Raw genomic sequence first — 57,671 nt, 5'->3', positions numbered from 1 at the left:
GAATGTATGGCCATTTTTCATTGTATTGCCCACATTCCATGACAGCCAGGTCAAACGGGCCATATTTATTTCCAATTTCGGTAAAATGATTTCCATAACCGCTATCGCCGCCTAAAAACAGATTCTTGCTTGGAGTCTTTAATACAAATGAGGTCCAAAGAGATATATTTCTATTCAATAATCTACCGGAGAAATGTCTTGCCGGAGTAAGGGTAATTCGGAAACCATCAGCAATATCTATACTTTCCCACCAGTTTTTCTCAATAATCTTTTCTGTTTCCCAGCCCCAGTATTCAAAATGCTGCCCAGTTCCTAGCCCACAAATTACCTTTCCTACTTTATTTTTTAAAGCCTGTACCGTTTTATAATCCAAATGATCCCAATGATCGTGGGAAATCAATAGAAAATCTATATCCGGCATGTGTTCCGGCTTATAATAATCTGCTCCTTGAAACGCTTTTATAGATCCGGGCATTGGTGAAGCGTTTCCACTAAAAACAGGATCTATCAAGAATTTTTTGCCATCAACCTGTATAAAATAAGAGCTATGCCCGAACCATACCAAAACATTTTCTTTTGGAGAAAGGTTTTTAAGATCTGTAACCACAAACGGAAGTGCAGATTTGGGTGAAGTATTCTCTACCTTACACAAACTGTTCAGAAGGGCTTTGGTCATACTTTCTCCTTCTAATAAAGCTGGTGTGATGAGTATATTCTGAAATCTTCCATTGGCATAATTGGGAAGTGTGCTGAAGTATTCCTTTCTTTTTTCATCAGGAAACTGCCCGAGCTGTTTTACTAAATTCATTCCTTATTTTTTTACATTCTGAGCCTTTCTTCTTCAAGATCCAGCCTTGTTAAATAATGTCTTATATATTCCTCGTCTATATTCGGATTTCGTCTGTTTTCTTCCCGCAGCCAGATGCGCTGCTGTTCGAGAGTTTCAAAATAAATCTCTTTGGCATCATCTGATAATTTATGGGTAGAGCCTTCTTTATCTTCCTGTTCCCAACGATCCATCAATTTATTGAAGTATTCATTTTCATTTCTTCGCTCTTTATAGTTTTCATCAAGATATCTGAAAGCCACCTTGCGCATTTCTTTTCTCAAATAATGTTCGGATTCTTCCTCAGACAAATATCCTCCTCCTGTATCTGATAAATTAAGTTTTTTAATCAATGACGGTAAGGTAAGCCCTTGAATGATAAGGGTAGCCAAAATCACAATAAAGGTAATGAACAGAATAAGATCACGATGGGGAAAAGGTTGTCCGTTATCCATCACAACAGGAATGGATAAAGCAGCTGCCAGAGAAACTACTCCACGCATACCGGTCCAGCTCATCAATATTGGAGCTTTCATTCCAGGGTCTCTATCTGCTACATTAATGAAGTTTCGCATAATTAAGGTTACGAAAACAGCTCCAAAAGAAGCAAAAAAGCGAACCACAATGAGTACAGCTGTAATTAACAATCCATAACCTACCGCATTGGAAAGGCTTATTCCTTCCTTGTCCAACCCTACCATAATTTCCGGAAGATCTAGCCCAATTAATAGAAATACAATCCCGTTAATCAGAAATACAAAACTTTCCCAGACATTGGAGCCTTTGAGCCTAGATTCTGAAGTTCGGAAGACTTCATGTCTTCTAACGGAAAGAAACAATCCACCGCTCACTACCGCCAAAACACCGGAAGAATGAACTTCTTCAGCTGCAATATACATTACATAAGGAGCCACCAAGCTGAGTATAGCATCCATATTGACATCGGTGGGGAATATTTTCTCAATTTTAAGAAAGATAAAGGCTAATACGACACCTATTCCTAACCCTCCAAATACCATCCATCCAAAACTTACCGCTGCATCCTGCCATATAAACTGTCCGGTTGCTACTGCTACCATTGCAAATCTAAAGATGATAAGAGAGGAAGCATCATTGAATAAACTTTCGCCTTCTAAAACTGTGGATAGATTTTTAGGTACTTTTACAAACTTTAAAATAGCTCCTGCACTCACGGCATCTGGTGGAGAAACAATTCCGCCCAATACAAAACCTAATGCTAATGAAAATCCAGGAATATAAGAATTGGCCACAAAGGCTACTGATATAGCAGTAAGAAATACTACGATAAAAGCAAAGCTGGTAATAATCCTTCTCATTTTCCAGATTTCCTTCCATGAAACGGCAAATGCAGCTTCATACAACAATGGAGGCAGGAAAATGATGAATATAAGTTCGGGATCTATTTTTATGGGCGGCAAGCCGGGAATAAAACTAATTAACAGGCCTGCAATCACCAGTATAATGGGATAAGCCACTTTTAAACGATTGGCCAGCATAATAGCTCCAATAATAACAAGAACCAGCCCGAGATAATATATAAAATTCTCCACCATTTGCTTTTTCAATTAATTGTGTGAATCTAATTTATATATTTTTTGAGAAATATGATTGTTTTTTATTTGATTTTCAAACTGAATCGAACAATATCTATGATTATCTTTCTCTGGAGTTTACATTTTATCATATTTGAAATTCTTAAATATTTAGTTTTGGCTAAAGTCAGATGATTTTTTTATTTTTTTCAGGCGGGCCAAAGCTGACCTCTATTGATGGAGCTGAAGACCAATTGAAACTTATTACACAAGGATAAATGATTTAAGATGAATTGAATAACCACAGATCACCAGATTATCACAGATGATTGCGGATAGTATTGAAACCAAAACTCCAAGTAAGGTTTAAAGGTATCATCATTCATTACTTATTATTCATTACTCATCAATTAGCCCGGATAGTAACGGTTACCCCACAGCATAAGCTGGAAAGCTGAAGGGCTTGAAGTTGGGGCGCACTGGTGCGAGGAGTATGAGTGGATAGCCGGAGAAAGCTCCTGAAAATAATAAAGACAACTCATTGCGCTGCTTTCATTATATGGTGATGAATATAATTTATTGATTTCTGAAAACCTTTTGGGGAATTCCTGTTTTCTTGTGGAAGAACCTGGTACCTTTATATTCCCGGAGAATAAAAAAAGGAAACATTGCAAGGGCTATAAACACAACCAACAATGCTGCTGCTCCGAAAATATTAATCAGACAAGTGATTAACCAGCTAGTTGGAAAACTAATGGTAAAAACTTTTTTCTAAAATCCTCTTGCATCTGTTCAAGATATGACAAAAATGTGCATATAAAAAGCTCCAGTATTATCTGAAGCTCTGTACAAAATTGAAAAATAAGATCTATTCTTAAAAACTATGAGATTGTATATTTTTTTTCTGTAGAAACGTTATAAATATCAGAAATCACATTATCTACAAACCTCCATTCTGCATCAGAACTTCCGGTAGTAAATTTCACATGCAGATAGCCTCTTTTATAAAGGTTGGCATACTCCAGATCATCAATCAGTGAAGAAAATGCCTGAGCCAGAGCAATCGCTTGGGTAGGATCTGAGGTAATCCCAAGATAACCTTCAAGTCCTGGTGAAGAAACAGAACTGCATGCTAGCTCGGTTCCTATAAATTTACCTTGTGCATTGGTAAGTTTTCCCAACCATGCATTATGGGTATCTCCTGCCAACACAACAATTTTTTTATCGGCAAGGATAGAATACAACTGCTCTCTTTCTATGAAGTATCCGTCCCAGGCATCTAGGTTATAAGGTAATGTAGTGTTTATTCTTGCTATTTCCTGTGGTGTAAGTGTAGGGTCCTGAGCTTTGTATCTTCCTTTTATGACGACCAGCTGTCCAATGGTATTTTGAAGGGCCTGCATTGTTGCTGGTTGGGCACTTCCATGGTTTTTTATTTCTGCTAAAATCTGGTTCAATAGCATTAATAGTTCTGCTGGAACCATCATTTTGGTCATTAAGATCTGTTGTCCCAGAACCTTCCATTTAGCGGAATCAGCATTGATCTGTGAACCTAACCATGCCATCTGTTCGCTTCCGATCAGTTTTCTGTTGGGGTCTAAAAAGTCTGCTTTAAACTTTCCCTGATCAAAATTTCCGGTATTATCCAGATAATCTGAATACTCCAATTGTTTATCTCTTGCAATCACCCTTGTATCCATCATATAAAGAGATACAATATTTCCGAAATTGAAACTTCTGTAAATTCTAAGATCTTTTCCCGTTTTGAGAGGAATATATTCGCTGTAAGCCTGGAATGCAGCTTTTTTTCTTGCCTCAAAATCACCTTCATCCGGTTGATGATTTTCTGCTCCGGATGTATAGGTATCATTGGCAAATTCATGGTCATCCCATACACAGATAAAAGGTTTTTTCTGATGAGCCAATTGAAGGTTTTTATCTCCTCTATATTGTCTGTATCGTTCTCTGTAATCGTTCAGATTCAGGATTTCTTTAGCAGGTTTATGTGCTCTTCCTAATGAGTTGGTATAAGGATTGGTTCCGTATTGGCCCGGTGCATATTCATAAATATAGTCTCCAAGATGTACAACAATATCTGCTTCAGATTTGGCAACCGCTCCATATACATTGAAAAGTCCCGCTGGAAAATTAGAACATGAGACTACCGCCATCTTGACATCGTTCACTGTGTCTGTTTTAGATGGCAATGTAATGGTTTCTCCTGTTACACTTACTTCCTTAGTTTTAAGGTTATAGAATCTATAATAATATTTAGTATTAGACGGAATATTCTGTACATCTACGGCTACTGTAAAGTCATTAGCAATTGAAGCACTGGCCTTACCATTTCTTAAAACTTCAGAAAAATTGCTATTTCTGCTTATTTCCCAAGTAATATCTGCATCTGCTCCTCCAGAATATCTTGTCCATATAATAACTCCAGCGGCTGTAGGATCAAAGCTGGCTACTCCGGTATCAAAACCAGAATTTTTAAGGTCATCAGGAGCTTTTCCACTGTCGGTAAAATCATCATCACTACAGCTTATCATCAGAGGAGCAATGAAGAGTCCTCCGGCTGCTAGGAGTGAATTCTTAAGAAACCTTCTTCGGTTAAGTTGGTTGTTATTTTCCATCATTACTTTTTTTGCAAAGCAACAGTATTCCACGAAAAAGGCTGTTAACTGAGTTTTAATTATTCTTTATGTTTTTAAACATATGTTTAACATAATATTGTGCTGATAAATCATGGCTTCAATAATGGAAATCAAAATATTATATGTATAAAAAATTCTTTAGTTTAAGGATATAAAACTATTTTTGTAAAAACTAATAATTTAATTATGAGAAAACTTCTATTCTTTTTTTTATTAAGCTGTATTTCTATTGAAAGTCAAGTTTTTGATACCAGCTATGGAACAAATGGACGACTATATGTAGATATACCTCCAAACACAAACAAAGAATATAACAACAAAACCTTCTATACTTCCGATCAGAAAACTGTAAATGTAGGCTACTATGATACGGGCTCTTTTACCACGAAAACATATTTTGTAACAAAATATAATTTTGATGGTACACCAGATACAAGTTTTGCTGCTAATGGACTTTTTATCATTCCCAATTATCCCAACAGTTCTGGTACAGTTACTGTAAGCGGTTCTATAATGCTTGACGACGGTTCTTTACTTCTTTCCTGTTCGGCAGGTATGCAAGCTTACTTCGTTAAAGTTACCAGCAATGGAACTATAGATACATCATTCGGTAATAACGGATTTAAACTTGTAGATTTTCTTGTTACTGCAAATACTATGGCTTATGGAAACTTGATAAAAGATGAAAATAATCAAATTTTTGTAGTTTACAATTCAGCAACCTATGTCACGAACGGTTTTAAAGCGTATGTCAATCTTTGTAAAATCTTTCCTGATGGCACTATTGATACAAGCTTTGGAAACAATGGCTTCAGCTCAGTATTAATCAACAGAGAATATAACTATGTCGATCTAAAAAAAACCAGAATAAAAAATGGTAAAGTATACAATTTTGCAACGTTGTCTTATTATGACCAATCTGGCAGCAGCCAACAAACTGATGTTTGGATCTGCCACTACTTAAATGGGACACCAGACTCAGGTTTTGGTGATAATGGTTACATCTACACCCCAAAAGATATTTACATTTACGATTATAATATTCAGGATGATGGTAAAATTCTGATCGCCAAATACGTAGATGTAAGTGCTGCCAATAAGTATCTGAGAGCTGCCAGGTATTTACGATCAGGAGCAATTGACCCTTCATTCGGAAATGCAGGAATAGTTGAATCCGGATTTGGGCAATGGTCAACTCATATTCCCTACAAGATTATGGAAATGGATCACAACATTTATATTTTTTCAATTTACCGTAAAAGTGATTCACCTATAGATTATACTTCAAACATATTAAAGTATAACGCAAGCGGAATCCCTGACCTTACATTTGGTACCAATGGTATGTTTAAATTTCCCGCCAATATTCATTCTATTACAGATGTCTTTGTAAATGGCAATAAAGGTTTTATTATTTCAGCCCAAAATGTTGCTTTTGCAGAGCTTCTGAATATGAAGGTAAACTACGAAACGGGAACATTGAACACAGACAATGTATCTTCTGCCACACCCATAAAACCTTTTCCAAATCCTGTTGCAGATATCCTTTATATTTCGGGTTTAAAGAATGAGAATTTTACCATTTTTAATTCCCTTGGACAAAAAATGAAAACAGGATTCTATACAGACAAAGGAATTCATGTTCAGGATCTCAATAAAGGAAATTATTGGCTGAAACTTGAGAATTCACAAGTTGTACAGTTTATCAAAAAATAATGAAACTATGAGAAAGAGATAATCACAAAATGTATTCCTCGGTTACTCAATAAAATAAAAAGCACTTACATTTCTGTAAGTGCTTGATTTTATGTGGTCCCACCTGGGCTCGAACCAGGGACCACCTGATTATGAGACGAAAAAAGTTACTTTACATTTTATTTCATTCTTTTTCATTGTTCTGATTTTCAACAAAATAAATATTTATCATTTTTCATTTCTCTATAATATCTTGTATTATTCTGACAAAATGTTTCACCTATGTTTCACCCACATATTTTTTAGTCAATTTGTAGAAACTGCAAGAACTGCAACTGTTACAACAGTCCTTCATCATTAAAACTTGTATAACTTTCTTTTGTGATAATAATACTGTCAAGGAGGGAAATGTCAAGTAATTTACAAGCTGTCTTAAGCTTCTTTACTATTGAAAGGTCAGCACTACTTGGATTAAGATTGCCACCTGGGTGGTTGTGTACCAATATTAATCCAGTTGCTAAGCACTTCAAGGCTACTGATAAAATCAGTCTAATATCTACTAAGCTACTTGTAATACCTCCTTTGGATAGACTATAGAAGCCAATGACAGTATTTGAAGAGTTTACGAAGAGTACTTTTACCTCTTCCTGCATTTCTATTATTTCATTATCCCAGATAGTCCTGATAATTTCTACTACATCACTACTAATAGTTAGCCTGGTTTCAGACATTTTGGAGGGATGATATGTTACCTGTATCTCTGACACTGTTGTTTCTGTATTCATTTTTTTTGAAGTATGTGAGGAAGCTTATTTCACATTTTTTGTAACCCCAAAATCATAAAACTTGTTTAATACCTTTTTCTGATACATTAGGGTAGTTACATTCTCTTCATCATGATAGAACAGTTTCAGAGTTATTGAGTTAGGAAAGTAGACTAATAATTCTGTTAGTCTACTTTTAAGACTTTCAACCACATTCTCTCTATATTTCAATTCAACCCTCATAAGCCTATCAGCATTAAAGTACAATAGTATCTGTTTTACTTTTAAACCAAGAACTTCATTAATGTCGCCAAAGTATTCATAAGGAACTAAAGAAAGGTTGTTTTCTATAAACTCATAAGGGGGTACAGATATAATCTCAAACTCAAAGTCACTATGTTCATCATCTAGCCTGAATTTTAGGTACTCGTATATGTCATTCTTCATTTATTTTTAGATAGTTAAAGCTACCTTATTAGAGGTTGCTGATTGTTGTTTATCAAAAGGCTTATTAGTCGTATTCTGCAAGAACTAGTCTGCATTCTATAGCTTCTATACACCCACTTTTGATTTTAATTGAGAGATAATTTACCTTAGCTTTATTAAAGCCAGGAATGAGGTTACCTGGGACTAAGATGTCACAATTAATCCAGTCATGAAATACCTTATTATCATCTTCAAGAATTTGATGAACATAAGATTTCTGATAAGTTTCATCATTAAATTTGCTGTATATCTCACAGATGTATAACTTACCTTTGTTCACTTCCCAGGTTACAATACTGTTGCTAAGGAAGAATGTAGAGGTAGTTATTATGGTGAACATGCTCTTTTTAAGGTTTTCACCAATGTCAACGTTACCTAGGGCACTGTAATAGTGAATAACTTCTAATATCATGCTATCACAACAATAAGTAAGATAACACTAATCATACTTGTAATTATTGATAGTCTGACATCAACTCTACTTGGGATGTATAATGGTGGTCTTCGAACTATATGATATTTGTACACATAGTTGTTAGCCATTACCATTGATATCAGTAGCCCTGCAACTATATAGGTTATTGCCCAATACCACTTGGTATAAAGAAACATTGTTATTGTGGGTGCTATTAAGCCAGTAAGAAAGAACCAAAGGTTTAATAGTACTGTATTTGCTCCTCTGTAGAAATTAGGAATATCTCCATCCTCCTCTGCAACATTTCTTGTCGCATTATGTAGGCTAAGGCTCAGAAAAGCCAAAAAACAATAAACTAAATACATATTATATTAATGCTTTTCGTTGGAGCCTGTGGCTGTGTTGTTTGAATTGGTTTTCTTACCAAATTCGTCATAAAATGCTATATACAGTTTGTTCTGTCTCTTGTTGTAATATCCAACAAGATGGCTTTCTGGGCTTATTTCTTTATAATCTTCTGGTAGAACCACTTGTACAGGGTAATTGACAAGATTGTACCCTCCTATGTTTGATTCTTGATAGAACCTAATCCCAAAGACTGCTAAGAGTATTCCTAGTACGAAAGTGATTGTAAATAGTAATGGTTTTGTTTTCATATTTGAAGTTGTTAAAATGTAAGCTTATTAAGGTTGGATGAAAATTTGTAATGAGGTATCATCAATAAACCAAACACTCCAAAAGATAAAGGAATGCAGATGATACTAAGAATGATTGTGCTTGTCCTGCTTCTGCTCTTGAACTTCTTAAAGGCAGAAATATCAATAGTCCCCTCACTGAATTGAAGGTATCTCTTGTAAAGTTTTCTAATAGGATTAAACAGTAATGTAAATATTATTATGTAGAATCCAAAGGTTGTTAATCCTGCTAATATAGTACCTGCAAGGTAGGCACCATCAGTTAAATCATAATTACTTCTGTTGTTAATGGTATACACCATTGTGAAGAATAGTAATAATGTAAAAGTTAAGATATAAAGGAAGAGATTAGACTTTTCAGACATCTTTCCATACTTCTCAAGGTTAATACTAGTTTCTTCATTAATATTCAAGGCTTGGTTATCAGTACCAATGGTGTTAATATCAGAAGTCATTATTAATTTTTTATCATTACTTCTTGACTTGATAATTAGATAAATAATCAATGTTGGCACACCTAGTATAATGAATACAATGATAAGGTGTTGAAAGCTCAATGCTAAGGTTGTTATCATAGTTAAAAATGTTTAGTTAAGGTTAGACAAATATATATAATTATCAAAAATGATAACGATAATATTATCATTTTTGACCACTTTTGAAATCAGTTATTATGTTGATGGAAAAAGTAAACTTTCAAATAGCTTTAGGTAAGAGGATAAGACAGCTAAGAGAAGAGAAAAAGATGTCTCAAGCTGAATTAGCCCTGTTATGTAATTTTGAGAAGTCTAACATGAACAGAATAGAAACAGGTAAGACCTGTCCAAGCAGTTTTACCTTATACAAGATTTCCATTAGCTTAGAGGTGAAACTCTCTGAAATCACAGATGTAATCGAGTAATTCACTCAGCTTTAACCATCTCTCTACAACAAACCAAAGGTTAGTTTAATCTTCTAGTAAGGGGTTACTTGGGTGCTTCTCATATTATGTTCAATGGATTTGCAATCAATAGTATAAAAGGAAACTTCAGCTATTAAATAAAATCTTACCCAGTCATTAATTATTTTTACAGTCAAAGTTACCTGGGCAGATGTAAAGGTAAACATCAGTAAACAGGAAAAAATAGAGTAAAAGAAAAGGACAAAATTTACTCCCTTTCTCTATAGGCTCCAGGTAAATTTTGTCCTTGAAATAAGTCCCACTTTTTGTATTTGTATATATGTATTCTACAAAAAGTGGGATTTGTCTAGATTTTTACTGGATTGCAGTAGTTACCTAGAGTTGTGAAACTCTCCTCAGAACTTAACCTGGAGCTAAGTAAATCTTCTTCTGGGGTGTACTCATACCTGTGTTTTAGAGTGATAAGCTCCCCTGTATCTTTGATTGTGTATTGATAAGGCTCACATTCAATCTTTTTAATAGAACCCTGCATCATAGTGCCCTTTAAACTTCTGCATACAGTTTCATCAAAGGTGGCAGGAATGTAGCACTTCTTTGCTGTTGCATAATATTGACCTGTGGTCTGACTTTGTAGTAGTTCAATACCACTGTTAATTTCAAGAACACAAAATGATGTTCCATCTTCTTTTTTTCTTTTGGTGTAATTCGTAATCGTTACCATAGTCTTTTTGATTTTGAGTTAATTGTTAATTATTGAGACAAGACAAAACCTTTATGTCACCACTATTACCTGTAGCTTAAAGGCTTAATGTCTGTTGTCTCCCCACAAGTGAGGGTTATTCAGGAGTGTTATATTACAAAAGAGAAAGATTGATACTCTACTTTAACTGCTCCAGGTTCAGTGTTGAGGTGAGCTGGGTAGAAATCAGTATAGGCAGATGCAATGAAAGTACATTCACAAGGTGGCACAGTGTTGTCACAAGTGAAGAGGCAAGTTGAAGTTACAATTGTTCACCCAAATAATAATACACCTGTAAAAATTTGCGAGGTCCTACAAGATGGGGAGGGGATTTTCCAAATTAGTGATTAGGTGGGGTAAACTATAAGGTGTTTAATACATGCATTATGGTTAACCATAATTTTTTTTAAAATTTTATTATAAATTTGTTAAAACTGTAACTATGAAACATATAAAGAGAATAAAGTTAAAGAACTTTAGAAGGTTCAAGGAGTTTTCTATTGAATTTAACGAAACTCTAAATTTACTTATAGGAGATAATGAATCAGGTAAAAGCTCCATTCTTGAAGCAATAAATATTGTTTTAGCAGGTAGTAGAAATAAAGTTGAAACAATAGGGTTGGATAATCTTTTTAATCAAGAAGTTATTACTGAATTTTTAGAAGGGGAAAAAAGATATGAAGATCTCCCAATATTATTTGCAGAAATTTATTTTAATGAACAATATGATTTTGAATTGTGTGGTAAAAACAACTCTGAAGAAATAGATTGTGATGGTTTCAGATTAGAATGTATCCCAAATGATGATTTAAGTAGGGAAATAAAAGAAATCCTAAAGCAAGATGACATCTCGTTTCCATACGAATTTTATCAAATAAAATTTAATACTTTCCAAGGTGATGCTTATTCAGGTTTTAAAAAATACTTTAAACATATTCTTATTGACAATTCACAAATAAGCAGTGAATATGCAGTAAAAGAATACGTTAAAGACATGTATAATAATTTAGCAACATCCTTGGAAAGAAACAATCATCATTATAATTACAGACAACATAAGCTAAATTATAAAACTAATGTGCTGGCTGATGTAAATACTAAAACTGGTGAATATGAATTTATAATACGAAATAATACTAAATCAAATTTAAGTACAGACCTTGCTCTTTCACATAATAATATTAATATTGAAAACAAAGGAAAAGGAATCCAATGTTTTATAAAAACAAAATTTGCATTAAACAAAAGTGGTAATTTGGATATAGTTCTTTTAGAAGAACCTGAAAATCATTTAAGTCATATAAATATGAAAAAAATGGTAAAGGAAATCGAAAATGCATCTAAAAAGCAAATTTTTATAGCTACTCACAGTAACATGTTAAGCACTAGATTAGACCTTCGAAAATCCATATTACTTAACAGCAACAGTGAGCATCCTATCCTTTTAGATAATGTGAAAGAAACTACTGCCAAGTTTTTCATGAAGGCTCCTGACAATAATTTGTTAGATTTTATATTATCTAAAAAAGCCTTACTTGTTGAAGGTGACGCTGAATATATGTTGTTAGAATCATTTTTTGAAAAACATACTGGCATTTCTGCTGAGTCAGCAGATGTTCACATAATTTCAGTTGATGGCACTAGCTTTAAAAGATATTTAGATATTTCACAAAAGTTGGCTATTAAGACTGCTGTTGTAAGAGACAATGATGGAGATTTCAATAAAAACTGCATAGAAAATTATAGCGATTATTCACAATCCTTTATTAAAATATTTTATGATAATGACAATGAAAATACAACTTTTGAAAAATGTATATATAGTTTGAATCAGGAAGCTTGTGAAAGCCAATTTTCTAAAAGTAGAAAAAAGCTATCAGTATTAGACTATATGTTGAAAAATAAAGCTGAAGCATCTTTTCAACTTTTAGATAAAAAGAAAGATGAAATGGAGATTCCCCAATACATTAAAGATGCTATAGAATGGGTAAGGAAGTAATTTTAGCTGTTGCAGGTTCTGGCAAAACAACCTATATAATAAATCAGTTAACACTTGAAAAAAGATGTCTTATAGTTACATACACAAATAATAATTATAATAATCTGAAGCAGTCAATTATTAGAAAGTTTGGTTTTTTTCCAACAAATATTAAACTTTTTACCTATTTCAGTTTTCTATACAATTTTTGTTACAAACCTTTTGTTCATGTAATAATTAAAGCTAAAGGATTGAACTTCTCTAATGATTTCTATAAGTATTCAAAAAAAAGTAATTTAGATTATTATCAAGATAAGTATGGTCGACTATATAGCGCAAGGCTTTCAAAGTTATTAATTGAACTCAAGCTATCTAATGATATAAATAACAGGATTTCAAAATATTTTGATAATTTTTTTATAGATGAAGTCCAAGATTTTGGAGGGAATGACTTTAATTTTTTAAAACAAATTTCAAAGGCAGATGTAAATCATCTCTTAGTTGGCGATTATTTCCAACACACTTATGATACAAGTCGAGATGGAGCAGTTAATAAAAACCTACACACAAATCTTAAAAAATATACTGATGAATTTAAAAAATTAGATTTTAATATTGACTCTAGCTCACTTATCAAAAGTTGGAGGTGCAGTCCTACAATTTGTCAGTTTGTTAGCGAAAAATTAAATATAAATATTGAATCTAATAGAAAATCTGGAACAGAAATAACTCATATTTCTAATTCAGAAGATGCAAGAAAAATAATTGAAGATAATAAGATTATAAAATTATTTTATCAAAAGCATTATGATTATGATTGTTATTCTAAAAACTGGGGAGAATCTAAAGGTGAAGACAAATATCATGATGTGTGTGTTGTATTAAATAAAAACACTTATAAATTCTTCGTTAATAATAATCTTGTTGAATTACCAGCAATTACAAAAAACAAACTATATGTTGCTATAACAAGAACTAAAAATAATTTATTCCTTGTTTCACAAGATTTAATAACCTCAAATAAGAAATAATTAAATGCTAATAAAAGTAGTTGACTGGCAGTGGAATTCGATATCAGAGAATGATGATAATGTGGATTTTTACCTTGAGTCTGATAATTGGAACGACTATAGTTTTTATACAAGCTATTATCTTCATTTATCGTCAAAACATACTAAGGATTCTGAACATGCTCTAATAGGAGCTGTAAAAATCTTAAAAAAAGGACAAGCTAAAGGTGATTATGGCTTAATTGGATTGGGATATCTAGAAACATTACCAAATGATTTTTGTTCATTAGGACAATCACTAGATTACTATCAGAGAATTTCTGAATTATATCCTCACGTTAAAGATTACATTTTAACTTCTCTTAATGATGTAATTTATAATGATGAAATAAAGCAAGAGTTTAGATATGAAGAAGGCTTTGTCGAATCTTTAATGAGATATGTTAGCGAAGAATCTGACATATTCAATCTTGGTCCATCAATTATTCGCCAAAATTTTGATTCTATTCCTGAATTGCATGTTTTAAATTTTGATTTTAAAACATCAGAAATGGAGGAGTTTATAAGTTTTAATTTCGAATCTAATTATGTAGAAGATAAAAATGGAGTGCAATTCAGTTTATCAAGTAGAATAATAGCTGTTATTGGTAAGAATGGCAGTGGAAAAACCACTTTTTTATCCAAACTCTCAAAATTAGCTTTTGCTTCAACGACAGATAGAATTGAAAAATTAGGGCAAATAGCTAAAATAAGACCTGCTGGCATTGGATTCCCAAGAATAATAAGTGTATCTTACAGTGCCTTTGATACTTTCAAAGTACCAGGAATCAGAGTTAAAGAGGTAGAACAGATATCTAAAGAAATTGTTAATGGAGATGGTAGGTATATTTACTGTGGTATTAGAAATATTACTCAGGAATTAACTGATTTTCTTAAAGAAACACGAGAGGAAAAAGGTGGTTACTTGACAGAGGAAGATATATTAAAACCCAACTATAAAATTAATATTCTTAAATCTTCTATTGATATTACTAAAGAATTCCATGATTCATTAAATGTCATTGAACAAGATGAGTCTAGAAAAGATTTGCTAAACTCAATAATTAAAATTCTAGCTACAGAATCTTCATTTGCTGAAGTTTTTAATGTCAATATCTCTAATATAAATATTGAAACTTTTAAGGAATCTTTTAATGATCTAAGCACAGGACACAAGTTCATTTTACACTCTCTTCTAAGTATAATTAAAAATATTGAAAAGAACAGTTTAGTACTTTTTGATGAACCTGAAATTCATCTTCATCCTCCTTTATTATCTATATTAATGAAATCTCTAAGATATATTCTCGAAAAAAGATATTCTTTTATGATAGTCACTACACACTCTCCTATTGTTGTCCAAGAAATTTTAAGCAGTCATGTCTATATTATTAAAAGAGTGGGGAGCAGTATTGGATTACTAAAACCAGAAATACAGACCTATGGAGAAAATGTGAGTATTATTACTTCTCATGTATTTGGTTTAAATTCTGATATTGTAGATTTCTATGACGACCTTGACATGATAGTAGAAATCTATAAAAAACAAGATGGTACTATAGATGAAAAAATGCAAAATATCTCTCAATTATTCAATGGAAACATAAGTATTCAAACTAGAGCATATTTAATGACGAAATTAGCTGAAGATTACATATGAAAAAACTAATACCTCCAAGTAATACTGATTGGGAAAAGCATATAAAAACTGCTTTTACTTATAAGGATAATACAATTAAATTTACAATTACAGATGATGAGTTAAAAATCATATCAACTATTTATAATAAGTATCACACTGAAAAAGGTAAAGAGTGTGATGAATTCAAAAGCACTCTGCTTAGTGATGAACTTAATAATGCACTTGAAGTATCTTACAATGAGATACAAGAAAAAGGTAGATTGAGCAAACTTAGAGAGCAACTTTTATTATCTGCTAATCGCTGTCCTTTCTGTGGAATATCTGCAACTGAAGAATTAGATCATCACCTCCCAAAATCAGTTTATAAATCTTTAGGTATTTTTTCAAGAAACTTAGTTCCCTCTTGTCATAAATGCAACAACAAAAAAAGAACCCTTGTAGGGATTCCTCATATCTACTATGACGAATATTTAGATAATCACTTTTTTATTGCAGTTACTAAAATGGTTGGAAATGCATTAGTTATAAAGTATGAAATTAGCGAAGATAATATAACAAAAGAGCAGTTTAAAACTCTATCTTTAGTCTTTGAGAGAATTAACCTTAACAATAGATTGCTTAAAGAAACTAATACATTTTTATCCTCATTTTCAATTTCTATTGAAGAAAAGTTCCACAATTTCAGTGAAAAAGGGGTTAAAGAATACCTTTTAAAATTATATCAACAATTTATAAATGATTTTGGAATTAATGATTGGAGGACTGCACTAATGCAGTCTTTAGCTAACTGTGATGATTTTTGTAATGGAGGATTTAAGGAATACTTTAAAAATGCAACATAGAATCCTATATTACAAATAAATTTGCTTTTATTCACACCTCAAGTATGAATTTAATAAGCAATATAAAATGAAATTTCGTCTTAAATTTTAATATTTAAAAATAAATTAAGAAATTAACAAAACAATAATTATAAAAAACAAATTACTTTTAATGAATCCAAGATTAGAGTTTTACAAAATAAAATTAAGGGCAAGAAGCAAAGATTTTGTTACTTTCAGAGATTTTGCTATTGAGAGCTTAGGGGTAGCTAAGGGGGCAACTGATGTAACTGTTTTTAAAAAATTACATCAACATTTTATACAGTCTTTAAAAGAGGAATATTCAAAGTCTGATATTCTTAAAAAAAGAATATATATTGAAGCCAAAAGAACGATCAATAAACACTTTGATAAGAGACCACATTTTGACAGTGGTCAATTTACAATATCTGGTGTTTTAAATGGAGGCAAATTTGGTACTGATAGAGCTGTTTCAAATAATGATGATGATGAAGATAGTACAGCATTAGGAAGTAATAAAACAGTAGCATCATATTTCTTTGTGTTTCTTTACTTGCCTCCAGATCATAATGAAGGTTTTTTTATAATTCATTCTAATAGCAAAGAAGATAACATTACCAATGTATTTAAGCACTACATTGAAAATCTCTTTAAGCATAGTCCTTCATTTTATAAAGCAGGAACATTAGAGTTTTGTCCCCAAGTTTTTCAGGATGAGTTTTTAAAAGGTTCAACAATTAAAAGAGTTTCTTTTGAAACCAATATGATTGATAATGTTACCAGTAAATATGGGGTTTCATCGATTCTTAATGAATTTCATATAAAAATTGAGGCAATACCAAAAAATAAAGATGTATCAGCTAGAAATATAGGTGATGTAATGAAGGTTTTAAAGGATAAAGTTTTTGGTTCATCAACAAATACAACAAGATTAGAGGATTTTGAAAGAAGACAAACTACCTTAGAGGGAACTTTTGGAGGCGCAACAAAAACCATGAATTGGGACATAAGTGACGACGATTTCGTTCCTGTTGTATACTTGAAGGATAGAATTACAAAAACAAATCAAGATGGAACTCCTGATTTTGTAGAGCTAAAGCAATTTTGTGAAAATATTTTTAGAGATGAAATATTACCAGAAATAAGACCAGATTTAAATGTCACTAAAACTAACTAAACATATTATAACTGTTATAAAGGAGGCTAACAAGCTGAAAAATATAGATGTTAACAACACTACTGACAAATCATTTTTCACTCGTTTCTTAAGACCTTTTCTTCATATAGTTTTAACTTTATTTGCACTATATATTCTTGAAAAAGGATTTAGTGAGAAGTTTATTGAATTCATAACCTCTAGCTTATCTATTCTAGTGGGTTTATTTATTACAGCATTAATTTTCAGTTTTGATAAGTTCTATGAACAATCAAAATCTGAAAATCCAACTTCAAGAGAAAAATTATGGGACAAACAAGATTTTAATTATTCAAAAATTTATGCTTATGTAACTGGGTATACAATTATCATCAGTATTTTTATATTGATCTTGATAGTCCCAAACACTCTTGAGCTTTATAATATGAATTTTAATCTTAATGAATTGGAGTTTAGCTTAAAAAACATAAATAAAGAATCTGCAAAATTATTCTTTAAAGCTTCTCTTCTATTTATTCAAAGGTTTTTGATAATATATTATTTGTTAGAAATAACCATTAACACTCTTTTTGTGGTAAGCAGTATGATAAATCATATGAGAGCTAAGATTGAAAGAAATAATTAACTACTTAATTTTACATGTCAATAACAATCAATAAATCCTAAGCATTTAAAATATAAATATTTTCTTCTCCATTCTTATATTCTACTATTAATTCCAGTGGCTTGTCATTAGTAAGACTGTTCTTTAAAGTATAAATTTCATTTTGATTTTTAATGATGATAGTTTTAGTTTCAGTAAAACTTTGTAATATTTCACTTTTTATTACTTCAATATTTTCTCTTTTCCAGTCAGAGTTTTTTTGCAGGTCAAGAATTTGGTCTGTTAGATTTTGCTGTACAATCTCTAACAATGATAGGTTCTGTGAACTTAATGTTAAATGATCTTCCTTAAACTTATCAACTAGATATTTTGCCTTCTCTATCCTGTTAATATCTGGGTTTATCTGTGCATAATTCATTTTCAGTTCAAGAAACTTTGCTTGTGAGTTAAGGTTTTCTGCTGTAGAGCTAAGGACCAAAAAATATTGAAGTTTTGAACCTACAATTTCTTGTTTGATCTTCTCCACATCTCCATTACTATTTCTAAATATTTCAAAGATATTGTCACTGACAAATTTTGACACCTCCTTATGTGGCATATAGTCTGCTATTTTTGAAACCTTTTTACCTAGATTTGAAATAGCATCTAAACTTTTCTCAGCAAACTTTTTCCTTACATCTACTGACTCAGTTTTTTCTTTCTCACTTTCAACACCAGAACTCTTCTTTAACAAATTACTAAGAGCTTCAAGAGCTAGGAGTCTATATTGATTAGAGAGAATAGTCAGTCTGTATTTGTAATTTTCTAGGAGTACAAAATCTTCTGTTGTATAAAACTTTTGTTTATCCAAAGAAATAAGCTTTTCATTAATAGTCATAAGGGTTGCTTCATTCTCCTTCTCTGTATACCTCAAAAGTAACTCCACTTTCTTTTTTACAACCTCAACTCTTTCTGCTAAATTATTTATTGATGATTGCATAATCATCATAGAAGTAGCCTGAAATAATAAAATGGGTGTAAAAGCTCCTAAACCAGCACTAATAAATGGAGCTTGACCTACAATACCTTTTGCTCCCATAACAGCACTGCCAACACCTCCTTTTAAAGCCATTAAGGAACTTGGGTTTGCAGTTGCAAAAAATAAGTTTTGAGACATTCCTTGAAATGCAGATATATTGACAGCACTGGTTGTAAATAGTGCTGCTCCCTGAACTCTTTTTGCTTTTGTAAGATCTACTTCATCTGCTTCTTTGAGTGAAAAATTTAAGACTACATTACCCATGGCGTCTTTTATTGCTAAGTCAGATGGTGAAAATTTATTCTTCACAGGGATTAATCCATCAATTTTATTATTTAGAGTGATTAATTCTTTTGATAAGTGATTGGAATTTGCAATTTCTAACTTTTCATATACATCTTTTGTGTGAGCTGTAAGTTCTAAAAGTTCCTTTCTTAAAACCTTGTTAAGCTCTGATGTTTCATGATGAATATTTTTAACCTCTGTAGATAGCTGGTCTAAACCTAATAAGCTACATAACCATTTTTTCATGTTGTTCATTAATTTTTAAAGATAAAAAAATTCCTCTAGTGAGTAGCTAGAGGAATAAGACTAACTCAAAAACCAATGATAATTAGAATTACCATCGAGACTTTTCTGTATCCCTTTTGAAAACTCAAAAGCATTCAAGTTCCTGTCAAGAAAAGTGTCAATATAACTGCTCTTATTAGCCTGTGTAAAGAGATTATACACATTCCAGAGGTTAATATCTCCATCTTTATTCCTACAAAAGCTTTCATCTTCATAGTAATCTTTTGCTACTGTATTAAGTTGGCTATCATTGAAATTCAAACTTGGGATTGTCAACTTCTCCTTTTTAGGTAAATGCTGATACAGCCTTGACCTCCCTAAAAGCTGGGCAAATTGATGCTCTGTAAGATGACTATGGGATAAAGATTTCATATCCTCCAGGTGACCTTCTGCATTGTAATTTTGAATCACATGGATAACTTTCTCCTGTAGTTCATGATAATTTCCCACTCTCATTTCCTCTACAAAGCCATCAGAAGAAACACAAAGATTACAGCATACTTTATTCTGAAAACCAATAAAGAACTTGAATTTTTCAAAAGTTTTCTTGTTGTAAAGGTTCTCTAGGTTATAACTTCTTACTCCACCTAAAGTAAGAGCAAGTTCATTACCATTAACATTGTCTACAATAGAGGGTATCTGAATTATGAAAGCCATTCTTTCATAATAGATAGTTTTTTCATGGTCTAATAAATCCTTAGCACTTTTGTAGATGGCATCAGGTGTTCTGCCCTTGATTTGGTGTGATACCCTAATTTCAGGGTTGCTAATACTGTGGTGGGGAAACATTTTCATGACTGTATTAGTAACAATATCTATAAACTCTTGGTGTGCAATGGTCTTTTCATTATCCTTACTGAATACAGGAATAATGCAGTCACTTTTAAGGTGGCTCAAATCTACCTGCAAGGTATTGGCTTCAATGAATGGTTTATGAACATAGTCAGAGACTGTTGCATCAGTAGTAGTACTGATTGTATTAGAAATCAAAAGAGGTTGAACACTTCTTGGCTCAACCTCTTTTATTTCATTCATTCTGCTTGGGTAAAACACCTCTGCATCTTGGATATTTACATCCTCCAGGTTAAGGTGACTGCTTCTTTGAACATTGTGCAGTTCCATTACTGCTGTATTATCTGTGTACTCCATTAGTTGAAAAGTTTTGAGGATTAGACAATTTGATTAAAAATGATTTTCTTGCTTCATATTCAGGCTTTAGCTCTTCTTGATACTGAGGATATTGCTTATATAAAGCCAAAAGTTCAGCCACAGTATTACAGTCTCCAATCTTACTAATCAATTTACTAATCTCATTAGAGCCCAGGTAACTTTGTTCAGAGATTGAAGAGGTTACCTGGAGTTTAGTAATTGTTCCTGCATTACACCAGTCAAGAATCATTTTACCAGTTTGAGGGGTTATCAGAAACTCAGGTTTATTCATGAAAATTCCAGTTCTGTCCTTACTTGCTTTAGCTAAATGGTTATCATTGACTAACTCGAAATTGATAGTAAGTTCATACTCAAAGCCATCTCTGGTGATTTCTTTAGTCCCATGTTTTACAACTTTAGTCTTACCATTACTACCAATATCAAGAGAATAGTCCATCTTTCTTCTTGTTGTGGTGATAATGTGGCAACTTGATTGTAAGATTTTGTTAATAAATGCCTGATGTCTTGGGGTAACTTGTGCCCAGTCCTGAAATCTTCCACCCAGTTTCTCATGAATTTCAAGACATCCACCAGAACCATTCCATTCGTGACTGGCAGAATCTATTATAATTACTTCTATTCCTGACTTTTCACACAATTCAATGGCTTGTATGTACCTTTCAGGACTGTAGGGAGCTTGTAAATCCAGAACATTATAACTGCCCAGGTCAGAATACAAGGATGCAGAAGAATTTTCTGTATCTATAACAGCTATTTCACTCCAGTCCTGTGTCATTCCATAGGCTAATAATAATGCTGATTTGGTCTTTCCAAATCCAGAAGCGCCTGATAAGCCAAGCCTTAACTTAACTTGTTGTCTTTTTGATTGTTTTAATTGCATAATATTTTGTATTTAAAATTGTTAAAATCACGCTTGAATTTTCAAGAGTGTTGTTGAATTATTGTTTAAAAGGGCACGATGCAGAGGAGTAAACCCATTAGAGGAAATCCTCAAATAAAAGATATTGTATAATCTTTTTAATAATATCTTTTATTGGGGGAAATCCTCCATTGGGGAAAACTGGCTATTGTCATTTGTTACCTGCCTTTTTCTTTAGCCCAGGTTTAAGATATCTTTGAATGTCTCTGTGCAATGGAAAAATGCACTCTTCTTCTCCAAATATTTTAGGGAGTAGTTCAATAACTTTTTCAGGATGTAAAAAGAAGTAATTAACCTGCTGTGGTTTTCCTTCAAATGTTCTTGTTTTCTTCTCAACAGAAATAATTCCTAAGTCCTTAAATCTGCTGATTATTTTTTCTGCTCTGTCTTTTTTGATACCTAATTCATTAAATATTCTTTCTTTGGACCAGTAAAATGAGCTAAAGTCTGATTTTTTGTATTTAATAATAAGTGCTTCAAAAAATACTCTTTCATCACAAACAAAGAAACTGCTGTCATACTTGATAAAGGATAGAAATCTTGTTCCAAAGATTGTATCATAATCTATCATATAATTCTCAAATGCAGAATAATCATATACATTCATATTGACTACAATCTTGTCAAAAGGTGTTAATGATGGCGTATTATTTTCAACAACCATGTTACCATCTTTTGTAACTTTTACTAAAGTGTACTTTGGATTGTTGTTTTCTTGGAAATTTTCTTCAAAAGTAATGTCGTGATTGTAGAGTTCTATTTTTTCAGACCTCTCTTCAAAATCTTCACTATATTCTCCAGGTAACTTTTGACAAGGAAGATTACTTTCAATCCCATTTTCTTTATGAAAATCCTCTTCTAAAGGGAATTCATTCATAATATTAATGAGTTAAAAATTTGTAAAAATTGAAATTAAGAATTTTCTTAATTTTATTACATAAGGGTACTTCTATTTTTTCAGATTAAGTTTAATCTTAATCTATAAATCTAATAATGTTCTGTTAGCTTTATCCAGTTCTTCATCATCAAAATCTTTTAGATAGGTCATAGTTATTTGTACATTAGAATGCCCCATCAGTTCAGAAATCAAATCTGTACTTGTTCCTTTCTTTTTAAGGATGGTTGCAAAGCTGTGTCTAGCTACATAAGAGGTTACATGAGATTCAACACCTGCAATTTTAGCTATCTCTCCTAATTTTCTATTATAACGACTTAAAACTTTATGCTTTCTGTATTCAATCTGTTTTGGTGTCATATCATCACTTAACAGTATTGGGAATACATAAGAAGTATTATGGGTTTTATCTTTATAAAAATCAATAATTTCCTGCGCCTTATCAACAATTTCTATATTAAACCTGCCTTTGGTTTTGGCTCTGGTATAATATAATCTGTCATTAACTATATCTGATTTTTTAAGGTACATCATATCCACAAAGTTCATCCCTCTTGTGTAAAATGAAAACATAAAGTAATTGTATGCTTCCATAAGATGGGGAAACTGCGACAAATTAACATCTTTCAACTTTTTAAAATCTTCTACTGTCAATGCTCTTTTGTTGGGTTTTGCTTTGAGCTTGGAAACCTTGTAGTATTTAAAGGGATAAATATCCTGTGATATGATTTTTCTATTAATAGCTTTATTAAATATTGCTCTAATTTGCCTCATCTTGAAAGCCATTCCTCCATTTTCATTTCCTCTTGAACGCATATATACTTCATATTTTTCAAGTAACTCTGGGGTCAATTCTTTGAATTTAACTATTGTTTTGCCTGGATGGTTATCATTTATAAATTTTACCAGAGATTCTTTTGCTTCTTTATAAGCTCTTGCATTTCCTAATCTGTCTGACTGTTCCATTTCTTTAATAATTTCTTCTGTAAAGTCAAAAAAATTATCATTGGTTTCTGGTATTCCCCTAAATTTTCTTTCAAAAGATTCTAGGGTGAAATCTTCATCGTTAAGCTGAAAATTTCTGATTATACTTAACGCTTCATGTTTTTGTTTTATAATAAAGACATTTTCAATTTTAAAGTTAGGATGAGGCTTTATAAACTGTTCACTAACAAAGTGTTCTTTAAAACCTTTTAAACCAATTGAGATTTCTTTTTTTCTTCTATTTTTTGTTATACGCAAGTAAACCAGATACTGACCATCAGACAAAGGTTTACTACCCATAACAACTTTTATTGTTGCATGGTTACTCATTTTCTAAATTTAATTGGGTAATAAAAGCCTGCCTGAAATAGACAGGCTTAAGACGTTAGATTATTTTTTTAATCTAAATTTTTGAAATTATACAAAGAATGTTCAAAATAAATTTCTATTAATTTTAAGCAGTTATGAAAATCAGCATCTGTACAAACTAATTTACTGGGATCTATTCTTTCTTCTACAAATCTTAAAGCAGAAATTATCATACATAATTTAAAGAACATGAATGCTAATCTATTATTATGAGAAGTAAAATCTAAATATTCTTTATTCAGTATATAAGCTTGCTTATCCTGAAAATACTGATGAAAAATTCTTTTTTGATATTCTGTCAATTCAAATTCTATTTTATCTCCAAATCTCAAAAAAGAATATTTTTCTTCCAACATTTCTGAATAATGTTCAAATACTTCTTTCTTATTTTTGTCTCTATTAGCAAAAACATCTTTAAATTTAGTAACCTCATCAAAAGAATAAGTAAGAAATATTGACGCTAAACCATTTCCTCTAGAATTCATTATAAATTTATACTGCTCTTGGGTACTACTTAATACTAGTGAAAGTTTAGGTTTTTCAATGCTTTTATAAAAATCTTCCTCCTTCAAAGATATTGGTTCATGCTGAAAGCTTTTCTTAAGTATATGAGAGAAATTATCCATCATAACTTTAATCACATCTGCTTCTGACTCTATAATCAATAATCCTCCATCAGTTTTACTCATAAACCTGTAAAAATCTTTGTTATTAATATTTACAGGCAAAATCTTTAAATCAAAACATGGTGTGACCATTTTATTATCACGCTTCATTTCAAATTCATAATTTGAGGTAGATACAGAGATGATAGCTTCATTAGTAAAATCTACTAAACTTCTAGCTTTCATTATAACTCCTTTACCTGATGCAATAGGTGCAGTTATAAATGTGTTTAGATTAGGATAAACGATATCAGAGTTATAATATCCATAGATATTAGGTAATAAACTGCTTAATATTCCTAAAGATGATGTAAGAAGCATATCCTTCTCCCTACCTGAAAAATCTCCAGTAACATCTCTGAGGATACGTGGTAAATTCTTATAAACTTTGTTAGGAATTAATGGTGTTTTAGTTTGTCTTTCCATTAGATTTAAAATTTTTAGTTAATAAATGCTTTTCTAAACTTTCAACAGATTTCATCTCATTCTGCATCATCCAGTTCTCCAAATCTTCTTTTCTAAAGTAGATTTTACCATTATTAGGTTTGAAGAAGTTGATTCTGCCTTCTGATGTCAATTTATACAAGAACGACTTGCTGACATCCATAAATTCAATAGATTCTTTGAAACTCAAAATGTTTTTTTCAGTTTTATTCATTGTTTTACATTTTGTGGTGACAAAGGTAGTAGCACGAAAAAATCCACTTCTCAAATTGTAAGAAGTGGATAATATTAAAGTAATATTACTTGCTATTACTGTAGTTTATTATGTAGCTTGGTAAAGAAATCCAACAAATCTGGAGATAAGGTTATTCCTGATTTTTTATTGCTGGTTTTGTATCTTTGATAATTATTAACTTTTAGAATGTTATTGCCTGATGTATAAAAAAGTCCTGATAGTTCAATATTTTTTATTCTCCCTTTTTCTAATATTAGCAATAAATTTCTGATATACTCTACCATTTCTGCTGTTGAACATTTAAAAATTATATTTTTATTACTATCACCTGACAGCACATTAAAGAAGTCATTTACATCCAAATTTTCATATTCAATATAATCATCAACACTTAAATTATACAGATTAGTAATATCAGATTTTCTAAGTCCTCCTTTTAATCTTAGGTATGGATTAACTTTTTGATTAACAACAAAGGAAGCAATAGAAATTTCAAAATTGTACTTGGTCTGGAAAAAATTAATCAGTTTGTCTATATATTTTTTAGTGAAACCATAAGTGTCTAATCTTAATATATTGCTCAAGGATTTTTCAACATAGCCTTTAAAGCCTTTGATTTCTTCTTTAATATAAGCTTCCTCCATTAGAAGTTTAGCTTTCTCAAACAGTTCTCCAATATTTTTTTCAAAGTTAGACAGCCAAGATGAACAACTATCATTTGAGAAATGTAAAATAATATCATCCCCTTTTTCTTCAATATGAGTATAATTAATTCCATATTTGTAAAAGGATTCTGTAAAGTTAATTTGGGATTTTGTAATACCTTCAGAAGTAAGGCAATCTTCAATTTCTTTGAAGAATAATAATTTATTATCAGCCATAGTCAAAAATACAAATGTTTCTCCTATGTTTCACCTGACAAAATAAAAAAGCACCTACATTTCTGTAAGTGCTTGATTTTAATTGTGGTCCCACCTGGGCTCGAACCAGGGACCACCTGATTATGAGTCAGGTGCTCTAACCAACTGAGCTATAGGACCTCAAAACTTGGTTAAATTTTGTGTTTGCAAAAATAGTAAAATTTCTTTCACTACAAAATTTTTTATTGCTTTTCTTGGCAAAGTTCTACCAACACACCGTTTGTTGACTTTGGATGAAGGAATACAACTAATTTGTTATCAGCACCTTCTTTCGGTTCTTCGGAGATAAATTGAAATCCTTCTTTTTTTAATCTTTTTACTTCCTCCAGGATATTTTCAACCCCAAAAGCAAGATGATGGATGCCTTCGCCCTTCTTTTCGATAAATTTTGAGATTGGACTTTCAGGATTGCTGGCTTCCAAAAGCTCTATTTTACTTTCTCCGGTTTCATAAAAAGAAGTTACCACTCCCTCCCTTTCCACAGTTTCTTGTTTATAGGATTCTTTTCCTAATAATTTAGCAAAAAGTTCATCAGAAACCCCTAAAGACTTTACAGCGATACCTATATGTTCTAGTTTCATAAATACTAATAAATATAATTAATTTGTAAATTTGATACTACAGCTGAATTTCAAAGTATCAATTCAAACAAAAGTAGTAAATTTGCAGAAATTATGGAAAGTAACAGACAAAGAAAAGTAGCACAGATCATTCAGGAAGACTTCGCAGAACTTTTCCGCAAACAGGCTGCTGACAGCAAACAAAGTATATTGGTATCCGTTTCAGATGTAAAAGTAACGGCAGATTTAGGGATTGCTAAAATTTATTTAAGTATTTTCCCTCAGGAACACCGTACAGCGGTCATGAAGGAAATTGAAGAAAACAAACCTCAATACAGAAATTTTATCGGCCAGAAAATGGCAAAACAGGTCCGCATCATTCCGCAGCTTAACTTTTACTTAGATACTGCGCTTGATGACGTAGAAAGACTGGATAGAGAATTAAGAGGCGAAGGTGACAATCCTGTTTTATAGATCTTGAAGAATATTGCATTTTACATAGCATCCAGATACCTTTTGGCAAAAAAAGGCAGTACCGCTGTTACATTTATTACGTGGCTGGCAGTAGGTGCTATGACGGTTGCTGTGGCTGCAATGTTCGTTATTATTTCAGTTTTTTCAGGACTTGAAGACCTGAATAAAGACTTAATCTCCAACCTTCATGCTGACCTGACCTTAAAAAGCGCATCAGGTAAAACCATTAAAAATCTGGATCAGGTTAACAAGGTTTTAAGCAATAATAAAGATATAAGCAGCTATTCCCGCATTATTGAAGAAAAGGTATACATCAGTTTTAACGGAAAAGGCGATATTGCCTTTTTACGCGGTGTTGATTCTGCATATATCAAAGTAAATCCTATCAATAAAGAGATATTCTACGGAACGTATCCAAGTTTCAAATACTCTAATGAAGTATTGATGGAAAACAGTCTTGACAACAGACTATCTATTCCGGTAGATTCTTCCAATCATTACGCGACCATCTTCATGCCGAAACCAGGAACTGGGATCATTAGCAAAGAGGAAGACATTTACAACAAAAGAGATATTCTGGTAACCGGTGTTTTCCCAGGAAAAGATCAGCTTGACAACTATATTGTCTCTCCTATTGAACTTGCCGAAGAATTATTAAGTCTTCCCAAAAATTCAGCGTATCAGATTGTTATTAAATTAAAAAATCCGGAAAATGCTGATGCTGTAAAACAAAACCTACTCTCTTCTCTTGGTAAAAACATTGAAATAAAAACAAAAGAAGAGGAAAATGCCGCTTTCTGGAAAATGATTAATACAGAAAAGCTGTTTATCTACCTGATCTTTGCATTGGTTATTTTCATCACCACCTTTAATCTTGCCGGAGCGATCATTATCTTACAGCTTGATAAAAAAGAACAGGCAAAATCTCTTATTTCCTTAGGCTTTCCTTTAAGCCATCTAAGGAGGACTTATTTTTATACAGGAATTCTTATTGTAGTTTCCGGAGTAATCACCGGATTAATTTTTGGAACCGCCTTATGCTATTTCCAGCTTTACACAGAATTCTTCAGAGCCAATGAAGTATTACCCTTCCCTGTCAAAATAGTAGGTAAAAATTATCTTATTGTTGCTCTTACTGCTTCTATCTTTGGGATTGCCATTTCTTGGTTCTTCTCAAAGATCAGTAAAGACTATATTACTAAAAATTAACATACTAAGTTTATAGATTTAACACCAAAACCCTTTTCCGGTTTCATTTTTTTGTACCTTTACGCCCCAATTTTAAAAAAATGAAACGAATTTTATCTTTTTTTCTACTAAGCTTTGCATTCATCAATGCATTTGCTCAAGCACCTGCTGGTTATTATGATGCAGCAGCGGGTTTAACAGGAGCGCCTCTTAAAACAGCTCTTAAAGGAATCATTACTTTCGGTCACCTGGATAAGGGATATGGAGGTTTATGGACAGCCTATTATACAACAGATCGTGATACAAACACTAATTTTGAAAATGATGGAACGATATTAGATATCTACTCTGAAAAGCCTAATGGACCAGATCCATATAACTTCACTGTAGGCAGTGGTCAATGCGGAACCTATTCTAATGAGGGTGATTGCTATAACAGAGAGCACATTGTTCCTCAAAGTTTGTTTAATAAAGCTTCCCCAATGGTTGCTGATATTCACTTTATCCGCCCTACAGATGGCAAGGTAAATGGGATGAGATCTAATTATCCTTTCGGTAAAGTAGGTAATGCTACTTATACATCCGATAATGGTTCTAAATTAGGTAACTCAGTATCTGCAGGATATGGAGGAACAGTATTTGAGCCTATCGATGCATTCAAAGGAGATGTTGCCAGAATGATCTTTTATTTTGTAACAAGATATGAAGATAAACTTTCTACATTCAGTACTGGTAATTTGCTTGGCGGATCTGCTTTTCCGGGACTACAACAATGGGAACTTCAACAGCTTTTAGCATGGAATGCTATGGACCCTGTATCTCCGGAAGAAATAAATAGAAATAATGCTGCCTTTACATTCCAGGGAAACAGAAACCCATTCATTGATAATCCTGCTTATGCAGACTTAATTTGGGGAACTGCGGCAGTTGACAACCAAGCTCCTACAACACCTACCAATTTAACGACAAACAATCCAACTTCAAATTCTATTTCATTAAGCTGGACTGCATCAACAGATAATGTTGGAGTAACAGGTTATGATATTTATGTAAATAATACATTTAAATCTACTGTATCTGGAACATCAACTACAGCTACAGTATCCGGATTATTACCTCTTACACAGTATTCATTCTATGTTATTGCTAAAGATGCTGCCGGAAACTCTTCACAACAAAGTACGATTGCTTCAGCAACTACTCTTGGCGGACCTATAGGTGGCGGAAGCTGTGGAACTGAAGACTTCTCAACAATGCAGAATGGCTCATTCCAAGCCTCTTCATATGCAACCAGAACATGGACAAATAATAGTATAGACTGGACTGCAACTGATGCCAGAACAGACCAGACTATTAATGGTAAGGCGGTTACATTAAGGGTAGGAAACTTATCCAGTTCATCTATCTCGGGAGGAATTCAAAGCCTAACTCTAACAACCTCGTTAAAATTCGGAACTGGCCCAGGAGTGTTAAACGTAACCGTAAATAATGTTCTTGTAGGAACAATTCCTTACAGTGCAATAGCGGGTAATACAACAACCACAACCATTAACAATATCAATGTAAGCGGAAATGTTGTAATCAAAATTACGAACCCTATTACAAGCCAAAATGGACCAAGAATTGCTTTGGATGACCTAAGCTGGACATGTTACAACGGAACATTAGCAACTTCTGAAACTAAGAAAGATAAATCAGAATTCACCATCTACCCTAATCCGGTAAGAAACAATGAACTGTTTGTAAAAGGTGAAAACCTGAGCAAAATTTCAAAAGCTGAAATCTATGATTTTTCAGGAAAAGTAATTGAAACCATTGCCAATCCTTTCAAAAACTCAAATAAAATCAACCTTAAAGGTTTAGTAAAAGGAACATACATCTTAAGAACAGATAATTTCTCTACCAAATTTATCGTAGAATAATTATTAAAAAATATTTCAAACTAAAGGCCGGATTTATCCGGTCTTTTTTTTAATTTTGATGTATGGATTCCAATAAAAAATTAGGATTAATAGGACGAAATATTTCCTACTCTTTTTCTAAAAAATTCTTCGAAAATAAGTTCCAAAAGCTTATGCTTAAAGGTTTTTCCTATGATATTTTTGATTTGAGTGAAATCAATGAAGTAGAAAACCTTTTCTCCTCCCCCGAATTACTAGGCTTTAATGTTACCATCCCTTATAAAGAACAAATCATCAGCTATCTTGATGAATTAAGTGATGAAGCTGCAAAAATAGGGGCTGTAAACTGTGTTTTAATCCAAAATGGTAAAAAAACCGGATATAATACGGATGCTTTTGGTTTTGAAAAGACCCTTCTCCTTCACAAAAAACCATCCCAGAATAAAGCGTTAATCCTGGGAAATGGAGGCGCAGCAAAAGCGGTGAAATATGTTTTAGACAAACTTAATATTCCATCCCAAACCATTTCAAGAAGTACAGAAATCAATTTTGAAAATCTGGATAAAGAAACTGTTCAGGAGCACCAAATTATTATTCAATGTACACCGGTAGGCACATTTCCGAATATTGAAGACTGTCTGGCCTTTCCTTTTGATGCACTTTCCCCAGAACATTTAATTATTGATTTAATTTACAATCCCAACTACACCCAATTTATCCTTAATGCTTCTGAAAAAGGAGCAAAAACAGTAAACGGTTACTATATGCTTGAACAGCAAGCAGAAAAAGCTTGGGAAATTTGGAATTTTCAAAAAAAATAACATAAATTAGTACTTTAATTGGCCTTACAGCTATATTTAAAGGATATTAACGCCACTCACATAAAAGATTTGCTATGACTACAGAAAACAATCTTTCTGAAAACGAAGAAAAGAAAAATCCTAATGAAGTATCTCAGGAGACATCAGAAAACACAGTTTCTCATGATGCACCCCCTCATGAAGATGATGCTGAACACCTGGAAGAACATGAAGATGTTGAGATTTCTCTGGCTGATGCCCTGAAGGAAATGGAAAAACTCATCAATGCACCTGATGCCGGTGAGAATTCTAAAAAATTCAATCAGCTAAAAGAAAAAGCAAGTCATCACATCCATGATGAAGTGGAAGATAAAAAGCACGAGTTTGTAGAAGCAGGGAATGCTGCTGAAACATTCAGTTATGAACACCCTTCACAGGCGAAATTCTCTGCTTTGGTCAATATTTTCAAAGAAAAACACGACCAATTCCAAAAAGGCCAGGAAGAGGAACAGAAGAAAAACCTGGAACACCGTCAAAGTATTATTGAAAGGTTAAAAAATCTATATACCAATTCCGAACCGGGAACCAATCTTTTCAAATCTATCCGTGAAATTAAAGAAGAATGGTCAAAAGCCGGACAGGTTGCCAAATCTGAATTCAAAATCCTTAACAATAATTATTTCCATCATCTGAACCAGTTTTATCAAATGCTGGATCTGAATAAGGAATTTTTGGAGCAGGAATACAGCCACAATCTTGAGAAAAGACAGCACATTATTGCCCGTGCCCAGGAACTCGAAAACGAACCTGTTATTCAAAAGGCATTAAATGAGCTTCAGTATCTTCATAAACTTTGGAAAGAAGAAGCCGAACCTGTAGCTGAAGAGTTCCGTGAAAAAACATGGGAAGAATTCAAAGAAATTTCCAATAAAATTCACGAAAGAAAATCTGAACTTTCTGCATCCATCGAAAAAGAGCAGGCTGCCAATCTTGAAAAGAAAACTCAGATTATCGCTGAAATCAAAAAACTTTCAGAACCTTCTGAAACGCCTAATCACAACTATTGGCAGAATTCTATCAAAAGAGTTGAAGATTTACGTTCTGATTTCCTAAAAACCGGAAGCGTTCCTAGAAAACTTTCCAATCAAAACTGGAATGATTTCAAAACAACCCTTCGAGGATTTAATACTACTAAAAACAATTATTATAAATCTTTAAAAGGTTCTCAACAGGCTAATCTGGAAGAAAAATTAAAATTGATCCAGACGGCTCAGGATAATCAGAATAACGAAGAATGGGATATTGCTGTTCCATTGTTCAAAAAACTTCAGGAAGACTGGAAAAAAATTGGACACGTTCCAAAGAGCATGACCAATAAGATCTGGGATGAATTCCGCGACGCTTGTAACGCCTTCTTTAACAATTACAGAGAAAAGAGCAATACTTCTACTGATAACTGGAAAGAAAATTACAAAAACAAGAAAGCCCTTCTTGACGAATTGAAAACCGTTTCCAATGACGAAGGCAGCATCGAAAAAATTGAAGCAATCAAAACAGCCTGGAATAATATTGGAAAAGTTCCAAGAGATAAAATTGCCATCAACTCTGAATTCAATAAGACTTTAAGAGAGAAATTGAAGATCAATAAGATCAATGAACTTGAATTGAAAGAGGAAGGATTATCAGAAAACCAGCTTACCGACAAAGCAAGAAAGATCAAAAATCAGATCTCTGATCTTGAAGCTGAAATCGTTAAACTTGAAAACAACCTTTCATTCTTCAATAAACCATCAAGGGAAAATCCTCTGTTAAGGGATACATACAACACTATTGATGAAAAGAAAGCTCATCTGGAAACTTTAAAGCAAAATCTCCACAGTATTATTGCAGGAGAATAAATCTTAACACAATAAATAAGGGCGGAGCAAAGCAATTTGTCTTCGCTTTTTCTTTTTATAAATATGAATAACGACGAATTATATATTAAAAGATGTATTGAGCTGGCTCAAAAAGCCCTGGGCAGTACTTATCCAAATCCTCTTGTCGGAAGTGTGATTGTTCACAATAATGAAATCATTGGTGAAGGTTATCATCATAAGGCAGGAGAAAATCATGCTGAAATCAACGCCATCAATTCTGTTAAAGACAAAAGCCTGATTCCGGAATCAACGATTTACGTTTCTCTGGAACCCTGTGCTCATTACGGAAAAACTCCCCCATGCGCTTTAAAAATTAAAGAACTGGGTTTTAAAAAAGTAGTTATTGGTGCGATGGACTCTCATGACAAGGTCAATGGAAAGGGGAAAAAGATCATTCAGGATGCGGGAATAGAAGCTGTTTCAGGAATTCTAGAAAAAGAATGTATTGAGCTGAACAAAAGATTTTTCACTTACCATGAAAAGAAAAGACCTTACATCATCCTGAAATGGGCAGAATCGGGTGATGTTTTTTTAGATAAGGATTTCAAACCAACTGCGGTTTCAAACACTTTGGTCAATCAATTTGTTCACCAGTTAAGAGCTGATGAACATGCCATCTTAGTAGGAACACAAACTGCTTTGAATGATAACCCAAGCCTTAGTGTAAGAAATGTAGAAGGAAATAATCCTGTCAGAATTTTAATTGATTTTGACCTAAAGGTTCCGAATAACTTTAAGATTTTCAATAACGAAGCCAGAACATTGGTTTTTAATTCTATAAAAGAAGAGACGGATGGACAGGTACAATTTATAAAAATCAAAAAAGAAAACTTCCTTCCTGATCTGATGGAGGCTTTATACAAAGAACAGATTCAGTCAGTTATTATTGAAGGGGGTTGTTTCACTTTACAGCAGTTTATTGATGCAGATCTCTGGGATGAAGCTATTGTTATTAAAAATGAAAATCTGAAACTGGAAAATGGTACAAAAGCGCCAGAATTCAACCTTATTCCTTACAAAACAGAAAACTACAGAGATAATATCATTTCTTTTTTCAAATCAAAATAAAGCCAATTTATCACTCTTGAATGAAATAAATTCTTACCTTAGTACTATCCAAAAAAATAATACCATGAAAAATGTAAAGAAAATTTCAAGACAGAACTTAAAAAAAATAAAAGGAGGTATTGCCCCTGAATGCTGTTCATTTTACCCGCCTTCATTACAACATTGCTGTGCAACACCATCAAGCATGAGCTGCCCGCCGCCTTGGCCAGATGGATCTTTTCCATGCTAATATTATTATATCGTACAAATTAATCAAACTAAAAATATTACCCATGAAAAATTTAAAAAAATTATCCCGAGCCGGGTTAAGAACAATCGAAGGAGGTGCTGTTTTTGTAACATGTACATTACCTAACGGGCAGCCTACAAGATGCAGAGATAAGTGTCCAGAAGATTTCTGTGGCCCAACAAGCTATATGTGCCTGATTCCAATGGACCTTTGCGGTGATGGAATTTAAAGAGTTAATTTTTACATTCAAAATAGATATAAGCCGTCAAAATTTGACGGCTTAATTTATGATGATAATGCAGAATCCTAAATCATTTAATATTTTTGCATCATTAAAGCCGGAATACAGAATGACGTTCGAGTACAAAACCATAGAAAAACCCATAGAAAATACTTTATTAAAAGAAAAAGGAAGCAAGTTTATCGGATTTGCCTTCCCGGTTACCAATGAAAAGGAATTAAAAGCCGCATTGGAAAAGATTAGGGAAGAACATCCAAAAGCGACACACCATTGCTATGCATTCAGAATGGGTTTGAACGGCGAAAATTACAGAGCTAATGATGATGGCGAACCTTCAGGAAGTGCCGGACTTCCTATTTACAACCAACTATTAGCCAATGAAATAACCAATGTACTTGTTATTTCAGTTCGTTATTATGGCGGAACAAAACTAGGGGTTTCAGGTTTAGTAAAAGCTTATAAAGAATCTGCCAAGATCACTTTAGAAGAAGCCCATATTGTTACCAGAGAATTGGAAACAGAAATTGAAATTCAGTTCAACTTTAATCAGCAAAACATTATTTTCACTTTACTCTCAAAATATGATGCTAAGGTTTTAAATTTCGATGCCAACGAAAATTGTATTCTAACTGCTTCATTAAAACTGGCTCAAAAAGAAAGTATTTCCGAAAAACTATCAGAGATGCAGCATGTTTCATTTGAATTCAATGATTAACATGTATTCATAAAAAAACATCTCAGAAAATATCTGAGATGCTGTATATTTCATTTGAATTTCAAGATTAATCTCTTCTTCCACCAAGAAGCAAAGATCCCCAGTAAAGAAGTTGGGCTAAAGATCCTAAAGCTGCCACAACATATGTTCTTGCAGCCCACTTTAAGCTATCCTGAACTCCTACAAATTCTTCAGTAGTTACAGTACCTGTATCTTTAAGCCATTTCATTGCCCTGTTACTAGCGTCATACTCTACTGGTAAAGTTACAAAAGCAAACAATGTTGTCACTGCAAACATCGCTACTCCAATGGCAAGGATGGCAGTATTTCCATTAGGATTATCCACAGTTCTGGTGGCTGCCATTATCGCAATCCCTGCAATAAGAACAAACTGCATCAAATTAGAGCTTATATTAACAACAGGAACCAATTTTGAACGTAAGTTCAACATGGAATAACCTACTGCATGTTGTACGGCATGTCCACATTCATGAGCTGCAACAGCTGCTGCCGCTGCATTTCTCTGCATGTACACCCCTTCAGAAAGATTTACTGTTTTATCTGCCGGATTATAGTGGTCCGTTAGCTGTCCGGGAACTGATATTACCTGAACATCATTAATCCCGTTATCTCTCAACATTTTTTCCGCTACTTCTTTCCCCGAAAGGCCGTTTCGAAGATGCACATTGGAATAATATTCAAATTTTGACTTCAACCTGGATGAAACCCACCAGCTCACCAGCATTGAAATACCAATAATGATATAATAACCCGTCATTTTATTTAGATTTTGTGTTCAATTTTTAAGCATAATGATATAAAAACTGTGCCAAAGTATACGATTTTATTATTTATATTTGTCCTCAAATTACTCTCAAAAAACATGTCAACAGTTTCAATTATTGAAGTAAAAACTCCCGGCCAACTCAAGCAATTCGTAAGATTTCCTATGGATCTGTACAAAAATAACCCGTACTATGTTCCATCCTTTATCAATGACGAAATCAACGTCTGGAATGCTGATGAAAATCCCGCTCTTCAATATTCTGAAGCGAAACAGTATTTAGCATACAAGAATGACAAAATTGTAGGAAGAATTGCAGTTCTTATCAACCATAAGGAGGAAAAAGAATTAGGGATCCGTAAAGTACGTTTTGGATGGATAGATTTCATTGATGATGATGAAATCTCACAGGCATTAATTCAGAAAGCGGTTGATTACGCAAAAGAAAAAAATATTGATAAGGTTGAAGGGCCAATGGGATTCACCAATCTTGATAAAGCCGGAATGCTGATTAAAGGTTTTGATCAACTGGCTACCATGATTGGTATCTACAACCATGATTATTATCCAAAACATCTTGAAAAACTGGGATTGGTAAAAGAAAAAGAATGGGTGGAATTTGAAATTATTTTTCCAGAGGTTTTACCGGAAAAGATCCACAAGTTCAACGAACTTATTTCTCAGAAATACAAACTGAAAGTTTTAAAATTTAATAATAAGGAAGAAATTATCCAATATGTGGATCCTATGTTTGATCTTCTAGATGAAACTTACAAGCATCTTTCCACTTACACTCCTATTTCTGACGAACAGCGTAAAACATATAAAGAAAAATACTTTAAACTTATTGACAAAGACTTCATTGTTTGCATCGTGGATGAAAACAATCATCTTATTTCTTTTGCGATTACGATGCCTTCTTATTCCAAAGCATTGCAAAAATCCGGAGGAAAACTACTCCCGTTTGGTTGGTGGCATTTTTTAAAGGCAGGTAGAAAAAACGACAGAGCCAATTTCTATTTGATCGGTATTCATCCTGACTATCAAAGAAGAGGAGTTACCTCTATCATTTTCAAAGAAATTTGGAAAATATTCAGAAAAAAGGGAGTTAAATATCTGGAAACGAATCCTGAGCTAGAAGAAAATAAAAGTATTCAACTTTTATGGCAGGATTACAACCCTGTGAATCATAAGAGAAGAAGAACATACTCACTTGAGATAAATGATAAATGATAAATGATAATAATGACCGAGTACAATCTCACTCATTCACTCTAAAACTCTCCCACCCTCAAACACCCTTACCTCATGAAGCCACAACTTATCATTTTCGCTGTTTTAATCGCAGGATTTATCGTTTACAACTTCTTTCTGCAATCAGAAGACAACAGAACAAATACAGTGATCAACATTGTTTTTGCGAGTCTTCTTTTTGGATATATTGCGTTTATGGCTTACTCTCTACTCAAAAAAATGAAGAAATAACTCGTTATTTTTATTGATTCTAAATTGTAGGTTTTCTCTATTTTCATCCGACTTTTAAGCTGATAAATTTCATGCTTTCTTGTTTATTCGTTAAATTTGCAAATTGAGATAATAATGCAAAAATGAATTTACCTGAAAGTTATATTCCAATCCTTATCCAGGCAGGTGTAGCAGTAGGATTTGTCGCTGTTTCATTACTTGGAGCACATTTCTTAGGTCCAAAACAGAAAAAAGGAGATTCTGTAAAAAACCAGAGTTGGGAATGTGGGGTTCCTAGTGAGGGAAATGCAAGAACACCATTTTCTATCAAATACTTCCTGACTGCGGTATTGTTCGTACTATTCGATATTGAAATCGTTTTCTTTTATCCTTATGCGGTAAACTTCAGAGAATTCGGTATGGAAGGATTCTTGGCTGTACTTACGTTCGTTGCGATCTTCTTCGTAGCGTTTTTCTATGTTTGGAAACGTGGTGCACTCGATTGGGATAAATAAATTTTAACATTAAAAGATTGAATTTATTTAAGTAATTTAAAGATTGTGAAGGTCTTATTTTTTTAATCTTTAAATATTTTAATCTTTAAATATTTACTAAAATGTCAGATAAAAAACCAGTAATAAGAACAGATGCACCTGCTCCCGAAGGATATGAAGGAGAAGGGTTTTTCGCAACAAAACTGAGCAGTGTAATCGGAATGGCAAGAAAGTTTTCGCTTTGGCCATTGCCATTTGCAACCTCTTGTTGTGGTATTGAGTTTATGGCTACCCTGAACCCTACTTATGATGCTTCAAGATTTGGAATGGAAAGAAACTCTTTCTCTCCAAGACAAGCAGATATGCTGATGGTTTGCGGAACTATATCAAAGAAATTAGGACCAGTCCTAAAAGAAGTGTATACTCAGATGGCTGAACCAAAATGGGTAGTAGCTGTTGGAGCTTGTGCTTCCAGCGGTGGTATTTTTGACACGTACTCTGTACTTCAGGGAATTGATAAAATTATTCCGGTAGATGTTTACGTTCCTGGATGTCCTCCAAGACCAGAACAGATTATTGAAGGAGTAATGCAGGTACAGGCTCTTGCAGAAAGCGAAAGCATCAGAAGAAGAGACATGCCTGAATATCAGAAATTATTAGATTCTTACAATATAAGCAACTAAACGGAAATGACAAACGAATTTGTATTAGAAGCAATCACCAGAGAATTTCCGGAATCTGTCATTTCAAGTTCAGAACCCTATGGAATGTTGACCATTGAAGTGAAGAAAGAAGATATCAAAAAGATCATTCATTATCTTAAAGATTCAACACTGGAAATCAACTTCCTTACAGATATATGTGGAATTCACTATCCTGAATTCCCGGAAAAGGAAATAGGTGTTGTCTATCATCTGCATAACATGATGGCTAACTTCAGATTACGTCTGAAGATCTTCATGTCCAGAGAAAACATCGAAGTAGATTCTCTTACGGATCTATATGCCGGAGCAAACTGGATGGAAAGAGAAACGTATGACTTTTATGGGATTAAATTTAAAGGACACCCGGATCTTAGACCTATTTTGAATATGGAAGATCTTGGCTACCACCCAATGTTGAAGGAATATCGCCTTGAAGATGGTACAAGAACAGACAAGGATGATCAAATGTTCGGAAGATAAAAATAATGCAATAAGCAGTAAGCAGTAAGCGATATGCTTAAAGCCTAAAGCCTATAGCCTAAAGCATTTAAATTATGAAAGATAACTCATTATCTAATATACTAAACCAGTACGAAAGTAAGGAACAGATTGACGGGCAATTATATACCCTGAATTTAGGACCTACCCACCCTGCTACTCACGGGATTTTCCAGAATATCTTAACGATGGATGGGGAAAGAATCCTGCACGCTGAGCAAACAGTAGGATATATCCACAGAGCATTTGAGAAAATTTCTGAAAGAAGAAACTATTCTCAGATCACTACCCTTACTGACCGTATGAATTACTGTTCTGCACCCATCAACAATTTAGGTTGGCACATGACAGTAGAGAAGCTGATCGGTGTTAAAGTTCCTAAGCGTGTAGACTATATGCGTGTTATCCTTATGGAACTGGCAAGAATCGGTGACCACCTGATCTGTAACGGGGTAACCGGAATGGACTCAGGAGCTATTACAGGTCTTACTTATATGTTCATCGAAAGAGAACGTATTTATGATATGTATGAGCAGATCTGTGGAGCAAGGATGACGACTAACATGGGAAGAATTGGAGGATTTGAAAGAGATTTTACTCCTAAATTCCATGAGTTACTGAAAGACTTCTTAAAGACTTTCCCACCAAGATTCAAAGAATTTTGTACACTATTAGAAAGAAACAGAATTTTCATGGACAGAACCATCGGTACAGGAGCTATTTCTGCCGAAAGAGCATTAAGCTACGGTTTCACTGGTCCTAACTTACGTGCAGCAGGTGTAGATTACGATGTGAGAGTAGCACAACCTTATTCCTCATACGAAGATTTCGACTTCATTATTCCTGTGGGAACTTCAGGAGATACTTACGACCGTTTCATGGTTCGTCAACAGGAAATCTGGGAATCCATTAAAATTATCAAACAAGCATACGAAAACCTTCCGGAAGGACCATTCCACGCGGATGTTCCTGATTTCTATCTTCCTGAAAAGGCAGATGTATATCAGAAAATGGAAGCTCTGATCTACCACTTCAAAATTGTAATGGGAGAAACTGATGTACCGAAAGGAGAAGTTTACCATGCAGTAGAAGGTGGAAACGGAGAATTAGGGTTCTATCTTGTGAGCGATGGAGGAAGAAGCCCATACAGACTTCACTTCAGAAGACCATGTTTCATCTACTATCAGGCATATCCTGAAATGATTACAGGTTCTGTAATTTCAGACGCCATTGTAACGATGTGTAGTATGAATATTATTGCGGGAGAATTAGACGCATAATATAACCGACAAAAAGATAAAAGAAGAAAGAATAAAGACTTTCTTCAAATTAAATAAAATTGAATTTAGATCACGAATCAAAAAGTCTTTTCTCTTGGTTCTTTGTTCTTTAATCTATATAATAAAATGAGCGAAACAATAGCTTTTAAACCGGAAAGTTTAGCACAGGTACACAAAATTATCGCAAGATATCCTGAAGGAAGACAGAAATCTGCTCTTCTTCCTGTACTTCACTTGGCACAGAAAGAATTCGGAGGATGGTTAGACGTTCCTGTGATGGATTATGTTGCCGGACTATTAAGTATCAAACCAATCGAAGTATATGAAGTGGCTACTTTCTATACCATGTTCAACATGAAGCCGGTAGGTAAATATGTTTTGGAAGTTTGCAGAACAGGACCTTGTATGGTTTGTGGAAGCGAAAAGATCCTTGACCATATCAGAACGAAACTGAACATTAAGGATGGAGAAACTACTGAAGATGGTATGTTCACTCTAAAACCAGCTGAATGTCTTGGAGCATGTGGTTATGCACCGATGATGCAGCTTGGTAAGTTCTTTCATGAAAATTTAACGATAGAAAAAGTAGACGAAATCCTTGATCTTTGCAGACAGGGACAACTTGCTTTAGACTAAATAAATTTTAACACATTAAAAATAGCAAGAAGCTAAAAGCCACAAGCCAATAGCTGAACGCTAAAAGCATAATAAACAATGAGTAAAAAACTTTTACTTAAAGACGCACATATAGAAGGCATCCGCTACTTTGAAACTTACCGTAAACAAGGAGGTTATACTGCAGCTGAAAAAGCCTTGAAGATGACTCCTGACGAAATTCTTGAAGAAGTAAAAGCTTCAGGATTAAGAGGTCGTGGTGGAGCTGGATTCCCAACAGGGATGAAATGGAGCTTTTTGGCAAAACCGGAAGGCGTTCCAAGACACCTTGTCGTAAATGCGGATGAATCTGAGCCTGGAACATTCAAGGACAGATATCTGATGGAATTCCTTCCTCACCTACTGATTGAAGGAATGCTAATTTCATCTTACTGTTTAGGTTCTAATACTTCTTATATCTACATCCGTGGAGAATATTCATGGATTCCGGATATCCTTGAAGAAGCTATTGAAGAAGCTAAAGCAGCAGGGTTTTTAGGTAAAAATATTTTAGGAACGGGTTTCGATCTTGAAATCTATGTACAGAGAGGTGGTGGAGCATATATCTGCGGTGAAGAAACTGCATTGCTTGAATCCCTTGAAGGAAAAAGAGGTAACCCAAGATTAAAACCGCCATTCCCGGCTGTAAAAGGTCTTTGGGAGAGGCCAACGGTGGTAAACAACGTTGAGTCTATTGCAGCAATCGTTCCAATCATTGATATTACAGGTGCTGAGTATGCTAAAATTGGTGTAGGCAGATCTACAGGTACTAAATTGATTTCTGCTTGTGGAAACATCAACAAACCAGGAGTATACGAAATCGATATGACGATCACTGTAGAAGAATTTATCTATTCTGATGAATACTGTGGTGGTATTAAAGACGGAAAAAGATTAAAGGCTTGTATTCCTGGAGGAAGTTCTGTTCCAATCGTTCCAGCAAATTTATTGTTGAGAACTGTGAACGGGGAGCCAAGATATATGAACTATGAATCATTAGCTGACGGAGGTTTTGCTACCGGAACAATGATGGGATCAGGAGGTTTCATCGTTTTGGATGAAGACCAGTGTATTGTAGATCACACGATGACTTTAGCAAGATTCTACAACCACGAAAGCTGTGGACAATGTACACCTTGCCGTGAAGGTACAGGATGGATGTACAAAATCCTTAAGAAAATTGAAAAAGGAGAAGGAAAAATGGAAGACATCGATCTACTTTGGGATATCCAAAGAAAAATCGAAGGAAACACAATCTGTCCATTAGGAGATGCAGCAGCATGGCCTGTTGCAGCAGCAATCCGTCACTTCAGAGACGAATTTGAGTGGCACGTGAAAAACCCTGAGTTATCTCAGACCCAAAATTATGGATTGGCACATTATGCAGATCCTATCCCAGCTGTTGAAAAGAATGCATAGGTAAAATGAAAAAGTTATTGGTTGTCGGCTTAATGATGTCGAGTTTTGTTTTCGGACAGAAAAAAGATTCTTTACTAGTAGAAAATAATGCAGACTTGTTTAAAACTCCTGTTTCTAAGAAACCAGAGCCTTTAAGCAAAAAAGGTCAGATGTTCGCTTTTTATGGATGGAACAGAGCAGCGTTCAGTAATTCGGATATTCGTTTTAAAGGAAATGGATATGATTTCCAACTGAATAATGTAACGGCTCAGGATAGACCTACCAAATTCGGTATTGTTTATTTTGATCCAAGTTGGTTTACTGTAACACAGTATAATTTCAGAATAGGATATTTTATTAAAGATAATTTAGCGCTTGTTCTAGGGATTGACCACATGAAGTATGTGATGGATCAAGATCAAACCGTTAATTTTAAAGGACATATCTCAGACCCTGAATATGCTGCTATGGTACAAAACGGGCAGGTGAACCTTGCAGATGAGAAGTTCCTTACTTTTGAACATACAGACGGCCTTAACTATGAAAACCTAGGTCTTGAAAAGTACCAAAGTATTATCAATAAGAAAAATGTTGATTTGGTTTGGTCTTATGGTGCCGGTATTGGATTTATGTTCCCAAAAAGTAATGTAAAACTTTTTGGAAATGAAAGAAGTGACCGTTTCCACGTTGCAGGTATGGGAACCGATGTAAGAGCCAGTCTTAACTTAGTACTTTGGAACCATATAATGGTAAGATTAGAAGGAAAAGCGGGTTACATCAATATGTGGGATATCAAAACCACATTAAATAACAAACCAGACAAAGCTCAACAGGATTTTGTTTTCGGACAAATCATGGGGGGAATTGGATATACATTTAATACTAAGAAATATAAATAACAAAGCCTATTGCTTAACGCATAAAGCTTAAAGCATACGATATGAGCGAAGAAGTTAAAAAATTCAAAATAACGATAGACGGACAGACTACTGAAGTTTTGCCTGGTACTTCTATTTTGGAAGCGGCTAGACAAATCGGTGGTAAATCTGTACCTCCTGCTATGTGTTACTACAGCAAATTAGAGACCAGCGGAGGAAGATGCAGAACTTGTCTTGTAGAAGTTTCTAAAGGATCTGAAGCAGATCCGCGTCCTATGCCGAAATTGGTAGCAAGCTGCAGAACCAACGTTATGGACGGTATGGAAGTTAAAAACCTTACTTCTGAGAAAGCTCAGGAAGGAAGAAAAGCGGTTACCGAGTTCTTATTGGTAAACCACCCGCTAGACTGTCCTGTTTGTGATCAGGCAGGTGAATGTCATCTTCAGGATCTTGGATATGAGCATGGAAATCTTGAAACAAGAACAGAATTCGAAAGAAATACTTACGAAGCTGATGATCTTGGACCTCACATCAAACTGAACATGAACCGTTGTATTCTTTGTGCAAGATGTGTATTAGCTGCTAACCAATTAACAGGTGAAAGAGAGCACGGTATTCTTTTCAGAGGAGATCACGCTGAAATTTCAACCTATTTAAATAAAGCTTTGGACAATGACTTCATTGGAAACGTTATTGACGTTTGTCCTGTAGGAGCATTAACGGACAGAACATCCCGTTTTGCAAGCAGAGTATGGTTTACAAAACCTATGAATGCTACTTGTAAGTGTGATAAATGTTCAGGAAAAGCTGTAGTTTGGATGAAAGGTGACGAAATTGTAAGAGTTACTGCAAGAAAAGACCAATGGGGTGAAGTTGAAGAATTCATCTGCGATACATGTCGTTTCGAAAGAAAATCTTTATCAGACTGGAACATCGAAGGTCCTAGACATATCGACAGACACTCTGTAATTTCATTGAATCATTACCAGAAGCCAAAAGACGAATTGATCATGATCGATAATCCTGGTGCTAAGGAAATCAGTGAAAAAGACGAAAAATAGAATAGTTGGAAGTTAGGAAGCTGGAAGCTGGGAGTTTAATAAATACCCTAAATTTCAGTTTTAATTTTAGCTGCTTTAATAATATATAAAAAATTTGGTAATGTGATGAAGAGTTGATGCCACGACGTGATAAACTTCCAGCTTCCAGCTCCCATCTTCAAACATTTAAAATAAAAAATGGATTTACTTACATTTAAACTTATACTTGTACTAGCACTTTTCCTGCTTTCGCTAACGATTGCAGCCTACTCTACCTGGGCAGAAAGAAAAGTTGCCTCTATCATGCAGGATAGAATTGGTCCTAACAGAGCTGGACCTTTTGGATTGCTGCAACCTCTTGCTGACGGTGGAAAATTCTTCTTTAAGGAAGACTTTACGCCTGCCAATGCTGAAAAATTCCTTTTCGTATTAGGTCCAGCTTTAGTAATGTTTATTTCACTAATCACTGGGGCAGTTATTCCTTGGGGTAAAAGTTTAAATATTGCAGGTACTTCTTTTGATCTTCAGGTGGCTAATATTGACGTTGGTGTACTTTTCATCATCGGAATGGCTTCCATTGGGGTTTATGGAATTATGATCGGAGGTTGGGCTTCGAACAATAAATATTCATTATTAGGTGCTATCCGTGCTTCTTCTCAGATGATTTCTTATGAATTGGCAATGGGATTAGCACTTCTTTCTATTATTATGATGTCTGGAAGCTTAGATTTAAAAGAAATCACAGAAAGCCAAACTACTGGGAAATTATGGGGAGTTATTCCTTGGGTTTCCGGAATGAACTGGAATATTTTCTATCAGCCAATTGCTTTCCTTGTCTTCTTTGTAGCGGCTTTAGCAGAAACAAACAGACACCCGTTCGATTTACCTGAATGTGAATCTGAATTGGTAACAGGATACTCTACAGAATACTCTTCCATGAAATTAGGGTTGTATATGTTTGGGGAATACGTAAACATGTTTATCTCTAATGCTTTCATGGTGGTTCTTTTCTTTGGAGGTTACAACTATCCTGGTATTGAATGGGTAACTCAGAACTGGGGAGAAAACGTTGCAGGAATCTTAAGTATCGTAGCATTCTTAACGAAAACGGTAATCGGAATTTTGATCTTCATGTGGATCAGATGGACGCTTCCAAGATTCAGATATGACCAGTTAATGCACTTAGGATGGAAAACATTAATTCCGATGGCATTGGTAAACCTATTAATTACAGGAGCTGTAATTTTAGCATTTGCAAACTAAGAGATAAGAATATATTTTTAATGCTGGATACAGGTTCAGCCTAAAAAAATTAAATAAATGAAACTTACAAACAGATCAAAAGTTGTTTCCAATAAAGAAATGACCCTTGCTGAAAAAATCTACCTTCCTGCGATCTTTACAGGAATGGGGATTACATTTAAGCATGCTGTAAGAACCGTGATAAAGGGTGCTCCCGCAGTATATTCGTATCCGGAAGTACAGAAGCCAAGAACTACCATCTGGAGAGGCCAGCACGTTTTGAAGAGAGACGAGGAAGGCAGAGAAAGATGTACAGCTTGTGGACTTTGTGCGGTAGCTTGTCCTGCAGAAGCCATTACGATGACTGCTGCTGAAAGAACAAAAGAGGAAAAAGGACTTTACAGAGAAGAAAAGTACGCTTCGGTATATGAAATCAATATGCTAAGATGTATTTTCTGCGGGATGTGTGAAGAGGCTTGTCCTAAATCTGCCATTTATCTTACGGATAGATTGGTAGACGTAGAAACCAACAGAGGTTCTTTCATTTACGGAAAAGATAAATTAGTTGAAAAAATAAATGAAAGGATTGACATCACAACAAGACAATCCGAGAAACAAAAAAATGCGGTAAAATAATGGATCAGTTTTTATTTTTCTTGGTGGCGTTTTTAGCAGTGTCAAGTGCGGTGTATTTCGTATTTGCCAAAAATCCTTTATATGCTATTTTGTCATTAATTGTTACGATGTTTTCAATTGCCGGAATGTACATTCTTTTGAATGCTCAATTTTTAGCAATTATCCAGATTATAGTGTACGCAGGTGCTATCATGGTACTTTTCCTTTACATCCTTATGATGCTTAACCTTAATAAAGCAGACGAAAGTAAGAAGGGTAATACTTTAAAATTTATTGGAGTTTTTACTGCAGGTCTTCTTTTAGTTGGAGTTTTAGGAGTATTCAGAGGCGTTCAGCAAAACCATATTGTTGTTGAGAATGTAGATAGAGGTGTTGGTCTTACTAAAAACCTGGGTAGACTTTTGTTTAATGAATATGTTTTACCGTTTGAGCTTGCTTCCATCCTGATTTTAGCAGGTATTGTAGGCGCGGTATTAATCGGTAAAAAAGATTTATAAAATTATGGGAGAAGTAAATACATTTATACAAAGCATCCCTTTGGACTACTTCATTATCCTTTGTTCAGTATTGTTCTGCTTAGGAGTGATGGGAGTATTGCTTAGAAAAAATGCTATTGTGATTCTGGGCTGTGTAGAGCTTATGCTTAATTCTGTAAACCTTTTATTGGCTGCTTTTTCAGCGTACAAAGGGAACGGAGACGGACAGCTTTTAGTGTTCTTCATTATGGTGGTTGCTGCTGCTGAAGTAGCGGTAGGTCTGGCAATTATTGCTATGCTGTATAGAAATACCCGTTCTGTAGATGTTAGTATATTTAATAAATTAAGAGGATAAGAATGGAGAATTTAGTATATGCAATAGTACTTTTACCACTTTTAGGGTTTCTTATTAACGGTTTATTCGGAAAAAATCTTCCAAAAATAGTAGTTGGTTCTTTGGCAACGGCAATGGTTTTCGGATCATTCTGTATTGCTGTAAGTCTTTTCATGAATTTCAATTCTGAAAGCCAGCCTGTAATCGTAAAAGCTTTTGAATGGTTTAGAGTAAATGGAGTTCAGATCAATTTTGGATTCCAGATCGATCAGCTTTCTTTAATGATGGTCATGATCATCACGGGTATCGGTTCACTGATCCACTTATACTCTATCGGATATATGAGTCATGATAAAGGATTCTATAAGTTCTTTACTTACCTGAATCTTTTCATCTTCTCAATGTTACTTTTAGTGATGGGAAGCAACTACCTTATCTTATTCATCGGATGGGAAGGTGTAGGTCTTTGTTCTTACCTGTTGATCGGATTCTGGTACACTAACGAGGAATACGGTAAAGCGGCAAGAAAAGCTTTCATCATGAACAGAATTGGTGACCTTGCGTTATTGATCGGTATCTTTATGATTGCTGCTCAGACCAATGCTGTAGATTACCTTTCTGTAGCTGAAAATGCTTCAAAATTTGAATTAGACGGAACAGTGATTATCTTTATCACAGCGAGTTTATTCATCGGTGCTACCGGTAAATCGGCTCAGGTTCCATTATATACATGGTTACCAGACGCGATGGCTGGACCAACTCCTGTTTCTGCGTTAATTCACGCGGCAACGATGGTAACGGCGGGTATCTATTTAGTAGTAAGATCTAACTTCTTATTTACTTTAGCTCCAACGGTACAGGGAGGAATTTTATTCATCGGATTCTTAACGGCGGCTTTAGCAGGATTCTATGCTCTACGTCAGAACGACATCAAAAAAGTATTGGCATACTCTACTGTTTCACAGCTTGGATTTATGTTCATCGCTTTAGGTCTTGGGGCTTATACTACAGCTATGTTCCACGTAATGACGCACGCTTTCTTTAAAGCTTTGTTATTCTTAGGAGCTGGTTCTGTAATCCACGCAATGAGCAACGAACAGGATATGCGTTTCATGGGAGGTCTTAAAAAATATATTCCTCTTACGCACGCTACCTTCCTGATCGGAACATTAGCTATTTCAGGTTTCCCTTTATTATCAGGGATGATCTCTAAAGACGAAATTTTAGTAGCAGCTTTCGCTAAAAATCCAATGTATTGGGTAATCTTATTTGTTTTAGCGGCAATGACTGCAACCTATATGTTCAGGCTATACTATCTGACTTTCCACGGAGAATTCAGAGGTACTGAAGAACAAAAACACCACTTACATGAAAGCCCGTCTAATATGACATTACCATTGATCATATTGGCTATCCTTTCTGTAATCGGAGGTTTTATTAACCTGCCACATTTCATCGGTCACGGACACTATGCTAAACTGATGGAATGGTTAAAGCCTGTTCTTACGGAACAAAGCTACAGCCAGATGGAAGCTACTCTTTCAGGAGTACCTTTCAACACTGAAATGATCTTATTAGCAGCGACAGTATTAATGTTCTTCTCTGTATGGTTTATTGTAAGAAATACCTACGTGAAAAAGAAAAAAATGGCTGTGGCAGAAGAAAGCTATACCGGTTGGGAAAAGCTTTCTGCTAAAAAACTATATGTAGACGAACTTTACAACGCATTGATTGTAAAAACTGTTGAAGGATTAGGACGCGGAGGAAAGATGTTTGATAAGGGTATCTTAGACCGTTTTGTAAACTTTGTAGGTGATGGTGCTGAAGACAGCGGTAAAGCTATGAAGCGTGTACAAAACGGAAATGTAGAGACGTATATTCTTATCATGTCTTTAGCTGTGGGAATTATATTAATTGTTAACTTTTTATTACAATAATAATGTCTTGTTTATTATTAACATTATTACTATTACCTCTAGTAGGTTCGGGATTAGTTTTTGCGTGGAAGAGTAATTCCAGCAAATATTTGGCACTTGGAATTGCATTGGTACAAATGCTCCTTACGTTCTATGTACTTTCGGATTTTGATTTTACTCCGACAGTAGACAGCGTATTGCAGCACGAGATCAATTATCCTTGGTCACAATTTATGAAGAGCTCTCTTCACTTCGGTATCGATGGGATGAGTATGCTTCTTTTATTGCTGACTAACATTTTAGCGCCAATCATCATTTTATCTTCATTCAACGAAAATGTAAACTACAGAAATACATTCTACGGATTGATTCTGTTGATGCAATTCGGTCTTGTAGGAGTATTTACTTCTTTAGACGGATTATTGTTCTACATTTTCTGGGAAGTAACTTTGATTCCAATTTGGTTTATTGCCGGACTTTGGGGACAAGAGAATAAAAGGTTTGAATTCACTACGAAGTTCTTCGTATATACATTCGTTGGATCTTTATTTATGTTAGCCGGATTGATCTATGTGTACAACCACTCTGCATCATTCGCTTTAACGGATCTATACAATGCGCAACTGAACGAAACACAACAGACTGTGGTATTTTGGTTTATCTTCTTTGCTTTTGCAGTGAAATTACCGGTATTCCCTTTCCATACCTGGCAGCCTGATACGTATACCTACTCTCCTACTCAGGGATCGATGTTGTTATCCGGTATCATGCTTAAAATGGCAGTGTATGGTGTAATGCGATATTTACTTCCAATCACTCCACTTCCGATTGCTGGGATTTCAGGACAGATTGTAATTATCCTTGCTATTGTGGGAATTGTTCACGGTGCACTGATTGCGATTATCCAGACGGACATGAAGAGAATCATTGCTTATTCATCTTTCTCTCACGTAGGATTGATGGTAGCTGGTATCTTCGCTTCTGCAGTAGTTACTTTAAGAGGAACTTTCAATGTGGAAGGTGCTGAAGGAGCTTTGGTACAGACTTTCGCTCACGGTATCAACGTAGTAGGATTATTCTACTGTTGTGATATTTTATACAAGAGATTTAAATCAAGAGACATCAGACAAATGGGTGGTTTAGCTAAAGTAGCGCCTAAGTTTGCTGTTTTATTCCTGATTATTATATTAGGTTCAATGGGAGTTCCATTGACGAATGGATTCATCGGGGAATTTATCCTGTTAAAATCAGTATATGATTTCAACGGAACAGCAGCAGTAATTGCTGGTCTTACGGTAATTCTTTGTGCAGTGTACTTATTGAGGTTCTACGGAAAAGCAATGTTTGGAGAAGGAAATGCAGAAGTGTTAAGCACAGCAAAAGATTTATCTGGTGTAGAATTCTCTGTATTGGCGAGTTTAGCGGTTTTTGTGATCTTACTTGGTATTTTCCCACAACCGGTAATCGATATGGTGAGTAGTTCAGTGAAGTTTATCTACACAGCGATGGCTAACTAAAAAATTAAAAGATTTAAAAATTAAAAAAATAAGAGATTAGAGAGCATAAAGATAAAAGACGAAGAGATAAGAGATGGGAACTTTTAAACCCGGAACTTTACACTCTAAACCTTGAACTTTAAACTTCAGATCTCACGTCTCAAATCTATATTATGAGTGTTTTAATTATTGTTTTCCTAACGGCAGTTATTGCGTTATTTTCAGGAGTTTTCGAACAGGGAAAATTCGCAAGATACATTGGGATTTTAGGTTTAATCATCGCATTGTATGTAAGCTTTATGCCTGAATGTTCGTTCTTCGATCACTACAAGCATATGTATGAATACAGTGCCAATACAGCATTATTCACTAAATTATCCATTGTAACAACCTTATTGTTATTCTTCTTGGGAGGTTTTGCATTCAGCAATCACAGAAGCCACCAATCGGAATTATATGCATTAATGTTATTTGCATTATGTGGAGGAATTGTTCTTTTCGGATACCAGAACTTGGTTACCATGTTCTTAGGTGTTGAAATCCTTTCTATCCCGTTATATGTAATGGCTGGTGCTAACAAAACTGATTTAAGATCAAATGAAGCTTCAATCAAGTATTTCTTAATGGGTGCCTTCGCGACAGGTTTCTTACTTTTCGGAATCGCATTCATCTACGGAAGTGCTGGAAGCTTTGATTTATATAAAATCCATGACTTTGGAGTAGCAAACGCTTCGAACGTAATGTTCATCTTAGGAGTATTACTTATCCTTTGTGCATTGGCATTTAAAGTAGCTTTAGCCCCTTTCCATATGTGGAGCCCTGATGTATATGCAGGATCACCTTCATTAATTACAGCATTCATGGCGAGTGTGGTAAAAATTTCAGGTTTCTTCGCATTGTTCAGATTAATGACAATCGGATTTGCTGGAGTAACTCACGAATGGATTAATGTTTTAGGGGTATTCTTAATCATTACTCTATTATTGGCAAACGTTATGGGTCTTGCTCAAACGAATGCAAAAAGAATGCTGGCGTACTCTTCAGTATCTCACGCAGGATACATCGGATTGGTATTCTTCGGAATGACAAGCCTTTCTACTTATAACTTAGCGTTCTATTTATTCGCTTATGCTTTATCTACAGTAGGAGTTTTCATGTGTCTGATCTGGGTAGAGAAATTAAAAAGAGAAACTTCTTTCGGAGCTTTCAAAGGATTGGCAAAAACAGAACCTTTATTGGCAACAGCAGCAGCGATCTCTATGCTTTCAATGGCAGGAGTTCCGCTAACGGCTGGTTTCATGGGGAAATTTGCTTTATTCTCTCAGGCAATGAACGGTGCAGCTTTCTTAGTATTAGTAGCAGTTTTAGGTTCTGCCCTATCTATCGCTTACTATTTAAGACTGATTATCGCAATGTTCTTCTTTAAAGAATCAACATTCAAATCATCAGAAAAAGTAACACTTACTTACAATATTGTTGCAGTATTTGTTATCGCAGCCATTATCATCCTGGGTGTTTTCCCGGATCTGTTTGCAAAAGTGTTCGGATTATAAAAAGTTATCCATACAATATCAAAAAAACCTTTCAGAGATCTGAAAGGTTTTTTTGTGTGCTTAAGTTTTTAACCTTGTCACAGAAATGAGATTTCACGAAATAGCTTCTTCTTCAGGAACACAGCTTCTACTCTAACATCAGATTAAGTGGTATTCTGTGTATAAAATTACTCCCTGATTTCAGGGATAATTGCCTTATTAATAGATATTTCACATGATTCTGAAGGTTTTTTTGTAAGATTTTTTCTAAATTTCACGCTGAGAAATGAATCTCAGTATTTTAAAAAATCATTAACCACCAATCACATGATTACTTATATGACACTTCCAGATGATACATTGGAAAAAATTGCCTCTGATCTGAAAGTAGAAAATCCAACATACCTCAAAGATTTTCATAATAAGCATTGTGCTCTACATGACAGGCTGGCAGAACCCGTGAAAATGAAACCGGGAACGCTGCTTCTTATTCCCTTTGGTGAAGAAATCAAGAAACTAAATCAAGAAATTAATAAAAACGGTGATAGTTTGTATTATCATCCGCCTCATGGAAAAATACCATTTTCATTCCCATTACTAAGTGGAGTTTATACAATAACCCATTGTAAACTCGAAAATGGAATCATACAGAACAGTTATTCATACCAAACTGAACTTAAATATCTGAGAGCCGAACAAAATGACCATTTCTTTTCACTACAAATATTTGGGTCTCTTAAAAATGGAGCAGAATCAGACAGCAAAATTTCAAGCTTATCAAAAGCCTGTGCATCGATCTTATTTCCTGTAGAAATCAGAGTAGACAAAACAGGAAAAATAACAGAGAGCAATTTTATTCACTCAGAAGCAGTGATCAAAAACGAACTGGATGATCTAAAAAAGTATTTTACAGATGATCTATCTGCATCTTATATTGATCAGATCAAAAAAATAACTGAAAACACTCTTCAACTGGTAAGAAGTATTAGAAACACATTACCTGTTCAGTTTCTTTTTGGTTCTTTTTACAGAGCAAAATATAGCGACTGGACAGATTCTGATCTCTACCATGAATTTATTCCCTGGCTATCAAATGCAGCCCCTATTCGTTTTGAGCTTTATAACCGGATGTTACCAAAAGACAATGATATAATAAAGATTAAGCAATTTGGAAAATCATGCGACTACCGAAATCTGAATCAGCTTTATAATAAAGAGTATGAATACCATGAACAGCAACCCGTCAATCATTACTCAGTGGTCTGCCGTCATGAAGCTGAATACTTTTTAAATTTTACCAATTTAATGATTCAAAAAGTTGAAGCCCAGTTTGAAATTCAGATAGGAGATGTAACAGAACAGGATATTTTTACTGTAGAAAAGCAATTAAAATAAATTATTATCTTTGATCCAACACCAAAAAAAGCCACAAAATATGCCCGAATCCGCCTCCGCATCGCCACATGACGGGAAACATCTTGTCATTCAAAAAGGGAAAGCACAATGTAATCAAGGTGACCAATTCCCACAGTTTAAAGTAACTACCCATCATAAACATTATTGGAATAATGAAGAGGGGCAGGCTGATTTTTTGGCTGTCACCGAACAAGACCTTCAATTTAACCCTCAGGGCCCCAGTTTTGGAAAATGCAAACTAAAACCAACACCGGGAGGATATCTTCCCTGTGCTTATGCTCCTGCTGGCATATGGCAGAAAACCTATGATAAAGTAAAAGTATTGGGAAATAGCTGCGTCACAGAAATATCGGAACTCATGTGTTCTACAGGCGGAAAAATCACCATCATGGAGCATGGTCAAACCGCATCGATGAACAAACAGAATGTAAAAAAAGCTGATCCACAGGAACAACATAATATCAATCCTTTTATAAATTTTAAAGAATTTCAGAAGGAAACAGAAGATGATGAAGTAGACGCTTATTAAAATTAAACTTTTCAACCATGCCAAAACAAGGAATATATAAAATATCGGGAAATACAAAACCTAAAATTGGAGAACTGGTTACCTATAAAATTGAAGAATGGTATCCTGCCACTCCATTAGAAAAAAGAAACCCTGCACGTGTTACCTGGCATCTTTTTAAAAAGGTAAACGGAAAATTTGTTCCCACCAATATCAAGAAAGTGGGCATAAGCAGTTTTACGTTTAATACAAATGCTCACAAAGATACCTTCAGAATTGAAGCTTACCTTCACAATCCGGAAGGAAGATCTCCCATGGCTTTGGAAATACAGCCCAAGCCCAGTAATATTCCAAGAATCAATAAAGTTGAATTAAAATATATAGACGATACTCCTGGAACAGTGTTCAGTTTCATGGAAAAATTGGTTGCAGAAGCCAAATGCACAAATTTGGAGGCCCAATATCTGCAGTTCAGTCTTTGGGAAGATGACGCCAGCAATTCAGGTCATAACAATAATAACCTGCTCATAGAAAGCAAAAAAGAAAAGGTAAAAAACGGAATCGCGAGAGCAGAATTCATGCTGACAAAAGCTCTGATGAGGAAAGCTATGCAAGGTGAAACCGATCCTCAGCAATTGGAATTTTATGTAACTGTGGAATATTATTCCCATAAAAAGCATGCTACCAACAATGTAAATGTCAATACCCCTGCGGAATTGCGCACACCATCTGGACAACCACAACCTCAACAGCCAGCACCACAGCAACCTCAACCACAGCCTACTCCATCTCCGGCACAACCTGAACCTGATCCACAATCAGCTCATGGGAGTGCTCATAATACGCAGCCGCCAACCCCTGCAGTTCCTGGAGGAGCCTCTCCTACTACGGTTAATCCTACAAATATTGAAGATCTTCTGGATGCGTATTTTGCCAAAAAAGAATACATCAAAGAAACTGGCGAGGAAGATGGTACTCATACCTATACCTTCGGTGGAAATAAAAGTGGCAATAAAACAGGTACGGCAGAAGAAAAAAATAAAGTTGCCAAGACTATTCTTAATAAAATAAAAGAAAGTCTGAAAGCTCAAAAGAAATATACAACACTGGAAGTAATTGCTGCAGCATTAACCGCTGAAGCATATGGGAAAGATACTGCAAATCAAAAGGCCGTTACTTTTAAAACCTTCAAACTGGGCGTAGACTTTAAGAAAGTAGACAGTGTCCCACTAGACAGTAAATTGTATCTGGTAGCCAAAACCATGCTTCTGGATGGAAAACAGGTAACTATTTCTATAAAAGAAAAAGACGGACTCATCAAAGGTGCTGCAGACGCTGTTCTTCCTGTTCTTGAAATTACCGAAGAACAGATGGAAAAGAAAACTCCTGCTGGGCAAGCAGTTCCGGGAACTGAAAAAACAGTTTTCACGGGAATTGTAAAAAATAATATTGTCCAAATTCCGATCCATCTCCGCCCAAAATCCGAAGAAGACCTGAAACAATGGCAAGATAAGATCAACAAAGGAAAAGAAGATGAAACCTACACCTATACATTTGGAGGTGCAACCAACATAGCTAATGAAATCCAAAAAGCTTCCATAGCTAAAACCATCCTTGCAAATGCCAAAAAAGGGAATGCCAAAAACCCTAAAATAGAAAATGGTAAAACGTCCAGCGAAGAAGAAATAAAAAAAGTTTTACAAATAAAGAACTATAGTGAAGGAAACACCATCACCTTTAAACTCCTGAAAAAAGTACCTGAATTCCTATATCTTCACGCCAAAGCTCAGGGTCAGAAGCAGCATGATAAAAAATTCCTGAACAAGGATGGGGCTTATTTCCAGATTGGAAATAAGTGCCCGAGATGTTCTGATAAAATAACTCTTCAGCAAATTGAAGACTTGTATGGCATATTAGGTTCTCATAAAGCATTTAGACAGGAAATTGTAGATTATTTAAATAAATATATTTTTGAATCTGGTAAAGATATCCATATTAATACATGTCTAAGAAAAGCCCATTTCTTTGCACAAGTAGGTGCAGAAACATTAGGCATAAATCCTGACTGGATGGTAGAAACAGATGCTTTTAGGTATTCAAAATCAAGATGTTTGGGTATATTTGGAGATAGAGCAAAGAATTTAAATGCTCGAGGTTTATTAGCAACTTATTGTAATGATAATCCACAAAAAAGATTATTAAATTATATGTATGCAGATGAAAACGGATTTGGAAATGGTAATGGTAATGAAGCAAGTGGTGATGGATACATATATAGAGGACGTGGATTAAAACAATTAACGGGTAGAGGAAATTATAAAAATGCTTCAAAATATATTAAAGATATATTCCCTAATGAATACATTAATTTAGAAGCTGATCCTGGAAAAGTAAAAGAAGCAAAATATGCTGTATTATCTGCAATTGCTTTTTGGGAAAAGCATGAAATATGGAAGACAGCAGACACTTTAACAGTATCAACAAATGAAAATATTAAAAAAATCCGGGCATTGGTCAACCCTGGATTAGCAGGCTGGACTGACGCCAAAAAATATTTTGAACAAGGATTGACAGTCTTTAAAGTAAATAATTGCCAACCTGTAGAAGCGGGTGATTCAACATGGCATGATCCTATTGATAATCCTCAAAGAACATATTACAATTCTAAAGGGGTTCATAAAGAACAAAATGGAGCATTTGGACCTGTTAGATTATATGAAGATGGCCGCCCAAAAAATCATCAAGGATTAGATATTTTTGCTGATGTAAACACTCCTTGTAAAGCATGTTTAAAAGGAACAATAGTAAGCTATCACAAGGAGGGTGCCTATGGTAATGTTTTAGTCTTAGAAGTAAACGGAGATGATTTAAGAAATGCCAAAACAAATTATTCGCATCTGTTTTCATTGGAAAGAGAGAAAGGAGACGGTTTTAATATTAATGCTAGTAAATTCTATCTTCGCTATGCTCATTTAAAATCAGCCGTAAAAACCAGTGGAGAAGTTGATGCCGGTGTAGTAATTTGTTATTCTGGTGATACTGGAAATGCGAGTGGCGTTCCAAATCCACATTTACATTTCGAGATTGCAATGAAACCTACAGGTAACGGTGCAGGTCTTACAAATCGCTATAATCCAGCATATTTTGTCAGGTTAAAACCCATCAATAAAAGTGTACAAGACGCTGTAAAAAATAAAAGATCATAAAAAAAATAATCACATGTTAAAGCCATTTTATAGGATATTTTTTATTCTATCATTTTTAGTGAGTTGCAAATATAGTAACCAATCAACTCAAGAAAAAGATGCCAAAGTTACATCCGATACTCTGAAAATAGTAAAATCAGAAAATATCAGTCCTGAAATTTCTTCAGAAATTAATTTTAACATTATAAAACCCTTCAAACATATTGAAAATGAAAGTAGGTTTGAAAGTGGTGACACTAAATTAATTTCCAAAACAGATAATAGCTTTATGCTAACAAAAAAGGATTTTGCTGTAGATGAGATTGATTTATCAGGGTCAAATTATGAAGGTCCAGGATATAATATATTTTCATTTCAGTCAAAAGAGAATACTCCATTTGAGATTATTATCATTGAAGCTACAGCTGATATTGGGACAGATTGGTACTATGC

Annotated in this window: 57 protein-coding genes and 1 tRNA gene (2 of these 58 cut by a window edge); 38 read left to right on the top strand and 20 right to left on the bottom strand. The window is 34.3% G+C overall.

The genetic code is table 11. From position 1 onward, the window contains the following. The 3 genes from AC3HD6_RS19965 to AC3HD6_RS19955 form a co-directional block, all read right to left on the bottom strand. On the bottom strand, positions 1-808 hold the 5' portion of the coding sequence (locus tag AC3HD6_RS19965; protein WP_488897924.1) for an MBL fold metallo-hydrolase. Its footprint begins 239 nt before the window's first position; 808 of the gene's 1,047 nt are visible here — the first part of the coding sequence; it begins with the start codon at positions 806-808; its stop codon lies beyond the left edge, outside the window. 11 nt (positions 809-819) lie between these two features. Further along, complete coding sequence (locus AC3HD6_RS19960) at positions 820-2,400, bottom strand: Na+/H+ antiporter (protein ID WP_488897971.1); 1,581 nt, start codon at positions 2,398-2,400, stop codon at positions 820-822. An 860-nt stretch (positions 2,401-3,260) separates the two neighbouring features. Then, positions 3,261-5,015, bottom strand: a complete 1,755-nt coding sequence (locus AC3HD6_RS19955) for an alkaline phosphatase D family protein (RefSeq protein WP_488897923.1) — start codon at positions 5,013-5,015, stop codon at positions 3,261-3,263. Positions 5,016-5,219: 204 nt separating this feature from the next. Here AC3HD6_RS19955 and AC3HD6_RS19950 point away from each other — a divergent pair, with 204 nt between their 5' ends. After that, positions 5,220-6,749: a T9SS type A sorting domain-containing protein gene (locus tag AC3HD6_RS19950; protein WP_488897922.1), complete on the top strand. Its 1,530-nt coding sequence runs from the start codon at positions 5,220-5,222 to the stop codon at positions 6,747-6,749. A 317-nt stretch (positions 6,750-7,066) separates the two neighbouring features. On the opposite strand, the gene AC3HD6_RS19945 is transcribed toward AC3HD6_RS19950, so the two are convergent. The 5 genes from AC3HD6_RS19945 to AC3HD6_RS19925 form a co-directional block, all read right to left on the bottom strand. Next, entirely contained in the window at positions 7,067-7,513 is a 447-nt protein-coding gene (locus AC3HD6_RS19945) for a JAB domain-containing protein (RefSeq protein ID WP_488897921.1), read from the bottom strand. Positions 7,514-7,537: 24 nt separating this feature from the next. After that, complete coding sequence (locus tag AC3HD6_RS19940; RefSeq protein ID WP_488897920.1) at positions 7,538-7,939, bottom strand: hypothetical protein; 402 nt, start codon at positions 7,937-7,939, stop codon at positions 7,538-7,540. 64 nt (positions 7,940-8,003) lie between these two features. Continuing rightward, positions 8,004-8,318 (bottom strand): hypothetical protein, encoded by a 315-nt coding sequence (locus tag AC3HD6_RS19935; RefSeq protein WP_488897919.1) that lies wholly within the window; start codon positions 8,316-8,318, stop codon positions 8,004-8,006. A gap of 446 nt (positions 8,319-8,764) precedes the next feature. Then, the gene (locus AC3HD6_RS19930) at positions 8,765-9,049 is read right to left on the bottom strand and encodes a hypothetical protein (protein WP_488897918.1); all 285 of its coding nucleotides are present in this window, start codon (positions 9,047-9,049) and stop codon (positions 8,765-8,767) included. Positions 9,050-9,060: 11 nt separating this feature from the next. After that, positions 9,061-9,663, bottom strand: a complete 603-nt coding sequence (locus AC3HD6_RS19925) for a hypothetical protein (RefSeq protein WP_488897917.1) — start codon at positions 9,661-9,663, stop codon at positions 9,061-9,063. A gap of 104 nt (positions 9,664-9,767) precedes the next feature. Here AC3HD6_RS19925 and AC3HD6_RS19920 point away from each other — a divergent pair, with 104 nt between their 5' ends. Then, positions 9,768-9,989, top strand: coding sequence for a helix-turn-helix domain-containing protein (locus AC3HD6_RS19920; protein ID WP_212649897.1), 222 nt, complete (start codon positions 9,768-9,770; stop codon positions 9,987-9,989). A gap of 346 nt (positions 9,990-10,335) precedes the next feature. Here AC3HD6_RS19920 and AC3HD6_RS19915 read toward each other — a convergent pair whose 3' ends face one another. Next, on the bottom strand, positions 10,336-10,710 hold the full coding sequence (locus AC3HD6_RS19915; RefSeq protein ID WP_488897916.1) for a hypothetical protein: 375 nt from the start codon (positions 10,708-10,710) through the stop codon (positions 10,336-10,338). A gap of 460 nt (positions 10,711-11,170) precedes the next feature. Here AC3HD6_RS19915 and AC3HD6_RS19910 point away from each other — a divergent pair, with 460 nt between their 5' ends. The 6 genes from AC3HD6_RS19910 to AC3HD6_RS19885 all read left to right on the top strand — a co-directional run bounded on the left by AC3HD6_RS19910 (position 11,171) and on the right by AC3HD6_RS19885 (position 18,020). Beyond that, on the top strand, positions 11,171-12,727 hold the full coding sequence (locus AC3HD6_RS19910) for an ATP-dependent nuclease (RefSeq protein ID WP_488897915.1): 1,557 nt from the start codon (positions 11,171-11,173) through the stop codon (positions 12,725-12,727). Continuing rightward, complete coding sequence (locus AC3HD6_RS19905; RefSeq protein WP_488897914.1) at positions 12,712-13,737, top strand: DNA helicase UvrD; 1,026 nt, start codon at positions 12,712-12,714, stop codon at positions 13,735-13,737. Before AC3HD6_RS19910 ends, AC3HD6_RS19905 begins: the two co-directional genes overlap by 16 nt. Before the next feature lie 4 nt (positions 13,738-13,741). Continuing rightward, positions 13,742-15,415 (top strand): AAA family ATPase, encoded by a 1,674-nt coding sequence (locus tag AC3HD6_RS19900; RefSeq protein ID WP_488897913.1) that lies wholly within the window; start codon positions 13,742-13,744, stop codon positions 15,413-15,415. Then, entirely contained in the window at positions 15,412-16,239 is an 828-nt protein-coding gene (locus AC3HD6_RS19895; RefSeq protein ID WP_488897912.1) for an HNH endonuclease, read from the top strand. The genes AC3HD6_RS19900 and AC3HD6_RS19895 overlap by 4 nt, the downstream gene beginning before the upstream one ends. A 151-nt stretch (positions 16,240-16,390) precedes the next feature. Next, complete coding sequence (locus tag AC3HD6_RS19890) at positions 16,391-17,416, top strand: hypothetical protein (protein ID WP_488897911.1); 1,026 nt, start codon at positions 16,391-16,393, stop codon at positions 17,414-17,416. Then, positions 17,397-18,020 (top strand): hypothetical protein, encoded by a 624-nt coding sequence (locus AC3HD6_RS19885; RefSeq protein ID WP_488897910.1) that lies wholly within the window; start codon positions 17,397-17,399, stop codon positions 18,018-18,020. Before AC3HD6_RS19890 ends, AC3HD6_RS19885 begins: the two co-directional genes overlap by 20 nt. 37 nt (positions 18,021-18,057) lie before the next feature. Here AC3HD6_RS19885 and AC3HD6_RS19880 read toward each other — a convergent pair whose 3' ends face one another. The 10 genes from AC3HD6_RS19880 to mce form a co-directional block, all read right to left on the bottom strand. Continuing rightward, a complete protein-coding gene (locus AC3HD6_RS19880) occupies positions 18,058-19,548 on the bottom strand; it encodes a hypothetical protein (RefSeq protein ID WP_488897909.1) in 1,491 nt (496 codons plus the stop codon). Between the two features lie 60 nt (positions 19,549-19,608). Beyond that, positions 19,609-20,736 carry a DUF3871 family protein gene (locus AC3HD6_RS19875; RefSeq protein WP_488897908.1) on the bottom strand — a complete coding sequence of 376 codons (1,128 nt, stop codon included), beginning with the start codon at positions 20,734-20,736 and terminating at the stop codon, positions 19,609-19,611. Further along, the gene (locus tag AC3HD6_RS19870; protein ID WP_488897907.1) at positions 20,720-21,637 is read right to left on the bottom strand and encodes an AAA family ATPase; all 918 of its coding nucleotides are present in this window, start codon (positions 21,635-21,637) and stop codon (positions 20,720-20,722) included. The genes AC3HD6_RS19875 and AC3HD6_RS19870 overlap by 17 nt, the downstream gene beginning before the upstream one ends. Positions 21,638-21,827: 190 nt before the next feature. Continuing rightward, complete coding sequence (locus AC3HD6_RS19865; protein WP_488897906.1) at positions 21,828-22,553, bottom strand: hypothetical protein; 726 nt, start codon at positions 22,551-22,553, stop codon at positions 21,828-21,830. A gap of 102 nt (positions 22,554-22,655) precedes the next feature. After that, positions 22,656-23,885, bottom strand: a complete 1,230-nt coding sequence (locus AC3HD6_RS19860) for a phage integrase SAM-like domain-containing protein (protein WP_488897905.1) — start codon at positions 23,883-23,885, stop codon at positions 22,656-22,658. Positions 23,886-23,953: 68 nt separating this feature from the next. Beyond that, positions 23,954-25,015, bottom strand: coding sequence for a DUF3987 domain-containing protein (locus AC3HD6_RS19855; protein ID WP_488897904.1), 1,062 nt, complete (start codon positions 25,013-25,015; stop codon positions 23,954-23,956). After that, positions 24,999-25,247, bottom strand: a complete 249-nt coding sequence (locus AC3HD6_RS19850; protein WP_089796271.1) for a helix-turn-helix domain-containing protein — start codon at positions 25,245-25,247, stop codon at positions 24,999-25,001. Before AC3HD6_RS19850 ends, AC3HD6_RS19855 begins: the two co-directional genes overlap by 17 nt. A 95-nt stretch (positions 25,248-25,342) precedes the next feature. Then, positions 25,343-26,149, bottom strand: a complete 807-nt coding sequence (locus AC3HD6_RS19845; RefSeq protein ID WP_488897903.1) for a hypothetical protein — start codon at positions 26,147-26,149, stop codon at positions 25,343-25,345. 85 nt (positions 26,150-26,234) lie between these two features. Beyond that, positions 26,235-26,308: transfer RNA gene (locus AC3HD6_RS19840), tRNA-Ile, on the bottom strand. A gap of 62 nt (positions 26,309-26,370) precedes the next feature. After that, positions 26,371-26,769 (bottom strand): methylmalonyl-CoA epimerase, encoded by a 399-nt coding sequence (mce, locus tag AC3HD6_RS19835; RefSeq protein WP_047095995.1) that lies wholly within the window; start codon positions 26,767-26,769, stop codon positions 26,371-26,373. 93 nt (positions 26,770-26,862) lie between these two features. Between mce and rbfA the strand changes: the two genes are divergently transcribed. The 9 genes from rbfA to AC3HD6_RS19790 all read left to right on the top strand — a co-directional run bounded on the left by rbfA (position 26,863) and on the right by AC3HD6_RS19790 (position 35,283). Then, entirely contained in the window at positions 26,863-27,222 is a 360-nt protein-coding gene (gene rbfA / locus AC3HD6_RS19830) for a 30S ribosome-binding factor RbfA (RefSeq protein ID WP_068939931.1), read from the top strand. A gap of 3 nt (positions 27,223-27,225) precedes the next feature. After that, complete coding sequence (locus AC3HD6_RS19825) at positions 27,226-28,431, top strand: ABC transporter permease (RefSeq protein WP_488897902.1); 1,206 nt, start codon at positions 27,226-27,228, stop codon at positions 28,429-28,431. A gap of 80 nt (positions 28,432-28,511) precedes the next feature. Beyond that, a complete protein-coding gene (locus AC3HD6_RS19820) occupies positions 28,512-30,332 on the top strand; it encodes an endonuclease (protein ID WP_488897901.1) in 1,821 nt (606 codons plus the stop codon). Between the two features lie 62 nt (positions 30,333-30,394). Further along, a complete protein-coding gene (locus AC3HD6_RS19815) occupies positions 30,395-31,132 on the top strand; it encodes a shikimate dehydrogenase family protein (RefSeq protein ID WP_488897900.1) in 738 nt (245 codons plus the stop codon). Between the two features lie 74 nt (positions 31,133-31,206). Continuing rightward, positions 31,207-33,009, top strand: coding sequence for a DUF349 domain-containing protein (locus AC3HD6_RS19810; RefSeq protein WP_488897899.1), 1,803 nt, complete (start codon positions 31,207-31,209; stop codon positions 33,007-33,009). Between the two features lie 63 nt (positions 33,010-33,072). After that, positions 33,073-34,098, top strand: a complete 1,026-nt coding sequence (gene ribD / locus AC3HD6_RS19805; RefSeq protein WP_488897898.1) for a bifunctional diaminohydroxyphosphoribosylaminopyrimidine deaminase/5-amino-6-(5-phosphoribosylamino)uracil reductase RibD — start codon at positions 33,073-33,075, stop codon at positions 34,096-34,098. A 64-nt stretch (positions 34,099-34,162) separates the two neighbouring features. Beyond that, positions 34,163-34,327 carry a bacteriocin-like protein gene (locus tag AC3HD6_RS19800; RefSeq protein ID WP_488897897.1) on the top strand — a complete coding sequence of 55 codons (165 nt, stop codon included), beginning with the start codon at positions 34,163-34,165 and terminating at the stop codon, positions 34,325-34,327. 43 nt (positions 34,328-34,370) lie between these two features. Further along, positions 34,371-34,556 (top strand): bacteriocin-like protein, encoded by a 186-nt coding sequence (locus AC3HD6_RS19795; protein WP_488897896.1) that lies wholly within the window; start codon positions 34,371-34,373, stop codon positions 34,554-34,556. Between the two features lie 67 nt (positions 34,557-34,623). Beyond that, entirely contained in the window at positions 34,624-35,283 is a 660-nt protein-coding gene (locus AC3HD6_RS19790) for an IMPACT family protein (RefSeq protein ID WP_488897895.1), read from the top strand. Between the two features lie 67 nt (positions 35,284-35,350). Here AC3HD6_RS19790 and AC3HD6_RS19785 read toward each other — a convergent pair whose 3' ends face one another. Beyond that, positions 35,351-36,061, bottom strand: a complete 711-nt coding sequence (locus AC3HD6_RS19785; RefSeq protein ID WP_488897894.1) for a zinc metallopeptidase — start codon at positions 36,059-36,061, stop codon at positions 35,351-35,353. A gap of 105 nt (positions 36,062-36,166) precedes the next feature. Between AC3HD6_RS19785 and AC3HD6_RS19780 the strand changes: the two genes are divergently transcribed. The 21 genes from AC3HD6_RS19780 to AC3HD6_RS19680 all read left to right on the top strand — a co-directional run. Then, positions 36,167-37,300: a GNAT family N-acetyltransferase gene (locus tag AC3HD6_RS19780; protein WP_488897893.1), complete on the top strand. Its 1,134-nt coding sequence runs from the start codon at positions 36,167-36,169 to the stop codon at positions 37,298-37,300. A gap of 75 nt (positions 37,301-37,375) precedes the next feature. Next, the gene (locus AC3HD6_RS19775; RefSeq protein ID WP_488897892.1) at positions 37,376-37,552 is read left to right on the top strand and encodes a hypothetical protein; all 177 of its coding nucleotides are present in this window, start codon (positions 37,376-37,378) and stop codon (positions 37,550-37,552) included. Between the two features lie 122 nt (positions 37,553-37,674). After that, the gene (locus AC3HD6_RS19770) at positions 37,675-38,046 is read left to right on the top strand and encodes an NADH-quinone oxidoreductase subunit A (RefSeq protein ID WP_045492896.1); all 372 of its coding nucleotides are present in this window, start codon (positions 37,675-37,677) and stop codon (positions 38,044-38,046) included. Positions 38,047-38,147: 101 nt separating this feature from the next. Further along, positions 38,148-38,708 (top strand): NADH-quinone oxidoreductase subunit B, encoded by a 561-nt coding sequence (locus AC3HD6_RS19765; RefSeq protein ID WP_002983540.1) that lies wholly within the window; start codon positions 38,148-38,150, stop codon positions 38,706-38,708. Between the two features lie 6 nt (positions 38,709-38,714). Then, positions 38,715-39,209, top strand: coding sequence for an NADH-quinone oxidoreductase subunit C (locus AC3HD6_RS19760; RefSeq protein WP_488897891.1), 495 nt, complete (start codon positions 38,715-38,717; stop codon positions 39,207-39,209). 74 nt (positions 39,210-39,283) lie between these two features. Further along, positions 39,284-40,507, top strand: coding sequence for an NADH dehydrogenase (quinone) subunit D (gene nuoD, locus AC3HD6_RS19755; protein ID WP_047096007.1), 1,224 nt, complete (start codon positions 39,284-39,286; stop codon positions 40,505-40,507). A gap of 126 nt (positions 40,508-40,633) precedes the next feature. Continuing rightward, positions 40,634-41,143 carry an NADH-quinone oxidoreductase subunit NuoE family protein gene (locus tag AC3HD6_RS19750; protein ID WP_068939949.1) on the top strand — a complete coding sequence of 170 codons (510 nt, stop codon included), beginning with the start codon at positions 40,634-40,636 and terminating at the stop codon, positions 41,141-41,143. A gap of 78 nt (positions 41,144-41,221) precedes the next feature. Beyond that, entirely contained in the window at positions 41,222-42,580 is a 1,359-nt protein-coding gene (gene nuoF / locus AC3HD6_RS19745) for an NADH-quinone oxidoreductase subunit NuoF (RefSeq protein WP_045492881.1), read from the top strand. A 5-nt stretch (positions 42,581-42,585) separates the two neighbouring features. Continuing rightward, on the top strand, positions 42,586-43,458 hold the full coding sequence (locus tag AC3HD6_RS19740) for a hypothetical protein (RefSeq protein WP_068939951.1): 873 nt from the start codon (positions 42,586-42,588) through the stop codon (positions 43,456-43,458). Positions 43,459-43,499: 41 nt separating this feature from the next. After that, complete coding sequence (locus AC3HD6_RS19735) at positions 43,500-44,498, top strand: NADH-quinone oxidoreductase subunit G (RefSeq protein ID WP_068939953.1); 999 nt, start codon at positions 43,500-43,502, stop codon at positions 44,496-44,498. Positions 44,499-44,675: 177 nt separating this feature from the next. Further along, positions 44,676-45,740 (top strand): NADH-quinone oxidoreductase subunit NuoH, encoded by a 1,065-nt coding sequence (gene nuoH, locus AC3HD6_RS19730; protein WP_065396640.1) that lies wholly within the window; start codon positions 44,676-44,678, stop codon positions 45,738-45,740. 57 nt (positions 45,741-45,797) lie between these two features. Further along, a complete protein-coding gene (locus AC3HD6_RS19725; protein WP_040996950.1) occupies positions 45,798-46,355 on the top strand; it encodes a NuoI/complex I 23 kDa subunit family protein in 558 nt (185 codons plus the stop codon). Next, complete coding sequence (locus AC3HD6_RS19720; protein WP_068939958.1) at positions 46,355-46,852, top strand: NADH-quinone oxidoreductase subunit J family protein; 498 nt, start codon at positions 46,355-46,357, stop codon at positions 46,850-46,852. The genes AC3HD6_RS19725 and AC3HD6_RS19720 overlap by 1 nt, the downstream gene beginning before the upstream one ends. 4 nt (positions 46,853-46,856) lie before the next feature. Beyond that, complete coding sequence (nuoK, locus tag AC3HD6_RS19715) at positions 46,857-47,186, top strand: NADH-quinone oxidoreductase subunit NuoK (protein WP_065396642.1); 330 nt, start codon at positions 46,857-46,859, stop codon at positions 47,184-47,186. Positions 47,187-47,188: 2 nt separating this feature from the next. Continuing rightward, positions 47,189-49,102 carry an NADH-quinone oxidoreductase subunit L gene (nuoL, locus tag AC3HD6_RS19710; RefSeq protein ID WP_488897890.1) on the top strand — a complete coding sequence of 638 codons (1,914 nt, stop codon included), beginning with the start codon at positions 47,189-47,191 and terminating at the stop codon, positions 49,100-49,102. 2 nt (positions 49,103-49,104) lie between these two features. Then, on the top strand, positions 49,105-50,598 hold the full coding sequence (locus AC3HD6_RS19705) for a complex I subunit 4 family protein (RefSeq protein ID WP_488897889.1): 1,494 nt from the start codon (positions 49,105-49,107) through the stop codon (positions 50,596-50,598). A 152-nt stretch (positions 50,599-50,750) separates the two neighbouring features. Beyond that, positions 50,751-52,130 (top strand): NADH-quinone oxidoreductase subunit N, encoded by a 1,380-nt coding sequence (locus tag AC3HD6_RS19700; RefSeq protein ID WP_488897888.1) that lies wholly within the window; start codon positions 50,751-50,753, stop codon positions 52,128-52,130. Positions 52,131-52,436: 306 nt separating this feature from the next. Continuing rightward, on the top strand, positions 52,437-53,504 hold the full coding sequence (locus AC3HD6_RS19695) for a hypothetical protein (RefSeq protein WP_488897887.1): 1,068 nt from the start codon (positions 52,437-52,439) through the stop codon (positions 53,502-53,504). A gap of 40 nt (positions 53,505-53,544) precedes the next feature. Beyond that, entirely contained in the window at positions 53,545-54,054 is a 510-nt protein-coding gene (locus tag AC3HD6_RS19690) for a DUF4280 domain-containing protein (RefSeq protein WP_488897886.1), read from the top strand. 17 nt (positions 54,055-54,071) lie between these two features. Next, positions 54,072-57,239, top strand: a complete 3,168-nt coding sequence (locus AC3HD6_RS19685; RefSeq protein WP_488897885.1) for a hypothetical protein — start codon at positions 54,072-54,074, stop codon at positions 57,237-57,239. 13 nt (positions 57,240-57,252) lie between these two features. Then, positions 57,253-57,671, top strand: the 5' portion of a protein-coding gene (locus AC3HD6_RS19680; protein ID WP_488897884.1) for a hypothetical protein. Its footprint extends 229 nt past the window's final position; only the first 419 of its 648 coding nucleotides appear in the window; its start codon is at positions 57,253-57,255; its stop codon lies beyond the right edge, outside the window.

The sequence above is a fragment of the Chryseobacterium sp. II3a genome (assembly GCF_057815135.1).
This window is presented reverse-complemented; position numbering and strand designations above follow the sequence as displayed.

Bases quoted from the DNA above. Each gene is read 5' to 3' on its own strand.
- AC3HD6_RS19860 (WP_488897905.1), bottom strand. From the start codon at position 23,885: ATGAGTAACCATGCAACAATAAAAGTTGTTATGGGTAGTAAACCTTTG.
- nuoL (WP_488897890.1), top strand. From the start codon at position 47,189: ATGGAGAATTTAGTATATGCAATAGTACTTTTACCACTTTTAGGGTTT.
- AC3HD6_RS19930 (WP_488897918.1), bottom strand. From the start codon at position 9,049: ATGAAAACAAAACCATTACTATTTACAATCACTTTCGTACTAGGAATA.
- AC3HD6_RS19950 (WP_488897922.1), top strand. From the start codon at position 5,220: ATGAGAAAACTTCTATTCTTTTTTTTATTAAGCTGTATTTCTATTGAA.
- AC3HD6_RS19855 (WP_488897904.1), bottom strand. From the start codon at position 25,015: ATGGAAAGACAAACTAAAACACCATTAATTCCTAACAAAGTTTATAAG.
- AC3HD6_RS19815 (WP_488897900.1), top strand. From the start codon at position 30,395: ATGGATTCCAATAAAAAATTAGGATTAATAGGACGAAATATTTCCTAC.
- AC3HD6_RS19705 (WP_488897889.1), top strand. From the start codon at position 49,105: ATGTCTTGTTTATTATTAACATTATTACTATTACCTCTAGTAGGTTCG.
- AC3HD6_RS19740 (WP_068939951.1), top strand. From the start codon at position 42,586: ATGAAAAAGTTATTGGTTGTCGGCTTAATGATGTCGAGTTTTGTTTTC.
- AC3HD6_RS19725 (WP_040996950.1), top strand. From the start codon at position 45,798: ATGAAACTTACAAACAGATCAAAAGTTGTTTCCAATAAAGAAATGACC.
- AC3HD6_RS19820 (WP_488897901.1), top strand. From the start codon at position 28,512: ATGAAACGAATTTTATCTTTTTTTCTACTAAGCTTTGCATTCATCAAT.
- AC3HD6_RS19810 (WP_488897899.1), top strand. From the start codon at position 31,207: ATGACTACAGAAAACAATCTTTCTGAAAACGAAGAAAAGAAAAATCCT.
- AC3HD6_RS19920 (WP_212649897.1), top strand. From the start codon at position 9,768: ATGGAAAAAGTAAACTTTCAAATAGCTTTAGGTAAGAGGATAAGACAG.
- AC3HD6_RS19785 (WP_488897894.1), bottom strand. From the start codon at position 36,061: ATGACGGGTTATTATATCATTATTGGTATTTCAATGCTGGTGAGCTGG.
- AC3HD6_RS19895 (WP_488897912.1), top strand. From the start codon at position 15,412: ATGAAAAAACTAATACCTCCAAGTAATACTGATTGGGAAAAGCATATA.
- AC3HD6_RS19945 (WP_488897921.1), bottom strand. From the start codon at position 7,513: ATGAATACAGAAACAACAGTGTCAGAGATACAGGTAACATATCATCCC.
- AC3HD6_RS19700 (WP_488897888.1), top strand. From the start codon at position 50,751: ATGAGTGTTTTAATTATTGTTTTCCTAACGGCAGTTATTGCGTTATTT.
- AC3HD6_RS19770 (WP_045492896.1), top strand. From the start codon at position 37,675: ATGAATTTACCTGAAAGTTATATTCCAATCCTTATCCAGGCAGGTGTA.
- AC3HD6_RS19800 (WP_488897897.1), top strand. From the start codon at position 34,163: ATGAAAAATGTAAAGAAAATTTCAAGACAGAACTTAAAAAAAATAAAA.
- AC3HD6_RS19880 (WP_488897909.1), bottom strand. From the start codon at position 19,548: ATGAAAAAATGGTTATGTAGCTTATTAGGTTTAGACCAGCTATCTACA.
- AC3HD6_RS19795 (WP_488897896.1), top strand. From the start codon at position 34,371: ATGAAAAATTTAAAAAAATTATCCCGAGCCGGGTTAAGAACAATCGAA.
- AC3HD6_RS19790 (WP_488897895.1), top strand. From the start codon at position 34,624: ATGCAGAATCCTAAATCATTTAATATTTTTGCATCATTAAAGCCGGAA.
- nuoF (WP_045492881.1), top strand. From the start codon at position 41,222: ATGAGTAAAAAACTTTTACTTAAAGACGCACATATAGAAGGCATCCGC.
- AC3HD6_RS19955 (WP_488897923.1), bottom strand. From the start codon at position 5,015: ATGATGGAAAATAACAACCAACTTAACCGAAGAAGGTTTCTTAAGAAT.
- AC3HD6_RS19905 (WP_488897914.1), top strand. From the start codon at position 12,712: ATGGGTAAGGAAGTAATTTTAGCTGTTGCAGGTTCTGGCAAAACAACC.
- AC3HD6_RS19935 (WP_488897919.1), bottom strand. From the start codon at position 8,318: ATGTTCACCATAATAACTACCTCTACATTCTTCCTTAGCAACAGTATT.
- AC3HD6_RS19910 (WP_488897915.1), top strand. From the start codon at position 11,171: ATGAAACATATAAAGAGAATAAAGTTAAAGAACTTTAGAAGGTTCAAG.
- AC3HD6_RS19780 (WP_488897893.1), top strand. From the start codon at position 36,167: ATGTCAACAGTTTCAATTATTGAAGTAAAAACTCCCGGCCAACTCAAG.
- AC3HD6_RS19850 (WP_089796271.1), bottom strand. From the start codon at position 25,247: ATGAATAAAACTGAAAAAAACATTTTGAGTTTCAAAGAATCTATTGAA.
- AC3HD6_RS19900 (WP_488897913.1), top strand. From the start codon at position 13,742: ATGCTAATAAAAGTAGTTGACTGGCAGTGGAATTCGATATCAGAGAAT.
- ribD (WP_488897898.1), top strand. From the start codon at position 33,073: ATGAATAACGACGAATTATATATTAAAAGATGTATTGAGCTGGCTCAA.
- AC3HD6_RS19870 (WP_488897907.1), bottom strand. From the start codon at position 21,637: ATGCAATTAAAACAATCAAAAAGACAACAAGTTAAGTTAAGGCTTGGC.
- AC3HD6_RS19720 (WP_068939958.1), top strand. From the start codon at position 46,355: ATGGATCAGTTTTTATTTTTCTTGGTGGCGTTTTTAGCAGTGTCAAGT.
- AC3HD6_RS19775 (WP_488897892.1), top strand. From the start codon at position 37,376: ATGAAGCCACAACTTATCATTTTCGCTGTTTTAATCGCAGGATTTATC.
- AC3HD6_RS19690 (WP_488897886.1), top strand. From the start codon at position 53,545: ATGCCCGAATCCGCCTCCGCATCGCCACATGACGGGAAACATCTTGTC.
- AC3HD6_RS19865 (WP_488897906.1), bottom strand. From the start codon at position 22,553: ATGAATGAATTCCCTTTAGAAGAGGATTTTCATAAAGAAAATGGGATT.
- AC3HD6_RS19685 (WP_488897885.1), top strand. From the start codon at position 54,072: ATGCCAAAACAAGGAATATATAAAATATCGGGAAATACAAAACCTAAA.
- AC3HD6_RS19695 (WP_488897887.1), top strand. From the start codon at position 52,437: ATGATTACTTATATGACACTTCCAGATGATACATTGGAAAAAATTGCC.
- AC3HD6_RS19960 (WP_488897971.1), bottom strand. From the start codon at position 2,400: ATGGTGGAGAATTTTATATATTATCTCGGGCTGGTTCTTGTTATTATT.
- nuoD (WP_047096007.1), top strand. From the start codon at position 39,284: ATGAAAGATAACTCATTATCTAATATACTAAACCAGTACGAAAGTAAG.
- mce (WP_047095995.1), bottom strand. From the start codon at position 26,769: ATGAAACTAGAACATATAGGTATCGCTGTAAAGTCTTTAGGGGTTTCT.
- AC3HD6_RS19925 (WP_488897917.1), bottom strand. From the start codon at position 9,663: ATGATAACAACCTTAGCATTGAGCTTTCAACACCTTATCATTGTATTC.
- AC3HD6_RS19875 (WP_488897908.1), bottom strand. From the start codon at position 20,736: ATGGAGTACACAGATAATACAGCAGTAATGGAACTGCACAATGTTCAA.
- AC3HD6_RS19735 (WP_068939953.1), top strand. From the start codon at position 43,500: ATGAGCGAAGAAGTTAAAAAATTCAAAATAACGATAGACGGACAGACT.
- AC3HD6_RS19940 (WP_488897920.1), bottom strand. From the start codon at position 7,939: ATGAAGAATGACATATACGAGTACCTAAAATTCAGGCTAGATGATGAA.
- nuoH (WP_065396640.1), top strand. From the start codon at position 44,676: ATGGATTTACTTACATTTAAACTTATACTTGTACTAGCACTTTTCCTG.
- AC3HD6_RS19845 (WP_488897903.1), bottom strand. From the start codon at position 26,149: ATGGCTGATAATAAATTATTATTCTTCAAAGAAATTGAAGATTGCCTT.
- rbfA (WP_068939931.1), top strand. From the start codon at position 26,863: ATGGAAAGTAACAGACAAAGAAAAGTAGCACAGATCATTCAGGAAGAC.
- AC3HD6_RS19750 (WP_068939949.1), top strand. From the start codon at position 40,634: ATGAGCGAAACAATAGCTTTTAAACCGGAAAGTTTAGCACAGGTACAC.
- AC3HD6_RS19765 (WP_002983540.1), top strand. From the start codon at position 38,148: ATGTCAGATAAAAAACCAGTAATAAGAACAGATGCACCTGCTCCCGAA.
- AC3HD6_RS19885 (WP_488897910.1), top strand. From the start codon at position 17,397: ATGTCACTAAAACTAACTAAACATATTATAACTGTTATAAAGGAGGCT.
- nuoK (WP_065396642.1), top strand. From the start codon at position 46,857: ATGGGAGAAGTAAATACATTTATACAAAGCATCCCTTTGGACTACTTC.
- AC3HD6_RS19890 (WP_488897911.1), top strand. From the start codon at position 16,391: ATGAATCCAAGATTAGAGTTTTACAAAATAAAATTAAGGGCAAGAAGC.
- AC3HD6_RS19915 (WP_488897916.1), bottom strand. From the start codon at position 10,710: ATGGTAACGATTACGAATTACACCAAAAGAAAAAAAGAAGATGGAACA.
- AC3HD6_RS19760 (WP_488897891.1), top strand. From the start codon at position 38,715: ATGACAAACGAATTTGTATTAGAAGCAATCACCAGAGAATTTCCGGAA.